The sequence below is a fragment of the uncultured Sphingobacterium sp. genome (assembly GCF_964277905.1).
Lineage (GTDB): Bacteria > Bacteroidota > Bacteroidia > Sphingobacteriales > Sphingobacteriaceae > Sphingobacterium > Sphingobacterium siyangense.
Window position 1 is genome coordinate 173014 of the sequence record NZ_CAXYKD010000007.1, and the last position, 57671, is coordinate 230684.

The 57671-nt window shown below is 38.7% G+C and carries 46 protein-coding genes (1 of these 46 running past the window's edge); 35 read left to right on the forward strand and 11 right to left on the reverse strand.

From position 1 onward, the window contains the following. The 3 genes from ACHWSC_RS05385 to ACHWSC_RS05395 form a co-directional block, all read right to left on the reverse strand. On the reverse strand, window positions 1-2005 hold the 5' portion of the coding sequence (locus tag ACHWSC_RS05385) for a TonB-dependent siderophore receptor (protein ID WP_394676054.1). 137 nt of this gene lie to the left of the window's left edge; only the first 2005 of its 2142 coding nucleotides appear in the window; it begins with the start codon at window positions 2003-2005; the stop codon falls past the left edge of the window. A 72-nt stretch (window positions 2006-2077) separates the two neighbouring features. Then, a complete protein-coding gene (locus tag ACHWSC_RS05390; protein WP_394676055.1) occupies window positions 2078-2452 on the reverse strand; it encodes a hypothetical protein in 375 nt (124 codons plus the stop codon). A 134-nt stretch (window positions 2453-2586) separates the two neighbouring features. Beyond that, window positions 2587-3237: a metal-dependent transcriptional regulator gene (locus ACHWSC_RS05395; RefSeq protein WP_394676056.1), complete on the reverse strand. Its 651-nt coding sequence runs from the start codon at window positions 3235-3237 to the stop codon at window positions 2587-2589. Between the two features lie 104 nt (window positions 3238-3341). Here ACHWSC_RS05395 and ACHWSC_RS05400 point away from each other — a divergent pair, with 104 nt between their 5' ends. The 17 genes from ACHWSC_RS05400 (at window position 3342) to ACHWSC_RS05480 (ending at window position 28022) form a co-directional block, all read left to right on the forward strand. After that, on the forward strand, window positions 3342-5645 hold the full coding sequence (locus tag ACHWSC_RS05400) for a TonB-dependent receptor domain-containing protein (RefSeq protein WP_394676057.1): 2304 nt from the start codon (window positions 3342-3344) through the stop codon (window positions 5643-5645). Window positions 5646-5656: 11 nt separating this feature from the next. Further along, window positions 5657-6118 carry a hypothetical protein gene (locus ACHWSC_RS05405; protein WP_394676058.1) on the forward strand — a complete coding sequence of 154 codons (462 nt, stop codon included), beginning with the start codon at window positions 5657-5659 and terminating at the stop codon, window positions 6116-6118. Between the two features lie 9 nt (window positions 6119-6127). Then, complete coding sequence (locus tag ACHWSC_RS05410) at window positions 6128-6292, forward strand: hypothetical protein (RefSeq protein WP_158655809.1); 165 nt, start codon at window positions 6128-6130, stop codon at window positions 6290-6292. A gap of 28 nt (window positions 6293-6320) precedes the next feature. Further along, window positions 6321-7139 carry a ZIP family metal transporter gene (locus tag ACHWSC_RS05415; RefSeq protein ID WP_394676059.1) on the forward strand — a complete coding sequence of 273 codons (819 nt, stop codon included), beginning with the start codon at window positions 6321-6323 and terminating at the stop codon, window positions 7137-7139. Window positions 7140-7479: 340 nt separating this feature from the next. Then, a complete protein-coding gene (locus ACHWSC_RS05420; RefSeq protein WP_394676060.1) occupies window positions 7480-8103 on the forward strand; it encodes a TetR/AcrR family transcriptional regulator in 624 nt (207 codons plus the stop codon). A 284-nt stretch (window positions 8104-8387) separates the two neighbouring features. After that, the gene (locus tag ACHWSC_RS05425) at window positions 8388-9491 is read left to right on the forward strand and encodes an efflux RND transporter periplasmic adaptor subunit (protein WP_394676061.1); all 1104 of its coding nucleotides are present in this window, start codon (window positions 8388-8390) and stop codon (window positions 9489-9491) included. 50 nt (window positions 9492-9541) lie between these two features. Beyond that, complete coding sequence (locus tag ACHWSC_RS05430; protein WP_394676062.1) at window positions 9542-12709, forward strand: efflux RND transporter permease subunit; 3168 nt, start codon at window positions 9542-9544, stop codon at window positions 12707-12709. A 32-nt stretch (window positions 12710-12741) separates the two neighbouring features. After that, window positions 12742-14175 (forward strand): efflux transporter outer membrane subunit, encoded by a 1434-nt coding sequence (locus ACHWSC_RS05435; protein ID WP_394676063.1) that lies wholly within the window; start codon window positions 12742-12744, stop codon window positions 14173-14175. A gap of 31 nt (window positions 14176-14206) precedes the next feature. After that, window positions 14207-14668: a hypothetical protein gene (locus ACHWSC_RS05440; protein ID WP_394676064.1), complete on the forward strand. Its 462-nt coding sequence runs from the start codon at window positions 14207-14209 to the stop codon at window positions 14666-14668. Window position 14669: 1 nt separating this feature from the next. Then, on the forward strand, window positions 14670-15569 hold the full coding sequence (locus ACHWSC_RS05445) for a helix-turn-helix domain-containing protein (RefSeq protein WP_394676065.1): 900 nt from the start codon (window positions 14670-14672) through the stop codon (window positions 15567-15569). Between the two features lie 882 nt (window positions 15570-16451). Continuing rightward, the gene (locus tag ACHWSC_RS05450; RefSeq protein WP_394676066.1) at window positions 16452-17021 is read left to right on the forward strand and encodes an RNA polymerase sigma factor; all 570 of its coding nucleotides are present in this window, start codon (window positions 16452-16454) and stop codon (window positions 17019-17021) included. A 169-nt stretch (window positions 17022-17190) separates the two neighbouring features. Then, complete coding sequence (locus ACHWSC_RS05455) at window positions 17191-18219, forward strand: FecR family protein (RefSeq protein ID WP_394676067.1); 1029 nt, start codon at window positions 17191-17193, stop codon at window positions 18217-18219. 26 nt (window positions 18220-18245) lie between these two features. Further along, window positions 18246-21806: a SusC/RagA family TonB-linked outer membrane protein gene (locus ACHWSC_RS05460; RefSeq protein ID WP_394676068.1), complete on the forward strand. Its 3561-nt coding sequence runs from the start codon at window positions 18246-18248 to the stop codon at window positions 21804-21806. Between the two features lie 10 nt (window positions 21807-21816). Further along, window positions 21817-23181: a RagB/SusD family nutrient uptake outer membrane protein gene (locus ACHWSC_RS05465; RefSeq protein WP_394676069.1), complete on the forward strand. Its 1365-nt coding sequence runs from the start codon at window positions 21817-21819 to the stop codon at window positions 23179-23181. Between the two features lie 22 nt (window positions 23182-23203). Then, the gene (locus ACHWSC_RS05470) at window positions 23204-25195 is read left to right on the forward strand and encodes a TlpA family protein disulfide reductase (RefSeq protein WP_394676070.1); all 1992 of its coding nucleotides are present in this window, start codon (window positions 23204-23206) and stop codon (window positions 25193-25195) included. A 21-nt stretch (window positions 25196-25216) separates the two neighbouring features. Next, complete coding sequence (locus tag ACHWSC_RS05475) at window positions 25217-26851, forward strand: S41 family peptidase (protein ID WP_394676071.1); 1635 nt, start codon at window positions 25217-25219, stop codon at window positions 26849-26851. Window positions 26852-26879: 28 nt separating this feature from the next. Continuing rightward, complete coding sequence (locus ACHWSC_RS05480; protein ID WP_394676072.1) at window positions 26880-28022, forward strand: redoxin domain-containing protein; 1143 nt, start codon at window positions 26880-26882, stop codon at window positions 28020-28022. A 161-nt stretch (window positions 28023-28183) separates the two neighbouring features. Here ACHWSC_RS05480 and ACHWSC_RS05485 read toward each other — a convergent pair whose 3' ends face one another. Then, a complete protein-coding gene (locus ACHWSC_RS05485; protein ID WP_394676073.1) occupies window positions 28184-29206 on the reverse strand; it encodes a hypothetical protein in 1023 nt (340 codons plus the stop codon). A gap of 674 nt (window positions 29207-29880) precedes the next feature. Between ACHWSC_RS05485 and ACHWSC_RS05490 the strand changes: the two genes are divergently transcribed. The 10 genes from ACHWSC_RS05490 (at window position 29881) to ACHWSC_RS05535 (ending at window position 46850) form a co-directional block, all read left to right on the forward strand. Then, entirely contained in the window at window positions 29881-30417 is a 537-nt protein-coding gene (locus tag ACHWSC_RS05490; protein WP_394676074.1) for an RNA polymerase sigma-70 factor, read from the forward strand. Between the two features lie 73 nt (window positions 30418-30490). Beyond that, on the forward strand, window positions 30491-31471 hold the full coding sequence (locus tag ACHWSC_RS05495; RefSeq protein ID WP_394676075.1) for a FecR family protein: 981 nt from the start codon (window positions 30491-30493) through the stop codon (window positions 31469-31471). A gap of 84 nt (window positions 31472-31555) precedes the next feature. Continuing rightward, a complete protein-coding gene (locus ACHWSC_RS05500) occupies window positions 31556-35062 on the forward strand; it encodes a TonB-dependent receptor (protein WP_394676076.1) in 3507 nt (1168 codons plus the stop codon). 10 nt (window positions 35063-35072) lie between these two features. Continuing rightward, window positions 35073-37064 (forward strand): RagB/SusD family nutrient uptake outer membrane protein, encoded by a 1992-nt coding sequence (locus ACHWSC_RS05505; RefSeq protein WP_075993653.1) that lies wholly within the window; start codon window positions 35073-35075, stop codon window positions 37062-37064. A gap of 85 nt (window positions 37065-37149) precedes the next feature. Continuing rightward, window positions 37150-38652, forward strand: coding sequence for an alpha-L-fucosidase (locus tag ACHWSC_RS05510; RefSeq protein WP_205400717.1), 1503 nt, complete (start codon window positions 37150-37152; stop codon window positions 38650-38652). 127 nt (window positions 38653-38779) lie between these two features. Continuing rightward, window positions 38780-41311 (forward strand): glycoside hydrolase family 2 TIM barrel-domain containing protein, encoded by a 2532-nt coding sequence (locus ACHWSC_RS05515; RefSeq protein WP_394676077.1) that lies wholly within the window; start codon window positions 38780-38782, stop codon window positions 41309-41311. A 207-nt stretch (window positions 41312-41518) separates the two neighbouring features. Next, entirely contained in the window at window positions 41519-42970 is a 1452-nt protein-coding gene (locus ACHWSC_RS05520; protein WP_394676078.1) for a hypothetical protein, read from the forward strand. Continuing rightward, the gene (locus ACHWSC_RS05525) at window positions 42957-44516 is read left to right on the forward strand and encodes a hypothetical protein (protein WP_139145010.1); all 1560 of its coding nucleotides are present in this window, start codon (window positions 42957-42959) and stop codon (window positions 44514-44516) included. The genes ACHWSC_RS05520 and ACHWSC_RS05525 overlap by 14 nt, the downstream gene beginning before the upstream one ends. A 40-nt stretch (window positions 44517-44556) precedes the next feature. Further along, window positions 44557-44895 carry a hypothetical protein gene (locus ACHWSC_RS05530; RefSeq protein WP_070566777.1) on the forward strand — a complete coding sequence of 113 codons (339 nt, stop codon included), beginning with the start codon at window positions 44557-44559 and terminating at the stop codon, window positions 44893-44895. 5 nt (window positions 44896-44900) lie between these two features. Continuing rightward, window positions 44901-46850, forward strand: a complete 1950-nt coding sequence (locus tag ACHWSC_RS05535) for a hypothetical protein (protein ID WP_394676079.1) — start codon at window positions 44901-44903, stop codon at window positions 46848-46850. Window positions 46851-47256: 406 nt separating this feature from the next. On the opposite strand, the gene ACHWSC_RS05540 is transcribed toward ACHWSC_RS05535, so the two are convergent. Beyond that, the gene (locus ACHWSC_RS05540; RefSeq protein ID WP_394676080.1) at window positions 47257-48009 is read right to left on the reverse strand and encodes a DUF6794 domain-containing protein; all 753 of its coding nucleotides are present in this window, start codon (window positions 48007-48009) and stop codon (window positions 47257-47259) included. Window positions 48010-48448: 439 nt separating this feature from the next. Here ACHWSC_RS05540 and ACHWSC_RS05545 point away from each other — a divergent pair, with 439 nt between their 5' ends. From ACHWSC_RS05545 to ACHWSC_RS05555, 3 genes are all read left to right on the forward strand, one after another. Further along, window positions 48449-48952, forward strand: a complete 504-nt coding sequence (locus ACHWSC_RS05545; protein ID WP_394676081.1) for a hypothetical protein — start codon at window positions 48449-48451, stop codon at window positions 48950-48952. Between the two features lie 160 nt (window positions 48953-49112). Next, a complete protein-coding gene (locus tag ACHWSC_RS05550) occupies window positions 49113-49301 on the forward strand; it encodes a hypothetical protein (protein WP_394676082.1) in 189 nt (62 codons plus the stop codon). Window positions 49302-49328: 27 nt separating this feature from the next. Then, window positions 49329-49757: a hypothetical protein gene (locus ACHWSC_RS05555; protein ID WP_394676083.1), complete on the forward strand. Its 429-nt coding sequence runs from the start codon at window positions 49329-49331 to the stop codon at window positions 49755-49757. Between the two features lie 496 nt (window positions 49758-50253). On the opposite strand, the gene ACHWSC_RS05560 is transcribed toward ACHWSC_RS05555, so the two are convergent. Both ACHWSC_RS05560 and ACHWSC_RS05565 read right to left on the reverse strand, forming a co-directional pair. Next, window positions 50254-50820, reverse strand: a complete 567-nt coding sequence (locus ACHWSC_RS05560) for a fasciclin domain-containing protein (protein ID WP_394676084.1) — start codon at window positions 50818-50820, stop codon at window positions 50254-50256. A gap of 416 nt (window positions 50821-51236) precedes the next feature. Next, a complete protein-coding gene (locus ACHWSC_RS05565; protein ID WP_394676085.1) occupies window positions 51237-51839 on the reverse strand; it encodes a hypothetical protein in 603 nt (200 codons plus the stop codon). Window positions 51840-51928: 89 nt separating this feature from the next. Between ACHWSC_RS05565 and ACHWSC_RS05570 the strand changes: the two genes are divergently transcribed. From ACHWSC_RS05570 to ACHWSC_RS05585, 4 genes are all read left to right on the forward strand, one after another. After that, window positions 51929-52294 (forward strand): hypothetical protein, encoded by a 366-nt coding sequence (locus ACHWSC_RS05570; RefSeq protein WP_394676086.1) that lies wholly within the window; start codon window positions 51929-51931, stop codon window positions 52292-52294. A 69-nt stretch (window positions 52295-52363) separates the two neighbouring features. Next, window positions 52364-52747 (forward strand): hypothetical protein, encoded by a 384-nt coding sequence (locus ACHWSC_RS05575; protein WP_394676087.1) that lies wholly within the window; start codon window positions 52364-52366, stop codon window positions 52745-52747. 135 nt (window positions 52748-52882) lie between these two features. After that, entirely contained in the window at window positions 52883-53152 is a 270-nt protein-coding gene (locus ACHWSC_RS05580) for a hypothetical protein (protein ID WP_394676088.1), read from the forward strand. A 67-nt stretch (window positions 53153-53219) separates the two neighbouring features. Beyond that, window positions 53220-53396: a colicin immunity domain-containing protein gene (locus ACHWSC_RS05585; RefSeq protein ID WP_394676190.1), complete on the forward strand. Its 177-nt coding sequence runs from the start codon at window positions 53220-53222 to the stop codon at window positions 53394-53396. Between the two features lie 66 nt (window positions 53397-53462). Here ACHWSC_RS05585 and ACHWSC_RS05590 read toward each other — a convergent pair whose 3' ends face one another. The 3 genes from ACHWSC_RS05590 to ACHWSC_RS05600 all read right to left on the reverse strand — a co-directional run bounded on the left by ACHWSC_RS05590 (window position 53463) and on the right by ACHWSC_RS05600 (window position 54979). Next, window positions 53463-53819: a hypothetical protein gene (locus ACHWSC_RS05590; protein ID WP_394676089.1), complete on the reverse strand. Its 357-nt coding sequence runs from the start codon at window positions 53817-53819 to the stop codon at window positions 53463-53465. A 157-nt stretch (window positions 53820-53976) separates the two neighbouring features. Beyond that, the gene (locus tag ACHWSC_RS05595; protein ID WP_394676090.1) at window positions 53977-54495 is read right to left on the reverse strand and encodes a hypothetical protein; all 519 of its coding nucleotides are present in this window, start codon (window positions 54493-54495) and stop codon (window positions 53977-53979) included. A 328-nt stretch (window positions 54496-54823) separates the two neighbouring features. After that, window positions 54824-54979 carry a hypothetical protein gene (locus ACHWSC_RS05600; protein WP_394676091.1) on the reverse strand — a complete coding sequence of 52 codons (156 nt, stop codon included), beginning with the start codon at window positions 54977-54979 and terminating at the stop codon, window positions 54824-54826. A gap of 87 nt (window positions 54980-55066) precedes the next feature. On the opposite strand from ACHWSC_RS05600, the gene ACHWSC_RS05605 reads away from it, so the two are divergent. Beyond that, window positions 55067-56458 (forward strand): family 43 glycosylhydrolase, encoded by a 1392-nt coding sequence (locus tag ACHWSC_RS05605; RefSeq protein ID WP_394676092.1) that lies wholly within the window; start codon window positions 55067-55069, stop codon window positions 56456-56458. 380 nt (window positions 56459-56838) lie between these two features. Here the strand turns inward: ACHWSC_RS05605 and ACHWSC_RS05610 are convergent, their stop codons facing one another. Then, a complete protein-coding gene (locus ACHWSC_RS05610; RefSeq protein ID WP_336834524.1) occupies window positions 56839-57369 on the reverse strand; it encodes a hypothetical protein in 531 nt (176 codons plus the stop codon). Window positions 57370-57671: the final 302 nt, after the last annotated feature.

Genomic DNA, 57671 nt, shown 5'->3' on the forward strand with positions numbered 1-57671 from the left:
TTTTGCCATTTGTCCAACCTAGACCAGCATCCAGGCGAAAGAGCGCTGCAATGGAAGGAATTTCATCTTGCGGATATCGGCCTGCCCTACCAGCTTGGTATTGGTAGCCTGTCGAAATACTCAGTCCAGTCAGTTTTTTAAAAGGAAGCCGATAATTTAGCCAAGTGTTTTGTATATGCCTTACGCGATAGGGGGTAGCCTTGCCTACCAGTGCTGGATTGGCATCGGCGGAAATATAACTATCGGTATACGCATAATTAATGACGGCATTCAATCCCTTGACAATTTCACCTTTGAGGTCAAACTCAATTCCTTTGGACTTGGTCTGCCCAATTTGTGATTGCAGGTTTGTCGAAGGGTCGGTCACCAAAATATTGTCGCGGGTAATATGATAAAGGGATAGGGTACTGTTCCATTTGCCATCCCACCAGTCTTTTTTTAAACCAATTTCATAATTTTTCCCCCATAGTGGATCAAATGTTTTCCCATCGGCGCTCAAACCACTCTGTGGCGTAAAGGTATGATCATATAATGCATAAATTGAGGTGTTTGTGCTGAGTGCATAATTTACACCGAGACGAGGTGTAAGGACGAGATCCGAAACACTGGATTCTGCAGGGATATCGATATAGCTTGTCGATTGTGTTAGACGCGCTGCTAAGGTTAAATGTAGTCGATCCTGTAAGAAACCAAGCTCATCTTGTAGGTAAAAAGCCAAATATTTTATCTGCTGTTTGTTGGTCGCAATGCTTTCGAGTGAACCTGACTTTTTGTTGTCATCGAATGGAGTGCCATACACGGGGTTATTAATATCTAGCGGATATAGGGTTTGGTTGGCATTTTTGTCATTATATCCTGAATAGCCGAGTAACGACTTTCGATTTCCGTCCAAGCTGGCCAAAATGTGATGATCGAGCTCACCTGTTTTCAATAGACCATTCACAAAAACCTGGATGGATGCAACATCGGTCGTAAATCTTTCGTAAGTAACACGTCTTTTAATTTCGGACGGACGGTTCTTATCATAGGCAGATACAAAAAAATAGTTGCCATCCATATGGCTATTGGCGTAAGCAGTTTTCGCTGTCAGGTTCCAGTTGCTGCTTAGCTTTTTTGTATACGTTAAAAATGCGCTGTGTTCGGTGGCCTCTACGGGATCCTTCTTTGGGTCAGCAATACTGAAATCGCGTGGGAGAGATGCGAATCCATAGGGAGAGAATACCGTGAGTAGATATTGGAGGAAGGATTGTTTTTGAAAACTATATTCCGCCGTTAGGGAGGATGTGGAGTCCATACTATATGTCAGGCTCGGATTGACCACGACCTTGTCATTAAAAGCAAAGCGTTGAAAAGAACGCGATTTTTGTCCTACTGCATTTAATCTATAGCGCCATTTTTTATTCTTATCGAAACTGCCGTCCAGGTCAGTGCCCAGACGGTAGAGATCCCAGCTTCCTGTCTGAAGGAAAACGTGGTTGGATGTGATACCTGTTGGTTTCTTGGTGACGAGGTTAAAAGATCCAGCGGGATCACCGATTGCATTCATAAAGCCCGATGGGCCCTTGATAAATTCCAGTCGATCGATCATATTGGCTTCTTCCGGCATAGGCCCATAATAGATCATGGACATGTCAACACCATTGCGTAAAGTATTGATCCCAGCCCCGCGCATAAATAGAAAGGGGCCATAAAAATCGGCGGTGTTGTTACGCATAACACCACTGACATTCCTACTGATAGCTTCGTTGATATTAATTGCCTGCTGATCGGTAATGATACTATGGTCTATTTCCTGAATATTTTGTGGAAGCTGGAGTAGGGGAACCTGTAGCTTTAAAGTGTTGGATGCAGCGTCCAATTTGTATTTTCTGTAATATTTGGAAGTGACAAGAGCCTCGTCAAGTCTGATGCTGTCGCGTAACTTGGATGAGCTGTTCGGTAAAGAGTTTTGTGCATATACGATATTGCCTGCCAATGCAAGCAATACGGAAAATGAGTATTTCATAAATTATGTTGCCTAAGATGATTTTTTCTAAGAATATTTCAACGGTCAATAGTACCATTGTAAGAAAAGTAATTAGGCAGCAATAGGAGGGCGAAATAGACGATTTGGGTCTATACTATTATATTTGGTATCAACCGTTCCCAATGAAAGCAATTTTATTTCAACGGAAGATGGTGCGAAGGAAAATAGTGCATACGAATTAATTAAATCATACACCTCAGACTTAAGCTTTGCTGTTGGATTCTGCTTTTCTTTCTCCTGTGCTTTTTTTATTTTTTTCATTAACACACAATTGCCATTACAGTGTAATTGTGGTTTATCGCGGTTTTCACAAAGATATTTCGCAAAGTAATCTTTGTTGACATAAAATGCACCTATGACAATATAACCCCAGCTAGCTTGGAGCAGTAAGGAAATTGTCAAGAAGTATAGGAGCATTTTTTTCATCTGACCAAACTTAGATAAATTGTTTCTGAAATACAATTTAATTTTTTGATAGTCAATTTCTGCCTTATAGGAGAAGTTTACATTTCTTAACAAATAGTAAAGGTAGCTTAAACCTACTCATAGGCAAGATCTCACTAGGAAACCAGTAGCTGGTCACAGATAAACTTGCTCAATGTCAATTTGTTTACTCCATTGACAAGTACGGTTAAGCTTCCATCATATCGCTCTACCTCTAGGATAGCAATTTCACAGCCAAGTGTAAGTTGTTTCTCTGTCAGAAATTTAAGAAAATCAACGGAAGAGTTATGGACAGCTTTAAAAATGACAACCTCACCAGCCTTACATTGGCTCAGTTTTTTATAGTCTGTTACCGGAAGTGTTCCCCGCGGATCAGGAATAGGTGAGCCATGGGGGTCGGAATGGGGATAGCCCAGTAGTTCGTCCATTTTATCAAAAAATGCAGGCGATTGAATATGCTCAATCTGTTCGGCGATAGCATGTACCTCTTCCCATCCAAATCCCATTTTTTCAACAAGATACATTTCAGTCAATCGATGTTTTCGAATGACTAAGGCAGCTTCTTTTTGCCCACTCTCAGTTAACCTTATCGGTTTATAGCTTTCATAGACAACAAGCCCTTTATCTGCAAGGCGTTTCATCATACTGTTTACTGTGGGCATCTTGATATCCAGTTCTTTACTGAGCGCATTTGCAGTAGCAACACCATTTTCCTGGGTGAGAGCAAAAAGCACTTTTAAATAATTCTCTTCGGTATATGAGATCATGAATCAAAGATAAGTATTGTTAGGTTTTTCTAACAAATTTGTTTAAATAATTTTGTTAGTCAATTCTAACTTTGTAGTTTTGCTTCTGTAAATTTAAAGTTATAATGGTAAATATTAGATCAAAACAATTTTTTCTTACGGCTATTCTAGGGATCGCATCGATGGCTGTATATGCGCAAACGGGAACGCTAAAAGGAAAGGTTACCGACGGTGATGGCAATGTTATGCCTGCTGCCACGATATCCTTCCCCCAATTAAATATGCATACCGTGTCCGATAGTCTTGGCAATTATATTTTGCGTTCAGTGCCTTTTGGTAACTATCGGCTCGAAGCTACTTTTGTCAGTTATGGGATTTTTAGCCAAACAGTCAAGATTGACCAGGCAAATGAAAGACAGGATATCAAACTGGTCAATAATCCGTACAATAGCCTGGACGAAGTGGTTGTATCAGGTACCATGAAGGAAATTTCCAAATTGGACAGCCCGGTCCCCGTAGAAGTATACAGCGCCAAATTTTTTAAAGCAAATCCGACCCCTTCATTATTTGATGCATTACAGAATATAAATGGGGTACGTCCACAATTAAACTGTAATGTCTGTAATACAGGAGATATCCATATCAATGGTCTTGAAGGACCTTATACCATGATATTGATAGACGGCATGCCTATCGTTAGTGGTCTCTCCACGGTATACGGTCTCAGTGGTATTCCACAGTCACTTATTGATCGGATCGAAGTTGTTAAAGGGCCTGCTTCGACGCTCTATGGTAGTGAGGCTGTGGGAGGATTGATCAATGTGATCACCAAGCGACCAGAAAATTCACCGGTCCTTTCCCTGGATGCTTTTGGCACTTCATGGGGGGAGGTAAATACCGATCTTGCCGCAAAATTTAAAGTTGGAAAAAAGGTACAATCGCTATTGGGGGTCAATTATTTTAATTATCAGAATCCCATAGATAATAATAAGGACAACTTTACCGATGTTACCCTTCAAAATCGGATATCCATTTTTAATAAATGGAATTTTGACCGAAAAGACAATCGGATCTTCTCATTGGCTGGCAGATATGTTTACGAGGACCGTTGGGGTGGAGAAATGAACTGGGCAAAAAAGTACAGGGGTGGGGATGAGGTATATGGCGAGAGTATTTACACCAGTCGATGGGAGTTTTTCGGAACATATCAGTTGCCGGTGAAAGAAAAGATACTTTTTCAGTTTAGTACCAATGGGCACAACCAAAACAGTGTATATGGTGATACACCTTATTTGGCCGACCAGTATATCGGTTTCGGCCAATTTACCTGGTTCAAGACCTTGGGGAAACATGAACTGCTTACCGGATTGACCTACCGTTATACCTATTACGATGACAATACACCAGCTGCGGCAGACCCGAAGGATCTAAATCGTAACAAACCGACCAATACCAGTCTACCAGGTGTATTTGTACAGGACCAGATTACCTTTGATAAGAACAATACCTTGTTATTGGGATTACGGTATGATTACAATTCCCTGCATGGCAATATTGTTACCCCAAGAGTGAACTACAAATGGAGTTCGGATGATAAAAGTAATGTTTTTCGGGTCAGCTTTGGTAATGGTTATCGTGTCGCCAATGTATTTACCGAAGATCATGCCGCCCTTACGGGAGCCAGGGAAGTGATCTTTATCAACGACCTTAAGCCCGAGACCTCATGGAACGGAAATCTGAATTTTGTAAAGAAAATGTCTGTCGGTGATTCTTTTATTGGATTTGATGCCACCGCATTTTATACCTATTTCAACAACAAGATTGTCGCTGATTACGATACTGATCCCAATAAGATCATTTATGACAATCTCGATGGTCATGCTGTGTCGCAAGGTGTCTCCCTCAATTTAGATATCACACTTCCGATTGGTTTAAAAATATTGGCAGGAGCGACAGCAATGGATGTTTACAGTAAAAAAGATGGTATCAGAACAAGACAGCTGTTTACAGAGAAATTTACTGGCACTTGGAATATTGGCTACACACTGAAGAATCTTGGTCTTACAGTGGACTATACCGGAAATCTCTACGGTCCCATGCGCTTGCCCCTGTTGAGCGAAACGGATCCCCGCCGAGCATACTCACCGTGGTGGAGTATCCAGAATATTCAGCTGACTAAACGTGTGGGCGGAAAAACCGAAATATATGGCGGTGTTAAGAATCTCCTAAACTGGACTCCTAACAAAGGCAATCCATTTATTATTGCCAGAGCCAATGACCCTTTTGATAAAAACGTACAGTTTGATGGCAACGGACAGGCGTCGGTTACACCGGATAATCCATACGGTCTTACTTTTGACCCATCGTACGTATATGGACCAAATCAGGGTATTCGTGGCTTTTTGGGGATCAGGTATAATTTATTTTAGCAATAGAAGGTATGAAAGTGATGCGATCGTTTATGACCATACTGTGCTTACCACTTGGGTTATTCTGCAAGGCTCAGATCAGGCCAACGCTGATAGCGTATATCGATAGCCTACTATTGGAAAAACCAAAACCGACCGTGATTCTGCTGTCGACCGACTGGTGTAACTATTGCTATATACAAAAACGGCAAATCCGTCGGAGCAGAGATTTCATCAGTCGCAGGAATCATTTTTACTATGTTGAGTTTGATGCCGAGAGCAAAGAAGACATCTGTTTACACGGGACTCGTTTTAAAAATGTGTCGGGACTTCATGAACTTGCTAAAGCCCTGAATGGACCATCTCAACTAGTCTTCCCGACCTGGATTGTGCTTGGCCCTGACTATAAGATACTATTTCGCTATCAGGGATTAATGTTAGCGGGGCAACTTACGCAATTACTGGATGTTATAGCGCGTGTAGATACAAATTAAAACGAAACTATGGAATATGTAATCACATTGTTGGAGTATACACGTAAATCATTGGAACAAGAAATCAGGGATGGGGATCTATTACGGAACAATATGCCCAAGGCCACACGTTTGCTTAGACAGATAAAGGAACTGAAGCGTGGTATCAAGATATTACGTGCGAAATTGAATTAAAAGATAATGATGTTGAAACCGAATTTTTATGCTTAATGATATAATAGAGTATCTCGGAACTATAGATCCCGTTTTAGCGGCACTGTACGCCACACTTTTTACCTGGCTCATCACTGCGCTGGGAGCCGCATTTGTTTTTTTGTTTAAAGAATTGAACCGAAATGTAATGGATGTGATGTTGGGATTTACAGGTGGAGTAATGGTTGCTGCCAGTATATGGAGTCTACTTATCCCTGCAATTGACATGAGCAAAGGGGAGGGCTTTGTATGGGTCGTTCCAGCGGCAGTAGGTTTTCTGGTAGGAGCTGGTTTTCTCTATGCCGTGGACAAGCTGTTGCCGCATATGCATCCCAATTTTAAACAGGTAGAAGGTGTAAAAACACCTTGGCAAAAGACGACCCTTATGGTTCTTGCCATTACCATGCACAATATCCCCGAAGGCTTGGCCGTCGGGGTACTTTTTGGCGGAGTTGCGGCGGGTATTCCTGAAGCAACAGTTGGGGGTGCGGTTGCGCTTGCATTTGGTATCGGACTTCAAAATTTTCCGGAAGGCATTGCTGTTGCAATGCCGCTCAGGCGGATGGGAATGAGCCGGAGTAAAAGTTTTATGTATGGGCAATCGTCCGCTATTGTCGAGCCTATAGCAGGCATGCTCGGTGCAGTCGCCGTGACTACTTTTACCCCGATATTGCCTTTTGCACTAGCTTTCGCAGCAGGAGCAATGATCTTTGTTGTCGTGGAGGAAGTAATTCCCGAAGCCCAGCAAAATAAAGGGTCAGATCTGGCCACAGCTGGATTTATATTGGGGTTTATATTGATGATGGTATTGGATGTTGCACTGGCTTAAGAGAAGGGACAAAATGAATCAAAAATCTCTTATAAATCTTGAATCAACCTGGAAGCAGTTTACGCTTTTTGCGAATACATGCTTTGAAAAAAAAAGTATGATCATGCGCTCTCGCAATATCAACAGGCTCTATCAAAAGCAGAAGCTTTAAATGAGCAATCTGAATAATGTAGATAACTCGCAATTCCGAACATATATATATGGTACGACTCTTTTTTTAATTACTAAAAAGAGTCTTTTTTATAAGTTTTGGAGTCATTCGTGATTTTAAATCTGCTTTTGAAAAAAGAGATTTAAAATCGAATGGTGTGCAAATACATTTATAAAATTGAGAAAAGGTATGAAGAGCAAATTAAATTGCAAGATGGACAACAGGAGGGAGTTTGTCTTACAGGTCGCTAAAGAAATGTTTTCGATCAACGGATTTCATAACACGAGTATAAGAGATATTGCAGGTGTTGTACCAATGAACACATCAATGGTATCTTATTATTTCCAAAATAAGGAAAACCTACTTGTTCAGATTTTGGACAATATACAAAGAGATATCCTGGAGATATTTGCAGCAATAAAACTACATACTGATTACAAGGAAAAGTTAAAAGCTTTTATTGAACGATGTATAGATTATTCATGCTCTTCAGCTAATGGTGTGAGGCTGCTTTTTCAGACATTAGTGATCGACGTCAGTGAACCAATCGTGAATAAAGCACGTGAGATAGTCGCCATGTTTCAGAATTTTTTTATTGATCTGATCGATAAAGGCAAAATAGAAGGTAGTTTTTCTACAAGTGAAAGTAGCAATATGCTTTACAATTTTGTGTTAGGAACAATAAATAATGCACTTCAATGCCTGGAAATACAAGAACTTAAAAATGAAAACGATTGTCGGCTAATGATGCAAGAGGTCAATTTATTTATTACCAACGGATTATCGTGTTATTTGGACTGTGACTTTACATAATGTACTTAAAATGAGCTATCATTAATCCGTCTTTTTACTAAATAATAGCTTCTTTTTGACTATTTTCTCTATAAATAATGCATTAATTTTAGCTATTATTATAAGGACAACGAAAGGGACTTCATCAAAAAGGTGATTGTCCCTTTTTTTTACTGCGATACTCGTTATCTAATTTAAGTCATAATGAATATTTACGTCTTTTTACCAAGTTGATGGATCTTCCTGTCTTTTTACCCGCAAATATGGCCTATATATTTGTACGCATCAAAAATAAAGGAAAATATATGAATTTAAAGAGCGGTCTGAACACTGTTGTAGGATTAGGAGTACTCGTCAGTTTTTTTTCATGCCAGAGTAAAGGAACTCCGGCGACCAATTCCGTTGCTCCCGAAGTTTCGGTGCAGCAAGTGCAGACTGGAAGCGGTGAAGCAAAAAATACCTATGCAGCTTCAGTTGAGGGAATTACGAACGTTGAGGTAAGACCTCAAATTTCAGGTTATTTAAATAAAATATTTGTCGATGAAGGGGCTTATGTCCAAACTGGTCAACTACTCTTTAAAATTGATGATCGGCCTTTTGTTGAACAATATAACACAGCGAAAGCTGCAGTTCGAGTCGCCGAAGCTAATCTCAAAAATCTTAAAATTGATCTTGATAGAAAAGTCGAATTGGTAGACAACAAAATTGTTTCTGATCTACAAGTGACGCAGGCCAAAGCATCATATGAAGCATCTTTAGCAAGCCTGGAACAGGCCAAAGCTACTATGAATGCGGCGAAGATCAACCTCGACTTTTGTCTCGTTAAAGCGTCGGTGTCCGGATATATTGGTCGTATCCCTTACCGTTTAGGGAGTTTGGTCAGTGCTTCATCCATAGAACCGTTGACATTATTAACAGATATAAATCAGGTCTACACATACTTCAGTATGAGTGAAAGCGATTTTGCCAATTATCAGGCAAAACAGGAGGGAAATCAGCGAAAAGACTCTGTGGAACTCATGCTGTCGAATGGTAACAAATATTCCCAAAAAGGTATTATTGATGCTGTGACCGGACAATTTGATAAAAATACAGGATCTATAGCTATTCGTGCCCGATTTAATAATCCTAAAAGGGAATTAAGAGCGGGAAATACAGGCCGCATCGAAATGATTACGGCACTTGATAATGTACTACTTGTTCCTATAAAGGCTACTGTTGCAGTGCAAGACAAAATTTATGTGTATAAGCTGGATAAAGACAATAGAGCTCGTCAGGTCGATATACAAGTTGGAGGGAAGACCACTGAAGACTACTATGTGCTATCTGGGGTGCAAGCTGGAGATCGCATTATTACAGGTGGTTTAGGTTTTGTTAGGCCTGGAGCCATCGTTACACCTAAAAAGTAAGTTGTCTGTCGTAGTTATACGATATTCTGAGTCTTATTTATCAATTTATTATGTTAAAAAAAATAATTAAACGGCCGGTACTAGCGACCGTAATATCAATATTATTGGTTATTCTGGGCGTAGTGGCAATGACATCATTACCCATTACCAAATTTCCTGAAATTGCGCCGCCCACCGTAACGGTGACAGCAAATTACCCTGGGGCTAGCGCTGAAGTTATCGCTAAATCAGTAGCCCCTCCCTTAGAGAATGCAATTAACGGAGTAGAGAATATGGATTACCTTTCATCGACCGCTAGTAATGACGGTAGTTTGATGATCAACGTGGTATTCAAGTTAGGAACCGATCCGGATCAGGCTTCTGTCAATGTGCAGAATAGAGTCTCTCAGGCAACTAGCATGCTGCCTTCCGAAGTGAACCAGATCGGTGTCACCACTATGAAGCGCCAGAATAGCATCGTCGCTATGTTGACCTTATATGCGGATGGGGGTAACGCAAATGAGCTGTTTTTGGAGAACTATGCCAAAATCAATATTGTTCCTGAGTTAAAACGCATCACTGGAGTTGGAGATGCACAGGTATTTGGAAATAAGGATTATTCGATGCGTGTATGGTTGGATCCGCAACGTATGTCTACCTATAATATTACTCCGGAGGAGATTGCGGCAGCCATACAATCTCAAAATAAAGATGCTGCTCCAGGCAAATTCGGTGAGAGTTCTAAGGAATCTATCGAATACACGATCCGCTATCAGGGAAAATACACCGAGCCTGAACAATATGAAAATATCATTTTAAGAGCAAACAACAACGGATCTTCTTTACTATTAAAGGATGTCGCTCGCGTTGAGTTTGGCTCTTACACGAATACTGTTACAACCAGCTTTGACAATAAGCCAGCGATTATGGTAGCAGTTTTTCAGACAGCGGGATCCAATGCAAATGCGGTTGAAATCGCGATGAATAACCGTTTGAAAGAATTATCCGCATCCTTTCCTCCAGGAGTGAAATACAAGATCCCATATAGCTCTAAAGAATCTTTGGATCAATCCATTAAACAAGTTTTGAGCACCTTGTTGGAAGCCTTCATTTTGGTGTTTATTGTCGTATTTATCTTTTTACAAGATTTTCGCTCTACGCTTATTCCTGCCATTGCGGTTCCGGTTTCTATTGTGGGGACGTTTTTCTTTATGCAGGTATTTGGCTTCTCGATCAACCTGCTGACATTGTTTGCACTGGTGCTTGCCATTGGTATTGTGGTAGACGATGCAATAGTCGTGGTCGAAGCCGTCCATGCTAAAATGGAGAAAAAGAAGCTAAATCCGCGCTCTGCAACAATGTCTGCTATGAGTGAGATTACCGGAGCTATTATATCGATTACTTTGGTAATGTCAGCCGTATTTATCCCCGTGGCGTTTATGGACGGTCCTACCGGAGTCTTCTATCAACAATTTGCATTGACTTTAGCAATGGCGATCTTGATCTCTGCAGTAAATGCTCTCACGTTGAGCCCGGCTCTTTGTGCAATTTTACTTAAACAACATGACCATCACGAGCAGGAAAAAGTATCCTTTAAGCAACGCTTTTTTACAGCGTTTAATGCAGGCTTTGACAAATTGACCAATCGTTATGCGAAGTCCATTATCTTTTTGGTCAAGAAAAAGTCCGTGGCTTTTGCAGGACTAGCATTATTCATCGGATTGTTTGTATATGCATTCCGATCTACGCCGACAGGCTTTATACCAGATGAAGATCAAAGCTTTTTAATGGTATTGGCTAATGACCCTCCCGGAGCTTCGTTGGACCGGACGGGAAAGCATCTTAAACAGGCTGAAAATATGTTAAAAGATCATCCTGCCATTGAAAGTATTATCAATATTTCAGGGCTCAATATGATGAGTTTCAGTACATCATCCTCAGCGGGAGCGATCATGCTTCGTTTGAAACCATTGAAAGAGCGCGGAGATGTGAAAGATATCAATCAGCTCATTGGCCAGTTTCAGGGAATATTGTCCCAACAGGATGAGACCACATTTTTAGTGGCAGGGATGCCGACCGTACCAGGGTTCGGGAATACTTCTGGACTTGAAGTCGTGTTACAGGATCGGAATTCGGGTACTCTGCAAGCCTTCAATGATGTTTCCAATGCATTTGTTGGAAATCTGATGCAAAGACCAGAGATAGCTTTCGCCTTTACAACATTTAATGCTTCTTTCCCTCAATATGAGATGAAAGTAAATGAGGGATTGGTCAAACAGCTTAGTCTCAATGTGAGCGATGTACTAACCGCTATGCAGGCCTATTACGGAAGTATGCAAGCGTCTGATTTCAATCGTTTTGGTAAATATTATCGAGTGGTGCTGCAGGCGGAACCGGGTTTCCGTGCTGATCCCAAGTCGATTGAAACGATCAGCATTAAGAATAAATTAGGGCAGATGGTACCACTCAAAAGTGTTGTAGAGCTAAAACCTGTTTCCGGGCCGGAGAATGTCGAACACTTTAATCTCTTTAACGCGATTAATCTGACCATTATGGCAGCACCCGGATTTAGTACAGGACAAGCGATGGCGGCCATCGAAGAAGTAGGTAAATCTTCACTTCCGCAGGGGTTTACAGTAGATTGGAAAGGAATGGCCCGTGAAGAGCGTGGGGCTTCTGGCCAAACAGCTGCGATCTTTGGATTGTGTATTATTTTCGTTTATTTTCTCTTATCAGCACAATATGAGAGTTATATTTTGCCTTTTGCAGTGTTGCTGGCGATTCCCGTGGGATTGTTGGGTGTATTTTGGGGAATCTCCCTGGGTGGGCTTTCCAATAATATCTATGTACAAGTGGCTTTGGTCATGTTAATCGGCTTGCTGGCTAAAAATGCGATTTTGATTGTTGAGTTTGCATTGCAGCGGCGGAAAGTAGGAAAACCATTGGCAGCTGCAGCTATTGAAGGTGCGAAAGCACGTTTGCGTCCTATTTTGATGACTTCATTGGCCTTTATTGCAGGTTTATTGCCCCTGCTGGTTGCGGTTGGTCCTTCGGCTATAGGTAACCATTCTATTGGTTATGCTGCTGTATTTGGAATGTTGGCCGGAACCGTCCTCGGAGTTTTCTTTACGCCAATTCTGTTTGTGGTATTCCAATACCTGCAGGAACGCCTCAGTGGAAAACCGATAGATCCAGAAGATTGGGAATATGAACAACATGAATTGCAGGGGCAGCATTAGAAGAAATACTACAGAAGCATAAGAATTAAAACATGAGATCAAAAAATAATATATGTTTGGGGATTATATGTAGTTTGTTGCTGCTTTTAGGCTGTAAAACAAATAAACAGATTCCAACCTTGCAGAAAGAGCAACTGCCCCAACAATTTTTAACAAAAAATGAATCGGTTGAAGTCGATACAGCTGCGGACCTTGCCGCGCTTTCCTACCGTGATTTTTTTAAAGATGAAAAGTTGATTGCACTAATAGACAGTGGACTGCTGCATAATAATAATTTACTTGTAGCCATAAAGCAAATCGAATCGGCACAAGAGACGATGAAAAAGATGAAATGGGGCTATCTTCCTGTCGTAGATCTGTCCGTTGGAGCGGCCTCTATCAATAGACCATCCAACAATAGCATGAATGGTATGATGGCAAGTCAGTTTATGGGCAAATCCTATATGGAAGACTATTCGTCTACACTCACCTTATCTTGGGAAGCGGATATATGGGGTAAGATTAAAAACCAGAATGCTGGCGCTCTTGCGAGCTACCTGGCCCAAAAGGAAGCGACCATTGCGGTACGTACTGGATTGATAGCTGGAATAGCACAGGGCTATTATAATTTGCTTTTATTTGATCAACAAAAGCTGATTTCTCAACAGAATCTGGCTATTGTAGACAGTACGCTTCAGATTACACAAGTTCAACAACGTCTTGGTCTGAGTACCTCCCTCGCTGTTCAGCAAATGGAAAATAGCCGTGATAATCTCTTGAAGTCCATACGCGTCATTGAAGAGAACATTGCGATACAAGAAAATGCATTGCAAGCTCTTGTTGGACAATTTCCTAAAGAAGGTATTTCAAGAGGAGATCTTTTGGGTTTAGTGGAGCGTGACGTTTTTGCGACAGGTGTTCCTGCCGATATGTTGAGCCGTAGACCAGATATAAAACAGGCGGAATACACATTTTTACAGACAGTTTCGGATATCAAAGTGACCCGCGCGAATATGTACCCTGCCTTACGTATTACAGCGCAGGGCGGTCTCAACTCATTTACCGCAAGCAATTGGTTTACTGTTCCCGGGTCCTTATTTGGTATGCTGTCTGGTTCATTGACGCAACCGCTATTGCAGGGGCGTCAATTAAAAACAGCCCATAACCAAGCCATCATAAGGTCTGAACAGGCAGAGCTGCAATTTAAAGAAATCGTCTTGCAGGCTGTAGGTGAAGTGTCAAATACGTTAGAGCAAATCGCATCGCTTCAAGATCAACAACGATATAGTGATCAGCTTGTAGCGCGCAATCAGCAACTCGTTAAACAGGCCAAAGTATTGTTTAAGAATGATATGGCTACCTACCTTGAGGTATTAACAGCACAACAGAGTAAATTACAAGCGGAACTTGATCAGATGCAAGTGAAAAGTAAAAGGCTGTATGCTGAAGTGGCTCTTTACAAAGCTTTAGGTGGCGGTGCTAATTAGGAACGTAAATTGAAAGTAACAGGTAGTAAAGATGGATGATAATGGTTTTATTAGGCAAGCAATTGAAGATTTGAAGCCACTGTTGATTGATAGTGGATTTCAAAATCTTAAATTGGATGCTATTTTAGTATCGTTAAATATTTCGAAAACAAAATTCTTTCGGTATTTTGGAAGTATTGGAGGTATCATGGAGCTGACTGTTTATCATGAACTCAGCGCATGTTACCGTTCATTGGTATTGAAAATCCGACAGCAAAACAATAAAGAGCATGTGTTACATACGATTATAGCACACAGAAAGAAATTTATTGACAATAATCCTATTCTGCATATTTATTATGCCACAAAAAAGGGTTTTACGAAACGCTTTGAACCCTTGAAAAAAGCGGTCCTTCAAAATGAAAATGATCTTTTGCATGGGATGCTGGCGCAGTGTTTTTATTCCGAGGCTGACATTGCATTTTTCAAACAGAAAATCACAAATGAGATCTGATATGGTAAATAAGATAGCAAAACTCACTTTTAAAGACTATTTAAATGAGAAGATCCTAGGTAATTGCTATTATTCGGGACTTCTCGTCTCTAAGTCGACGAAAGCTGAAGTCGTAAATTATTTACGTCAGACGCCGGTGCGTTTTGACCATTTGGGGATGTGTTTAGTGAAAAAAGGTCGTGTAAAAGTATCCCTCAACTTTATCGAATATACCCTTGAAGCAAATACACTTTTCTTTTTGTCACCTATGGTGGTTATGCAAGTAATCGATTGTTCGGATGACGTTGAGATGCACACACTTTTTACAGAATTTGATCTCTTTCAAAAGGTAGGTTTACCCGTTTACAAAGCATATTCCATGGAAAAGCTTGGTCGGGAAAATGATACAATATTACGGCTTGATACGAGGGACTCAAGCCGTATTTTTGAATATTTTATGAATTTGGAACGGCAGAATACGATGGATTCGGAAGCTATGTTCCGTTCGGAAATTATTAAAATGACGTTGATGCTTCTGTTTTATGAAATCAGTTCAAAAATCAACGGTAATCTGGCTCGCTCTAGTGCCGGATTTGAGCGTAAAAATCGAATGGTAATGGATTTTTTGAATTTAGCTTCATTGCATTTTAAAATAAATCGCTCTGTACAGTATTACGCAGATAGGTTATTTATCTCCAGAAAGCATCTGACGCGTATCGTCAAAGATGTTACAGGCCTCGGCCCCAAAGCCATATTAGAAGAAATTGCTATTTCTGAAGCCGTTATTTTGATGAATGTATCAAGTATGTCCGTGAAAGATGTGATGCAGGAACTAAATTTTTCAGATTATGGTACTTTCAGTAAATTCTTTAAGTTACATTTAGGGCAGTCGCCTATGACCTATCGCAATCAAAGTCTTTAACAATTGAGAGCAAAAAATTCGCGTGTGTATTTGCGTTTAGGAGGTCTTGACTTAAAATTCAAGCCGATGCCAACATTTCACAACTACTTCCAATCCCTAAGTAAACAGGATATTCGAAAAGGCAAAATAGCAGTAGATCAAACTTATCCTGCCTAAAAAATAACACCTTCGGGACTATTGACTACTTAAGTGAAAATAAATCTAAGTAGATTCCGGTTATTCCAAAATTTTCTTAACATTTGTATATATTTAAGAAATACCAGCTATAATATGAATTCTAAATCAAAATTGATATTTTTTGTTTTATTTTTATTAACTCTAATCTTAATAGTAGTGGCGTTTTACGTTACTTTTTCCAATGTAGTCGTTCCACGCTGGAATACATTAATTATCCCTGGGCATATAGTCAAGATCTCCGTCATTACAATACTATCGATTTGGTCAATATGGTTGGGAATAGTTTTCTTGTCAAACATAGCCAAATCTCGAATCCGATAGTATATAAATTTATTGTTGATCAGTTGACCAATGGATAAAACTGGAGATTTCGGGCATTGAGAGCATGAGATTCCGAGGCGAATTGACCACTTTAAATAAACCATAAAAGTAAGTGAAAATGGTTTTGAGACTTTTCAGCGTAACATTCAAATGTTCAAAATTGTCCGGATTAACTAGTCATCGGTTTTCGAATCTGGATAGTCAACGGCCCTGAAATCTCCAGCTTGGCTAGAGGAAGGCGAATGCTCGCTTTTCAGAACTAGAAATATTGAATCTATGTTGATTGAAAAAAAATGCTAGATTTGAATGTTAATTTTATCTACTTAAACTGAAAAGCAAGAAGTCGCGCATTAGTTAATGAACTCCGATCAACAGATTTGGCAAATGTTTCAAGTTGGACATGAACCATCGTTCAAAATACTTTTTGAACGATACAACCAACTGTTGTTTAATTATGGGTTCAAGTTCACACAAGATGAGGCGATTATCGAGGACAGTATTCAAGAGCTATTTGTTAAGTTATGGTGTAACAGGGAGAACTTAAGTACAGATGTTGCGGTCAAAAACTACCTATATAAGGCTTTCCGTCGTACGTTGGTGAAGAAAATTGAGCAATCACTTCGGCGGACAGAAGTGACGAATTCTTCCGTTGATTATTTGCCATTTACCATTGAGCTTCCACATGATCTTACTATAATCCGTCAGGAACGTGCTACTAAGGTCCGGGATAGACTCGATCAAGCACTGCAACAGATGACCGCTCGTCAGCGCGAAATTATTCATCTCCGCTTTTTTGAAGAATTGCCCTATACTGACATAGCCGAAATAATGGGGCTTTCGACCAAAGACACCTATAAACTGTATTACCGTGCGCTAGACAGTTTGAAAAAACACTTTGGCAGGTTTGGTCTTTTGGTACTGCTCTATTTGCTCAACCAGCTACGATATCAATAAATCTTGCATCCATAGCAAGTTTTTCCATAATATATAAAATAACCAGTATTAAATTATCCTGAATGGCGTTTGTGCCTTTTGGGTTGATTTGACTGGCATTGCTATTTTAAAAAAAATAAAATTTATTGGGGTAAAATTTTAGTGAGGGGTGTAACCTATATAAAACAGTATGAATTCTAGGTTAGCAAAATATAAAGATTATACAGCGGCGGACTTTTTTTCGGATGAGGACTTTGCGCAGTCTATGTTTCAGAATGAAGCTGCACAACAGGATTTTTGGCAGGAACTGGGCAGTCATTATCCACATTTGGCCGCCGAAATGGATATTGCAAGATCGTGGATGCTGTTAATTAAAGCACAGAAACCTGTTCAAAGCAGCTTAAATAGTCATCAGCGTTGGACGAACATCCAAAGTCAGATTCCAGTTTATGAGAGGAAACAAGTGCAAAAATCGATTATTAGAACAATTCTTCGATGGACAGCTTCAGCGGCGGCACTATTGCTTCTTGGAATATTGAGTTATGAAATTAGCCAATTTGGTACAAAAGCAGCGAATACCGCATTTGGTGAACAACGTGAATTGGCACTTCCAGATTCTTCTATTATCAAATTAAATAGTAATTCCCGCATTTCCTATGTACGCAGTTGGAAAACCGATAAACCGCGTGAAGTCTGGTTTGAAGGGGAAGGTATGTTTGAGGTAAAACATACAGCAATTAAAAATCGCCTCCGCGAAAACGATCTTTTTGTCGTGCATGTGGGCAAACTTTCATTGACGGTGTTGGGGACAAAGTTCAATGTGAAGGATCGCCGTGGACGCATCGAAGTGACCTTGTTTGAAGGGAGCGTACGCGTTCAGGGGCAAAATGGAGAGGATCGTGTACTGGCACCAGGGGAGATGTTCATCTACGACGAAAATTTAAAAACTAATGAGATTGTTTATAACGATGCCAACAAAGTGCTATCCTGGACTCGGGGAGAATTAAGCATTGAGCACAGCAACTTAGCCAATATAGTAAGTGTGTTGGAAGATAACTATGGCTACCAAGTCGTGGTTGAAGACCCAGCATTGCTCAATAAGCGATTTACCGGTGTCATTCCAGTAAAAAAGATTGATGACATTCTCTTTGTTATCAAACATACGATGAATGTAAACATTGAAGTGAAAAACAAACAGATTGTAATAAAACCTAACTAAAAACAACTATTAATCAATCAAAATTTATGAAAACTAAACTTCTTGTGCCTATAGTCTGCCTGATGAGTACCACAGGTAGCTTTGCACAAAAAAGAGCTAGTCTCGGGCAGGCTCTTAGCGAGGTAACTCGCATTTACGGAACGAAATTTTCTTATGAAGAGGGACTAATCCGCGATTCTTTTGTTAACAGTGATCTGATCCCGAAAAATAAGAGAATTCCTGTGGAGACTGTATTGAAAGAACTTCTCTATCCAAACAATTATCTCTTTCTCTACGTTCAAAATAATTATTTTACCATTATTCGGGACAATAGAGATAAGAGAAGTAAAGATGATGATGGGCTGTATTGGAAGACTATCACAGGTTTTGTAAAAGATAATAAAGGTACACCCTTGGTGGGTGTTACTGTCATGTCCGATGGACATGCTGTACGTACGGGGGTGACCTCAAGTAGTGATGGTGGCTACACACTTCGCCTCACCGAACCAGCTGATGCGCTGATTTTTTCCTACATGGGGATGGAGCCGCAGCGTAGGGTAATCGGCAGTAGTAATCAGATTAATGTAACGATGGAACAGGTCGTCAGTGTGTTGGATGATGTTGAAGTGGTGTCTATGGGGTACACTAAAATCCCCAAAGAGACAGCTACCGGTTCATTTGGAAACGTGACGGCCAAACAATTACAGGAAACACCGGCAATCAATATCCTTGAACGAATACAGGGGCTCGTACCGGGGATGTATGTAGATCCACGAACAAATAATATACAGATACGCGGTATAAATAGTTTTGGTACCGGAGGAACGCCAAAAGAACCATTGATCGTAGTTGATGGATTTCCGATGGCGGAAACCGTTGATGCCCAGTTTTCGCTTACAAATAAAGGCAATACACAGAGCTCTGGTGGTGCGGTATTAAGCCGAATAAATCCGAACGATATCGAAAGCATAACTGTATTGAAGGATGCTGCGGCATCATCAATTTGGGGGGCCAAAGCCGCAAATGGGGTAATCGTTATTGAAACTAAAAAAGGAAGAGTTACCCCAACATCAATCAATTTCGGTACTTCCTTAAGTATCGCCTCTCCAGCTGATCTGAATAAAATGGACAGGATGTCTTCGTCGCAATATATTGACCTTGAAAAACAATTGGTCGAGGAAGGCTTTATAGCAGACAATATCGAAAAAAATAGCTGGGACGCATTTAATAGTAGCAAACCTCACTCTGAATCACTCGAATGGATTTTTCGTGCAATAAGGGGGACAGCAACCGAGCAGGAACGCGACGCAGCACTCTCAAGACTTGCATCTACTGATAATCGTAATCAAATCAAAGACTATCTATTGCAGAAAGCGACTTCCCAACAGTATAATCTTTCGATCTCGGGAGGAGCCAATAAGAGCACCTACTTTGTCTCCACCAATTATACAAAAGATGTCCCCGTGTTTCGCGCAAATAAAGCAGAAAGCTTCAATACAACGGCTAATCTTACCAATATGCTTTTCAACGATCGGGTTAAGCTAGCGACGGGTATTACGTATAATTATGGGAATTCCATTGGTAATTCGGCCGTAATCAACGCTCTATCATCAAATATTAGTTCAGGCGGCCTTCTCCCTTATGATCTGTTGAAAGATGAGAACGGAAATATCATACGACGCTATATTCAATTTAGACCTGAGGTCTCGCAGGATTTTGAGAACAAAGGTTATATGGATTGGGCTTATAATCCAATAGAAGAGCTTACTGCTGCAAATTATAATAATCAAAATCATGGGTTGCGGATGCACATGGATATCAATACTAAATTGACCAGTTGGGCAGATCTCTCGGTAATGGGGCAATGGCAGCGGCAGCTGAACAACACGGAAAATGTTGACGGGGTAAATAGCTATAGCCAGAGAAATCAGATCAATATCGGTACTACGTTCAATGCTAATGGAAATTATGTATATGGCTATCCGATGGGAGGTCGATTGGGCATTCAAAATTACAATGGCTCCCAGTACGTTTTTCGTTCGCAGCTGAATATCAACAAAGCTTTTGGCAGGTCTATGGAGCATAATTTGAATTTTCTCGCCGGTGCCGAATGGAAACAGAATAATTACCGGTCATCCGGAGATAACTATTTAGGATTCAACGCTGATACCTATTCATTTGCCGTTATAAACCCAAAAGGAAGTTACCCGACAATTTATGGTTGGGATAATTATTTCAGTTCCAATGCTGCCATTGCAAAGAATAGAAACCGAGCGTTATCTTACTATTCCAATGGCGCTTTTTCGGCCTTTAACGGTAAGTATGTACTTTCTGGAAGCATTCGATTTGATGATTTTACGCTAGTTGGTGCTTCTAAGAGTGAGCGCGGTAAGCCACTTTGGTCTGTAGGTGGAAAATGGGATGTTAAAAAAGAAAACTTCTTAAAAGAATCGACATGGGTAGATGCTTTGGGAATTCGTATGACCTACGGAGTCAACGGTATTTTGCCAACAGGTGCAAATAGGGTAGTTGTTATCAATACAAGTAATGATAACATTACAAATGAAGTAACGGCAGAAATTGTATCGCCTGCTAATAGTCAGATTAGCTGGGAAAAAGTCCATACACTAAATATTGGTCTAGATTACGGCATCTGGCACAACAGACTACAGCTTAACGTAGATTATTATACGAAGAAATCTTCTGATATTATTTATGATTTCCCGTTCAACCCAACCTATGGCTGGACGCGTCTGAAATTTAATAGCTCGACAATGTCGGGACAAGGTGTTGATTTAGGCTTAAGGGCTGTTTGGTTGCAATCTAAGGTGAAATGGAATACATTATTCAATTTTGGTTATAATACCAATAAAGTCACAGATTCGCGTTTCAGCAATCCGACTCGGGTCCTTGACTACATCAATGGAACTATTCCGATTGTCGGAAATTCAACAGATTATGTCTATGCCTACCGTTGGGCAGGACTAGATAATCAAGGACGTTCGCAGGTATACAAACAAAATGGAGAAATTGTCAATGCTGACGCACCCGCTACAGCACTTTCACCCGAAGACCTTGTGAATGTGGGGCGTACCACACCGCCCTATTTTGGTGGACTATTCAATACATTCTCCTATCGTAATTTTACCTTGGGAGTGCGTATAACCTACGAATTGGGACATGTATTTAGACGACTTTCCGTACAAAACTATCCAGATTATGCTCCCTATTCTGGAGTGATCGGTCTTCAGTCTGATTTAGCAAAGAGATGGCGTCAACCTGGAGATGAGGCTTTAACAAACGTACCAGGGTTGAGTAAGCAAGGTTACCAATACAATAGTTTGTCCCGTTATGCCAATTCGGATGCGTTGGTAATCAGTGGTAGTAATGTTCGCTTGCAACAGATTGATCTAGGTTATAGTTTTCCATTCAAAACCTTGGAACATACACCGTTTAAATCTGTAAACGTAAATGCGAGTGTTCGCAATCTAGGATTACTTTGGCGTAAAAATAAAGATGGAATTGATCCAAGTTATCGGACATTGAATAGTTATTCAAATCTTCCGCCCTCACCAACGTATTTTATGAGTCTAAACCTATCTTTTTAAACCTGAAATCATGAAAATCAAAAATATTATCCTCTATAGCCTACTGTCCTCGAGCGTATTATTGGCAGCTTCATGTCGGAAATTTGTAGAAGTAGATCAGTATGATAAACGTACCCTGAAGACAACCGACGATTTTCGTTATCTTCTCAACAATAAGGGTAACTTTGAAAGTTCGTATATACTGCCACTTATCACAAGTGATAATATCGCTGCGGAAGTCCCAACTACAGCTTCATTGTCCTGGGGCGAGAATTACCAAAGAGCTTATATCTGGAATGACTATTTCTATGTAGACAATCAGCAAGATGTAGCCTGGAATAATCTGTATAAACAAATTTACATTGCCAATGAAATTCTTGACGGGGTGATGGAAAGCCAAAATGGCACAACGGCACAAAAGCTTGCTGTAGCTGCTGAAGCTCGTGTTCATCGTGCGTTTGCCTATTTTTCTCTAGCCAATCAGTATGCCCAAGTATATGATCCCACAAAGGCCGAAAGCCAACCCGGATTACCATTATTGCTGAAAGCAGATCTTTTTGAAAACCTAAGTCGTGTGTCGCTAGCTCGGATTTATGAACAGATGATTACCGATTTAAGTTTGGCTACGGAAAATCTGCCTAATTATCCGACTTTTAATTACCATCCTTCCAAAATTGCCGCTTATGCCTTGTTATCAAGAGTATACTTGACAATGCGTAATTTTGAAGAAGCAGGTAGATATGCCGACTTGGCGTTGGCTTTAGATCCTACAGTATATAATCTGGAGGACTACATTTCAGGCTCCTATCCTCGGTTGATTGATGATAAGGAAGTACTCTTGTCGAAGTTAAGCTCAGGATTTATACGCGGCCCGATAAATCCTGAACTTATCGCACTGTACAAAGCTGATGATCTTCGGCTGAAATTATTCATTGGTACCGATGTCAATACCTACAAAGGATCGGTATATATCAAACCTTTATTTAATAACCCCTATTATTACAACTCTTATGTAGGTTTGAATAGCCCCGAAATCATTCTCAATCGGGCAGAGGTATACGCTCGTCAAAATAATGTAGCCAAAGTAGTCGAATTGCTAAATCTATTGCGTAAGAAGCGTTTTGCAGCAAGTAAATACATCGCACTTTCACCAACAGATATCAGTGGTGACTTACTACAGTCGGTCGTCGACGAGCGCCGTCGCGAATTTGTTGGAACGGATCTACGTTGGTACGACATGCGCCGCCTTACATTGGATGGTAATTATTTTAAACCTGTTAGCCGTACGTTAAACGGACAGACTTATACCTTGACGGCTTCAAGCCCACGTTTGATATACCCCATTAACCAGGAAGTGTTGACTCTCAATCCTGAAATTGGCCAAAACCCCAGATAATTTATATAAGATGAAAAAACAGATGATCTTTTTAGTACTGTTGTTTGTCCAGGCTGTGTTATATGCGCAGCCTCGATTTGACAGCAGCGTTTTCAAACCAGCAAAGCCCCAAACGACAGCGCCTGTTCAGGTGGTCTACAGCGCCAAAGACAAGGATCTTGAATTTAGTGATGCAATACATGCGACATTCTTTTTGTTTGAAGATTTTGACTGGAAGCAGATAAGCCTTCCCATGCAGAAAAATGCGACAGGGCTATGGACAGTAGCGGTACCGGTTAAACCGACGACGGCTTTTATAGCCGTAAAATTCTATCAAGGAGAAGCTGATCACCCGGATGCAATTGACAACAATCAGGATCGTGGCTATGCTATTGCTCTAGCTGATGGAAAAGGAAATTCCGTAGAGGGGGCATATTTGGGAGAAGCTGCTTTTCAGGTACCTGCAATAGCAGGTGGTGGAATTTTCTCTTATTATAATAATCAGCCTCCTGCGATGCCAGCTGTCTATCTGAAAGGATTGGCTGAAAAAGAATTTGCTTTGTCTGGAAAACTTTACCTGCGCTATTTTCAGCCTTTTATGAACTTACAAAAATTGGCTTTGGAAGGCGCATTTCCGGCATACGCCAGGAAGCTGATTAATGATCAACTTAAACAAAAGGATATCTCTGATCAAAACTTTAACCAACTTTATAGTTTTGCGAGCGCGCGGCTTCAGGATAAAGCTTTGACTCAATTGATCGAGCAACGTGTAAACACCGATTTTCCAACTGGTGCGACGGCCCGGTTTATTGCCTACAGTAATACCATGGGAAGCAGTCCAAACAAAGCGGAGGTAATTGCTTCGTATGAGAATTTTTTACAACGTTTTCCTGTTCAGCAATGGCGTCAGCATCCCAACGGTCAGGGGTTTATCTATTATGCAGTATACCGTGGACTCGGATCGGCTTACTTTGACTCCAAACAACTTGACAAGTTCGCGAAACTGTATGACGATATTGATTTCCGTACAGGAAACGAATTGATGCGCTGGAACATCATGCGTGCATATATGTTTAAAATGGTTGGTAGAGATAGCCTTTATCAAGTATCCGAAGCAATTCTACCCAAATTGATCGCGCGTAAAGGAGACAACTCTTATCAGGAAGATTTTGATCGGCAGACACAGGCAGATTCCAATGTCGTTAAAAATTTGGATGACCGCCTTTTTACCCATATTTCTTTATTAAATGACCTCAAAAAGTATGAAGAAGCCCGAAAATACTTCTTACTGCTTTCCGAAGATGGTAAATACAATAATGCCGAACTCAATGAAATTAATCTTCAGGTGCTGGAAGGCTTAGTCGATGACAAACAAATTTTACCCTTACTTGAGATGAGTGCAAGATACAATGCAATGACACCGCGTATGTTTGATAAGCTCAAAGCAATTTACTTAAAAGGACATGCTGGCGATGAGGGTGGTTATCAGGCTTACTTGACGGGATTAAAATCCAACGAGGAAAAAGCTGCAATGCAGGCCTATGTGGATCACAATTGGGTCAATCATCCTATGCCTGATTTTCGATTGGAAACTGCCGAAGGTCTATTTATTACGCCAGAAGATTGGAAAGATAAAATTGTTGTCGTGGATTTTTGGGCTACCTGGTGTCGTCCGTGTATTATGGCCTTTCCAGGAATGCAGCTTTTGGTCGATAAATATGCGCAGGATAAACATGTTGCCATTTATATGCTAGGTACCATGCAGACCGGAAATTATAAAGATAAATCAGTGAACTATGTTCGTGGAGAAGGTTTTCGTTTCAATTTGTTACATGATTCGGTCAATCCACAGACGAATGAGCAGGATTTGGTGTTCAAACAATTGGTTCCTCTGTTCGGCGATTCATCTATTCCGCGAAAAATCATTGTGAAAAATGGTCGGGTGCGTTATTGCTCGGGAGGTTACTCAGGAAGCCCCAGCAAATTGATGGATGAACTTTCCCTTGCTATCGAGATACTTAAAAACGAAAAATAAAATATTAAAACATTACGCAATATGAATAGGAAAGCAACGAGTTTACTCGTCGGCATGCTTGGTCTAGGGCTGTCTTTGCAGGCTCAGATGAATCCAAAATATAAATTTGAGGAGGCACTGAAGCTTATTCAGCAGAATTATGTCGACCAGGTCAATGAAGAACATCTGGTGGATGCGGCGATCAAAGCGATGATAGCAGATTTAGATCCCCATTCACACTATACCAGTCGTGAGGAGGCTGAACAGATGCGTGTCGCCATGAGTGGAAGCTTTGCTGGGATAGGCATTCAGTTTCTAAAAACAAAAGAGCAGACTTTTGTCACCAAAGTCAATCCTGATGGACCTGCCATGCGTGCAGGAATACGTGTCGGTGATCAGATCCAAGGGATAGATGGAGAAAGCATCCTTGAGCAAAAATGGGGCAATAAGGAGATTATGGAAAAATTACGCGGTGAAAAAGACGTGCCAGTACTCCTTACAATTGCGTCTCCGGGAAGTAAGGAAAGCAAGAATATCAGTATTGTTCGCGAAAATATATTGGAGAAATCGGTTCGAGAAAGTTATATGGTAGATCAGGAGATCGGCTACATCGCGCTTTCAATTTTCAATAGAACGACACGTCAGGAGATTGATGCTGCTCTAAAAAATCTGAAAGAACAAGGAATGAAAAAGCTGATCCTTGATTTGCAGAGCAATGGTGGAGGCTATGTCGAATCTGCGATTGGCGTTGTCGATGAGTTTTTGCCTAAGGAAAAAATTGTCTTTTACTCAGTGCCCAATGAAGGCGGAAAAGACTATTACTTTACGGGCGGATTTGGTCAGTTTTACGAAGGACAGCTCGTAGTCCTTATTGACGAATCAACTGCTTCGTCCAGTGAAATTGTCACTGGAGCACTTCAGGACTGGGATCGTGCTGTAATTATCGGGCGCCGCAGCTTTGGAAAAGGCTTGATGCAGAAACCAGTACCGCTATCGGATGGCTCAGAAATGCAGCTTACCGGTGCGAGATACTATACTCCATCAGGGCGTTCGATCCAAAAGCCCTACAATAAAGGCAAGGATGATTATTTCCAGGATTTTAACCGTCGAATGGAATCAAAAGAATTATTGGAAGAAGGACATATTTCCTTTCCGGACTCTTTAAAATACACGACACTTGGAAATAAAAGGATTGTTTTTGGGGGTGGTGGAATTATGCCAGATCGTTTTGTTCCCATAGATACCAATGAATATAGTACCTGGATGGCACAACTGATGAACAGTGGGCTCGTTGCCAAAGGTGGATTTGAGTTTGTGCAACAAAATCGTGAGGCTCTGCTCAAAGCGTATCCAGACTTCAAAGCATTCAACATAAGGTTTAAAGTTCCAAAAGAAGTACACCAGCAACTGATCACTGCCGCAAACAAAATTGCTGTAGCAATTCCACCTGCACAACAACTTGACGCGCATGCTACTATTGATGTTGAATTTAAAGCACAAGTAGGTTCATTGTTATATACTGGCGGTGATTACATGGCCCGGATCCGGAACGAATCCAACCAAAGTTTTAAAGAAGCATTGTCTGTACTACGGGATGAAAAACTTTACAAACAATTATTACAGACAGGAACTGTGGGACAGTCTGCTAAAAACAGTCTGACGAAATTAGTGAAATAGATTTTTGAACGAGAAAAACTAAATAATTATGAAAAATATGAAATGGGCGCTAGCTTTGGCTTGCGTATTGCCAGCATTAGGATATGCACAACAAAATTATACACTGCAAGGAGCAGTGGGCAAGTTAGACAAACCTGCGAAGGCATATCTGCGTCTTAATTATGACGGAAAAGAACGCATTGATTCCGTTGAAATAAAAAATGGAAAATTTGAATTTAAGGGAAGCATCCCTTCCCCGATGGAAGCGCATTTACGTATTATCCACGATAATGCTCCTTTTGACCCTGCTAAACCACCGAAACAAGATATTCTTCCTTTTTTTATTGAATCAGCGACGATCAAATTTGTAGCGGCAGATTCAATTAAACATGCAAAAATCTCCGGATCTCCTTTAAATACAGAAAATGAACGGGTAAATACGATGTTGAAACCGATATACGATCAATATGAAGTTTTAAATAACGAATATAAAGCTAAGTCGCTCGCAGATCAGCAAGACCCTAAATATATCAAGTCTTTGGAGGATCGTGCAAATGCTATACAGCAACAGACCATCGATGCGAAATTGGACTATGTGGCCAAAAACCCTAAAAGCTATATGGCTTTAATGGCTTTTAATTCAACTTTACCCCCTGAATTTGATGCGCTCAAAGCCGAGAAGATATTTGCTACACTAGATCCTAGCTTGCAGAATTCTATTCTGGGTAAGGACTTGGCAAAACGTATAGCGTTAGTCAAAAAAACAAGCGAGGGGGTAGAAGCCCAGGATTTCACACAGCCTGATGTTGATGGCAAGCCTGTGAAATTATCCGATTACCGTGGCAAGTATGTCCTGATTGACTTTTGGGCATCCTGGTGTGCACCATGTCGACGGGAAAATCCGAATTTGGTAAAATCCTATACTAAATACCAAAAACAAGGATTTGAAATTCTAGGCGTATCCATGGATAAAGCGACTGATAAGGCGAAATGGTTAAAAGCGATCCAAGATGATGGACTTATGTGGAAACAAGTGGGAGATCTCAAAGGATGGGAAAATGAAGCGGGGTTAATGTATGATGTGAAGGCTATTCCCATGAACTTCTTAGTAGACCCTAATGGTAAAATCATTGCGAAATATTTGCGTGGTGAAGAATTGGATAAAAAATTAGAGGAAATTTTTTCCAAATAGTTTTCCAATATGCTGAGTCCTAACCTAGGTTGGCATATGTTTCGTTAGAAAAAGAAGGCTGTCGTTGAGTACAGCCTTTCTTTTTGATTTTAATGCAGAGATTACACTATGTGGTAGAGTGTCTATAGCTAGCGTTAAAGCTTAAATGTGTCACTATTTGTCTAATTTGTCAGAAAACTTCTGAGGGTTTCTTTATTTATATTTTTAGATAAAGTTTTGATTAATTTTCCTTTGCTATCCAATAATATAAATGCAGGTATACCTTTAGAGCTCAGATAATGCTGCTGAATTTTTTGGCTACGTTGACCTATGGTTATATTGCCAGTGCTGTATTCGTCCTTTTTAAGATTTGGTATTTCATCCATTCTGGTTTTATCATCATTGTGCAAAATGACAAATAAGAACTCACGAAGAAGTTTTGTATTAAGCTGCTTATCGTCAAACAAAGAAACTTCGAGTTTTCTACTATCTATATGGCTCCATCCCGTAAAATAGATGACAACATTCCTATTGAGGCTGTCAGCTTCCACAAAAATTTCGGCCAACGTCATCGTATTATACTTTCCCCTGAATAGTGCATCCTCAATATTGCGTGGCGAATCGTTTTTATTTTCTTCCATCCCCATCTCTTTATTCGTTTGTTGATGTTTCGTTTCATTACTTTTAAAAATTCCCCAGGCATCAAAATAAGTGTAATCTTTCGAGGGATTAGCCTTTAGGTAGTTGTAAAAGTCTTCAATCTCGTTAGAATCTAGTGGAACTTGCAAGAGCAACTTGCTATCTTCTGCCCAATTTTTAAGGTCTACGTTTTTATTTTTAAGCGCTTTGGATGCATCATGAGACTGTTTTAAGAAAGGAAACTCGTCTGAATTTTGAAATTCTATAATTTTGTCAAAGATATGCTGGTAAGTTACATTTGTTTTCTTGCCATAATCCATGGACGGTATAATTAAGGTCGCAAAAAGTGGAGGATCGCTGATTATTTCGAGAGCATTGCTGTCGAGACCGCATGCTTTTAACTGTGCAAAATCTTTAAAAATACGGTCAACTTTGCCACTATCTAAATCGTGCAAGCTTATTTTCTTTTTCAGAAGCTGTTGGCAATTTACCTGCGCATTTACAAAGTTGATGCTGGAGGTTGCTATCAGAATTACTAAGGTAATAATGTGGTACATTTTTTTCATTTCTTAAAATAGAGGGCTCTATCAAATATAAGAATTCGGAACTTAAATTACATCCACAGCAAATGAATTTACTTATTCTACAGATGACCTCTCCCCAAAAACTGTATGTACAGAAAAACATGGAATATAATAGAAGTAATAATGGCTTCAATGAAAACTATATTAATCACTGCTTCTCTGACAAAATGGATTTTGTTTATACATGGTACCGAGTTGAGGGATGTTAAAATATGCTGAAATAGGTTTATCCTCTAATTTAAGAATTAATGTGAATTTTTTTTGTTTAAACAATTGATATTCTTACAGTCAACCAAGTTTGTGTTCCTACGATATCATGGGCTTATTTTATAATGCACAGACAAAATATATCGCTGCTGGGGAGTACAAATACTCTAGCGTGTCGATTGATCACCAACTTTACTGCTTCTCATCCAGTTTTAGATCTTTCAATGAAATAAACATATAACTATACCAAGGTGATACTATGATTTCGAGTCCAAAGCAAAATTTGGACTAATTTTTTATTTAAAAATTTTATATATCGTTTTATACATTTATAAAAAAATATTAATATTGTATTTATGTAATACATAATATTGTTGGCATTTTTTCTTAATCTAACCAATTAATCTTAAACATCTGCTAACCTTTGAAAGAACATTTTTAATTACGATATGGAATCGAATCAAGTGGAAAGTCGAATAGAGCATAAAATTTTGCGCTGTTTAAAAGACGGAGATATGCAAGCATTTTCCTTAGTTTATAATTTTTACTGGGATGGCCTCTATGACTTTGCTTTACGATTAATGAAGGAAGAATCGCTAGCACAAGATGTTTTACATGATGTCTTTACCGAGTTGTGGGCCCGTCATAAACGATTAAACATCCAGTCATCGTTAAAAGATTATTTATTCATTTGTACAAAAAACAGATGTTTTAAGCTGCTGAGGAAATTACGTAGGTTAAATGAAGTAGAGGATCACCTGTTGTTAGACATAGCGATTGAGCATGATGAGCTTTCGTATAAAGAGCTTTCTGATCAGCTTGATGGCTTACTAGCAAGACTTCCAATCAAAACAAGGGCAATATTTATTATGAGTCGAGAAGATGATTTATCCTACAAACAAATCGCAAAAAAAATGAATCTTAGTATTAAATCTGTCGAATATCATATATCAAAAGTCTTGAATAAATTACGAAAAGCCTTATAATTATATTCGCCTTTTCGTTAACTTGTCGTATTAACAAATTAAAATCTTTCAAATTCATCTGTATTATAAACACATGCCCCTAAACGATAGCGAAGATATAAAAAAACAAACTTTTGATCGTATTCTAACAACGATTAGAAGAGAGAAACGTAAAAAGCGTTTGTTGAATGGTGCTATCCTATTTTTTGTTTTATCTATTTGTTCTGTTAGCTTCTATATTTTCTATTCTCGTTCCATTGACCTGTCCCCCCAAAAAGCTGAACATCTTTATGCCGATATTACAGCAGGTGATATCACAATCTCAGGATCAAGGCCCATGTCGCTTGCTGAATGGGAGAATAATAAAAACAAACCTTTCAAGGTCAGTAAAAAGAAAGATATGTTGATTATTGAACAGACAGAATCATCAACCTCCGAATTTAATGATGTTGTTTTGCGTGTTGGGGTTGGTGGATTGTATAAGGTTTTGTTAAAAGATGGAACAACAGTATTTCTCAATTCCAATTCTGAGTTGAGCTACAAAGGCGATTTTTTAAAAAATCGGATTTTAAGTTTAAAAGGGGAAGCTTTTTTTGAGGTTGCTAAGAGACAACAGGCTGGTATTAAACAGGATTTCATTGTTCTGACCGAGAAACAGCGGATAGCTGTTCTAGGTACAAAGTTTAATGTTTTGTCTCGTGAAAAAGTCGAGCAGACTGTATTAACAGAAGGAAGTATAGCTTTGAAAAGTATTAAATCAGGAAAAAATGAGTTGCTTATTCCTGGAGAGATGGCCATGCTGGATGATCAAGGGGCTATTGGTAAAACAATTGCTATAACCGAAGATTATACATCGTGGAAAGATGGTAATTTGTATTACGAAAATAAAAGCTTGCGCGATATTCTTTCAGATCTTGCTAATATTTATCCAATTCATTTTGATCCCAATAAAGTTCCAAATCGGAATTTCACACTTTTTCTTAAAAGAGATCGCTCTTTTTCTGAGATTTTAGATCTCATAAAAAAATCAGGCAATTTGAACATCACATTAAAAGATCATGAAATAATTTTTTAAAAAAGTTTTTAGGGTAGTAGCGTCTGGGAGACTCTTTATTGTAAGAATGGGGATAATGCCCCTTTTACAATAAAACCTAAAAACATGAATAAAGAATTTCACCTGAAAAAAAACAAATTTGGGTTTGTTCGGGACAAATCCGCTTTAACTCTTCTTAAGCGATCGTCAAGAATAGGGACTATCTTTGGTTTAATAGCTCTCCAAAGTCTTCCTTTAGCCAAGGCACAAGAATTAAACCTGAATCTAAAAAATGCAACCTTAACTGAGACCCTAAAAGAAATCCGTAGACAAACAGGATATCAGATTATTTATGATTCGGATATTCTGCAAAACAAAAAATTAATCACTTATTCAGGTTCCAAACTGGATCTGAGATTGGTGTTGAAAAAAGCGCTCACGGAGCAGAATCTAGATTTTGTGATTGAAGGCAACACTATTATTGTTAAACCACAGGAAAGAACTAGTTTAAAAGATAGCCCAAATCAAAAATCAGAACGGATAGAAATTAAAGGTACAGTGTTAAATGTAACGGGAAAACCAATTGCAGGTGTGACTGTAACGGAGAGAGGTACTTCAAATACTGTATTGACAGCAGAAGACGGAACATTTACTTTAAAAGTAGCAAATGAAAAATCCATTTTGGATTTTTCCTATGTGGGGTATGCTTCTTTAAGTGAAAATGCGAGTCGCAATCCAATGCTGTTGACAATGGCCAATCAAGATAGGGCCTTGGAAGAAGTTGTCGTAGTGGGGTACGGAACACAAAAGAAGGCAAATTTGACCGGTGCGGTTTCTTCTCTTGACGGTAAAGAGTTAGAATCAAGACCTGTGCAGAATGTTGGACAGGCCCTTCAGGGCATGATCCCTGGACTGAATTTACAGACAACCGGACTGGGTGGTGAGCTAAATCAAAATTTAAGTGTCAATATTCGTGGTGCAGGAACGATAGGCGTGGGGTCAAGTTCATCAGTTTTGGTTTTAATAGATGGGATGGAAGGCAATATGAATGCACTTAATCCTCAGGATATTGAAAATATCACCGTACTTAAAGATGCAGCAGCTTCGGCTATTTACGGGTCCAGAGCACCTTTCGGAGTAATCCTCATTACGACAAAATCGGGGAAATCGGGGAAGATAACTGCAAATTATAACAATAATATCAGACTGGGCAAGCCAAGAGGACTACCCACGATGTTAGATTCCAAAACATTTGCTTATTATTTCAATGAAGTCGCAGCAAACGATGGTGAGGGAGCAAAATTTTCGCAGGAGGTATTGGAACGAATTGATGCTTATCAGAAAGGCGAAATTGAAACGACGACTACCCCAAATGCTAGTGACAGATTTCAATACTATACAGGATCTAATGGGAATACAAACTGGTTTAAGGAGTTTTATCGGAACTTTACAACTTCCCATGAACACACACTCAGTTTGAATGGGGGGACTGAAAAACTAAATTTTTATAGTTCTGCAAATTACATGGATCAAAACGGTTTGAACAGATTTGCCAATGATAATTTTCAACGATACTCGATAGCTACGAAAATCAATGCAAAGATTAGCGATAAGTTAGACTTGATGTACAATACGCGTTTTGTACGTGAAGACTACGAAAAAGCAAGCCATATGAATGATTTATATTATCATAATATAGCTAGAAGATGGCCTACGATACCTTTGTACGATCCAAATGGAAATTATTCCGAACCAAGTGAAATCTTGCAGCTGCAGCAGGGGGGGCGTTCAAAATTTCAGAAAGATTTTCTCTATCAACAGCTGCAATTGCATTATCAGCCAATCAAAAACTTGAATGTAACAGGAAATGTCAATTATCGCATTACGAGTCAAAATGATCATGCTGAAATTTTGAGGGCTTATTCAAATGATGCAAAAGGAAATCCATTTCCCGTTGCGGTAGGATACAATGCGGCAGGATATACCAATGTGTCCGAATACAATCGAAAAGATGAATATTTCAGTACAAATTTCTTTTCAGATTATTCCTTTGACATCAACGATGATCACCATTTCAAAATTTTGGCTGGTTTCAATTCAGAGCTCAATAAGTATAGAGATCTTAATGGAAGCATGAGCGATCTAATCACAGATAATATACCGACATTGAATACTGCCACCACTAATCCAAGAGCTTCTGGGGGCTACCAACATTGGGCTACCGCTGGTTTTTTTGGACGTTTAAACTATAACTACAAAGATAAATATCTTTTTGAAGCGAATGGGCGATACGATGGCTCTTCACGTTTTCCAAGAGACTTGCGCTGGAATCTCTTTCCCTCCGTTTACGTTGGATGGAACATAGCGAATGAATCATTTTGGCCTATCAAGGAGCATATTTCCATGTTTAAGTTGCGTGGTTCCTATGGCGAGCTGGGAAACCAATATACGGACAATTGGTATCCTTTTTATGCAACAATGCCAGTGAGTATAGCGAATGGTACCTGGCTTTTGAATGGACAAAAAACAAATACAGCCAGTGCACCTGGGCTTATTGCCTCTACATTGACCTGGGAGCGTGTATCAAGCTGGAATGTGGGGCTTGATTTGCGGGCACTTTCCAATCGTTTAGGTTTATCTCTTGAAGTCTATCGTCGGAATACATTCGATATGATAGGACCAGCACCAGAACTTCCTGTTATTTTGGGCACGGCTGTACCGCGTTTAAACAATGCCGAGATGAATTCCAAAGGCTTCGAAATTGAGGTAAACTGGAAAGATCATATCGGTAAACTGAATTATAGCGCGCGAGCTGTCCTTTCCGACGACCGTCAGACAGTAACCAAATATCCTAATCCTACTGGTACGTTGAGTACTTGGTATGATGGCCGGAAGAATGGGGAGATCTGGGGATATCAAACTTTAGGAATAGCACAGAGCGCGGAAGAAATGGCTGCACACCTCGCTAATGCCAAACAGTCTTTCGGGACAAACTGGCAAGCTGGCGACATCATGTATGCTGATCTCAACGGAGACGGTCAGGTTAATAATGGAGCCAATACGTTGGCTAACCCAGGGGATCTGGCAATTATAGGAAATTCGGCCCCACGCTATCGTTACAGTTTTGATTTAAATTTCAATTATAGCGGGTTCGATTTAGGGATTTTCTTGCAAGGTGTTGGAAAACGCGATTATATGCCCAATGGCCCATATTTTTGGGGAGCGAATGGCGGGATGTGGCAATCTGCTGGATTTGTTGAGAATATGGACTTCTACCGTGATGAGAATTCCACTATGGTACAAAATGGTATATTAGGTGTTAATAAAGATTCCTATTTACCAAGACCTTATTTTAATACCTCAAAAAATCAGCAAACGCAAACGAGATATTTGCAAAGCGCCGCTTATTTACGTTTAAAGAATGCTCAGTTTGGATATACGTTTTCTCCACAGCTATTGACCAAAATAGGATTTTCCAAAATTCGAATTTATGCATCAGGTGAAAATTTGTTGACTTTTACCAAAATGGCCAAGGTTTTTGATCCGGAAACCGTTGGACTTGGAGGGTGGAACGATGGAAAAACATATCCATTTTCGACGACTTATTCTTTTGGACTTAACTTGAATTTTTAAACAGATAGATATGAAAAGAACATATTATTTCTCCACAATTTCTTGGTTGCTATCAATGACCGTGTTGTTCACTTTGCACTCCTGCAATAAGTATTTGGATAGAGAACCCTTATCCAATGTAACACCACAAGAATATTTAAATACAGAAGCGGACTTAGCTGCATATACTGTTGGACGTTATGCCTTTCCATCCCATTCTGGCTGGGGGCTTGGAACATTTGCCAACGATAACGGTACTGATAACCAGGTGACTTCAAGTTATTCGACACGCTGGGTCCCGGGGGAATGGCGTGTGCCAAGTTCCGGAGGTGAATGGGATTTTACCCAGATTAGACAGTTGAACTATTTTCTTGAACAAGTACTTCCAAAATGGAAAAATGGTAAGGTAACAGGAAATTCCGCAAATATAACCCATTATGTGGGAGAAGCTTATTTTTTGAGAGCGTATGAATATTTTACTAAGGTACAGGCGCTAGGTGATTTTCCGATCATCAGAAATACACTGAAAGATAATATGGAAGAGCTGACCGCTGCTTCTGTTCGACAACCTAGGAATGTGGTGGTTAGATTTATTCTTTCTGATTTGGATTCGGCGATTACACTGCTGAACGATGTTGCTCCGGACGGGAAAAACCGTATTTCAAAAAAGGCTGCTTTACTTTTTAAATCTCGTGTAGGATTATTTGAAGGCTCTTGGCTAAAATACCATAAAGGAACTGCTTTCGTCCCTGGTGGTACTGGCTGGCCGGGTGCAAAATCGCATCCAAATTTTTCGATCAATATCGATAATGAGATCAATTATTTCTTAGAACAGTCGATGACAGCCGCCGCTCAGGTAGCCGATGCAGTCGAACTTGTTGGAAATACAAAGGATGATGGTTATAATTCATCTTCAAATCCCTATTTTAAAATGTTTGGTGATGAAAATCTAAACGGTTACAGTGAAGTCCTCTTATGGCGGAGTTATTCAATGCCTTTAGGAATTACGCATGCTGTAAATCACTACATGAACCGTAATGGCGGAAATTCTGGATATTCAAGAGGTCTTGTGGAAAATTTCACCATGAAAAACGGACTGCCTATTTATGCTTCTAACGCTGGGTATGCAGGTGACGATTCCATCAGCCTCGTCAAAAAAAATCGGGATAATCGCTTACAGCTCTTTATGAAAGCACCTGGTGAATTGAGTTATACCAACCAGACTTCTTCGACAGGTGCTGTGCAGACAGAGCCGAGACCAGATATTATCGGACTAGCCGAAACAAGGTACGTGACAGGTTATGCCTTGAAAAAAGGAATGAGCTATCTTTTTGCCCAAGCTGAGGGACAGACTGGTACCACAGGCTCGATTATATTTCGCGCAGTCGAAGCGTATCTAAACTATATTGAAGCAAGTTATCTTGCAAAGGGAGTGATCGATGCAAAAGCCAATAGTTACTGGACAAAAATCAGAGAAAGAGCAGGTGTAAATACAGATTTTATGGCAACCGTAAATGCGACCGACATGCAAAAGGAAGCTCAGGGTGACTTTGCTGCATATTCAGCAGGACAATTACTATCTGACAAACTTCTTTATAATATTAGAAGGGAGCGCCGTTTGGAACTAGTTGCCGAGGGATTTAGATTTAATGATCTTAGGCGTTGGCGGGCTCTTGATCAGCTAGCAAGCAATCCATACATTATTGAAGGGATGAGGCTGTGGGGGCCTATGCAAGACTGGTATAAAGATAAAGGCGTCTCGACTTTAATCGTACCCGGCACAGCAGGAAAAACCGCAAATGTGTCTTCACCACAGGAAAGTCAATATTTAAGACCCTATCGGATTAATCTTTCGGCTAACAATCTAGTTCTAAATGGCTATAGCTGGACCAGTGCCCATTATTTGTCTCCCATAGCAATAAGTCATTTGAGCATAACTTCGACAGATGGTAGCCCAGCTGGTTCAATTATCTATCAAAACCCGAATTGGCCTTTAGTTGCCAATCAGGGGGCCAATCAATAATTGGTCGGAACCTTTACTAAAATTTTGAAGATAAGATAGTTCGGAGATTATTCCGGCTATCTTATTTTTGTCAGATAAATATCAAATGAAGAAAATTAATACAATTACATTACTGTTATTGGCAGCGGTTTTTCACGCTTCGGCTCAAAATATGATTGCATTACAACCCGGAGAATCAGAATCTGCTATTGTAACCAAAGCTGCCAACGTGATACCGACCCAAAGACAGCTTGATTGGCAAAAGCTGGAAGTGACCGGATTTCTCCATTTTGGGATCAATACCTTCACAAATAAGGAATGGGGTGAAGGGAAAGACGATCCAAAATTATTTAATCCGACGCAATTAGATGCAGAACAATGGGTTAGGACAGCAAAGGAAGGTGGAATCAAACTTTTGATTCTTACCGCGAAGCATCACGATGGCTTCTGCCTCTGGCAAACGAATACAACAGACTATTCGGTTAAAAATTCTCCTTACAAAAAGGGAAAAGGAGATATTTTTGGCGAACTTGCTGCGGCCTGTAAAAAATACGATATGAAGTTGGGGGTATATCTTTCCCCTTGGGATCGACATGAAGCTTCTTATGGGTCAGAAGCTTATAATGATTTTTTTGTTGCCCAATTGAGCGAATTACTGACCCGATATGGTCAGATTGATGAAGTTTGGTTTGATGGTGCTAACGGAGAGGGACCTAACGGTAAAAAGCAGGAATACGATTGGAATCGTTATTATCAGGTTATACGTGAAAAACAACCTGAGGCCGTTATCGCAGTTATGGGACCCGATGTAAGATGGGTCGGTACAGAAACGGGGTATGGACGGGACACAGAATGGTCAGTCGTACCGGCTAGTAATCTAGCACAAAATCAGATAGCTGCAGGATCGCAACAGCAGATGAATATTAAACCGGCCGGAGATATGCGTAATAAAGATCTTGGGAGCAGAGAAAGGATCAAAGAGGCAAAAGGGCTGGTATGGTACCCAGCGGAAACTGATGTTTCTATACGCCCGGGATGGTTCTATCACGAGGAAGAGGATAACAAAGTCAAAAGCCCGGGTAAGTTGATGGATATTTATTTTAATTCGGTAGGGAAAAATGGTGTCTTGTTGCTTAATATTCCACCAACAACTGCAGGCTTGATTCATTCGGTAGATGCTGCAAATTTAAAAAAGTGGAATGACTGGCGCACAGCATTGTTTTCGAAAAATCTTTTAAGCAAAGCTAAACTCCATACTGCAGGCCTCGTTTTAAAAAAATGGAAAAAAATGCCATTCTGGACAACGAAAGATGAAAAAAACAGCATAGCAACTTTTGAATATACCCTACCTAAAGCAACCGCGTTCAACGTTCTTTCCTTACAGGAAACCATCGCTTTAGGGCAACGTGTCGAGCGATTTAATTTGGAGATCTGGCAAGATGGAGTCTGGAGAGAAGTGTCGAAAGGAACTACTATCGGTAACAAACGTTTATTGACTTTTCCGACAGTTAGTGCCCAGAGATTAAGAATCAACATTTTACAATCTCGTCTAAACCCGCAAATAGAACAGCTGGGACTCTATTTCAATGAAAGAGGAGCATTTGAATAGCACATCATGATTTCAGCTTTAATTCCAATCACAAAAGATCTGAATAATTTTATTATGTTATACATAAGTTGTATTTTCGGATCTTCAATTTGTTTTTATGAACAAACTCAACCTTAAAATGCTATAGATGCAAAAAGAATCTAAATCCTATTTATCCATTTTTTCAACCCGAGGACTGAAATTTATACTATGTGCAATAATATCTATTGGACCAAATACTTTATTTGCTCAGGAACGAATAGTAACCATGCTCGAGGATGGATGGAAATTTACAAAACATGATCAGCCAAACTTCGCTGATATCGGATTGATTACAAGCGAATGGCAGACTGTTCGTGTTCCGCATGATTGGGCAATTTATGGCCCATTTAGTGCCAACAATGATAAGCAGCATATGGCTATTGCTCAAGATGGACAAAAGGAAGCATTGGAACATGCAGGTCGGACTGGTGGACTTCCGTTTGTAGGCGTTGGCTGGTATCGTAAAGAATTTGAATTGCCACAAAACGTTCAAAATAAGCGCACGGTTTTACAGTTTGATGGTGCTATGAGCAATGCTGTCGTTTTTGTTAATGGGAAAAAGGTAGGCAATTGGCCTTATGGCTATAATAGTTTTTATTTTGACGTTTCCGAGTATGTGAATCCGGGTCAAAATTTGGTCGCGGTAAGATTAGAAAATAAGTCTGAGTCATCCCGCTGGTACCCTGGCGCAGGATTATATCGAAATGTTCGATTGGAGATCACTGACAAAACAAGTATTGCACATTGGGGCACCTATATTACGACGCCTGAGATCACAAAGGATTTCGCGCGAATTCAGGTTCGGACTGATTTAGCCGGTATAGATCTGTCGAAAGATTCTCTATCCTTAGAAACTATTCTTATCGATAGCCATGGACGCATCGTGGCGAAGAAGAATGATCAGATAGGCAACTACCAGATCCAGCAGATGCAACAGGAATTGTTCGTTGAGAAACCACAATTGTGGGAATTGCAATCCCCCAATTTATATAAGGCTGTCAGCAAGCTCTATCAGAACGGCAAATTAATCGATAAATATCAAACCGTATTTGGAATCAGAAGCATTGCTATGGTACCCAATAAAGGGTTTTATTTGAATGGAAAGCTGACCGTATTTAAAGGAGTGTGTTTGCATCATGATTTGGGGCCTTTGGGAGCAGCTGTAAATGATGCCGCTATTAGGCGGCAGTTACGAATAATGAAAGATATGGGCGTTAATGCCATTCGCACTTCCCACAATATGCCGGCTCCGGAGTTGGTGCAAGCCTGTGACGAAATGGGTATTATGCTAATGGCGGAAAGTTTTGATGAATGGAAAATTCCCAAAATGAAGAATGGGTACAATCAATATTTTAACGATTGGGCCGAAAAAGATCTTGTCAATCTGATACGGCATTACCGCAATAATCCAAGCGTTGTGATGTGGTGTATTGGAAATGAAGTACCCGAACAAGGAAGTCCTGATGGATCTAAGGTCGCGCGGTATCTGCAAGATATTTGCCATCGTGAGGATCCATCTCGCCCAGTTACCCAGGGGATGGACAACCCTGATGCGGTTATAAATAGTAGCTTTGCCTCAACGATGGATGTTGCAGGCTTTAATTATCGTCCATTTAAATACCCCGAAGCCTATAAAAAGTTACAACAGCAGTTAATTCTTGGTACTGAAACTGCGTCTACTTTGAGTTCTAGAGGTGTTTATAAATTTCCCGTTGAACGAAAATCGATGGCAAAATATGACGACCATCAGGCTTCGAGTTATGATGTAGAGCATTGTTCCTGGTCGGATTTGCCTGAAGATAACTTTATCCAGCATGACGATCTTCCTTACGCAATAGGTGAATTTGTCTGGACAGGGTTCGATTATTTGGGCGAACCGACACCCTACTATACAGATTGGCCAAGTCATAGTTCTTTGTTCGGTATTGTAGATCTTGCCGGTATCCCTAAAGATCGATATTATCTTTATCGTAGCCATTGGAACCAGGAATTGCATACACTTCATATTCTTCCTCATTGGAACTGGAAGGGACGCGAAGGACAGAAAACGCCAATTTTTGTTTATACAGATTATCCTGCAGCCGAAATTTTTATCAATGGAAAAAGTCAAGGAGTAAAAAAGAAAGATTTTGATGTTACCTTGGAAAATTCTAACGATAAAAAGGCACAAAATGATTTTATTCGTCAAAAGCGCTATCGTTTGATGTGGATGGATACTAAATACGAACCGGGTACGGTTACGGTAGTTGCCTATGATTCTTTAGGAAATATAGCTGCAAGAGATAGTGTAAAGACGGCAGGTAAGTTATATACTGTACGTTTAGACGTTGATCGGAAACAATTGAAAGCAAATGGAAAAGATATTGCTTTTATCACAGCTACGCTGGTTGATAAACAGGGGAATATAGTGACAGGCGAAGACCGAGAATTAAAATTCAAGGTAAAAGGGCAGGGGGCATTTAAGGCTGTGGCGAATGGAGATCCAACAAGTTTGGAATCATTTCAGAAGCCTTTCATGAAGTGCTTTAATGGTCAATTGGTTTTTCTTGTTGAAAGCAGATACTCTGTTGGGGAAATTATTGCAGAAGTAGAAGGAAAAGGATTGAAGAAATCAAGCGTCAAATTAACGGTGAAGTAAATGATATGTTTCATCCTATAATGCTGTACAATCAGATAATATAGGTGTGTGTATAGATGGAATTTGCTTGTGGGACACGATAATCTCATAAAGGTCTATTAAATATTGTAGAGAATTATTTGACCTAATTAATGCATCAATTAATTATGTTTAAAAAAATGCTTTTGATACAACCTTTTTAATATCTTTGGTGAGTAACTTCATTTTATGAAAAGAGCTATTTTTTACCATTGTGCTCAGCTATTTTTCTTAATTCTAATTTTATTAATTGGAGGATGTTCCAAGAAGGAGAATATTGCGAGCAAAACCGATGAATATATTGATCAGGCAGAAATATTAAATCCTTTGAATCTTGTTGTAAGTGCTGCAAACAAAGATTTAATAGAGTTATCTTGGGATAAGGTGAACAGTTCGCATTTTAAGCCAGTATCCTATGCTATATATGTCGATAATAAACTTGTAGCGAAGGATCTTAGTATAACAAAATACAGCTTAATTAATTTGCTTGGCGATACAAATTATAAGATCCGTGTAATTGCGAGTTCCCAAACGGGAAGAACACAAGAACAAAGCATAGATGCAAGAACTGTTGGAGGCAGCACAACTAACGGAAGTACCTATGTAGAATACAAAATTCATACGCAATCACGTATAACGGGCAATAATAGCATCCGTCTTCTGGAAGATGGTGGACATTTAATCTGTACATTTTTGCAGCATGAGGGTGGAGAAACAAATTTTAAACTGATTGTATATCGTACAAATAATAAAGGCCAGATTATATGGTATCGCTTGATCCAGGATCTAAATTATTATGATTTACCACCACATGTAGTGTTGCCTTCTAAGCAAGATGAAGCTTTCATTATTGTTAAACACGATATTTATGTCATTGATCAGACAAATGGTAAACTGAAACTGGAGAAGCCCGTTTCGATAGATTTGTCTCCGAATGATTACGTTTCATCAGTTCAGTTTGACGCGTCACATAACATGATCATGGGTACAGGTGGGGGAGAGCTGTTAAAGGTTACTACCAGCGACTTTAAAGTTGTTTGGAAACGTAAAAATAGCTCCGTTGGCATTTCTTCAATTCAGTTAGACAATGCGCAACAGATCTATTATAGTTTGCTTGATTCTGAAGCAACAAAAATTAAGGTGCAAAAAACAGATCGGGACGGTAATGTGCTGGCTACTTTTGAGTTTGATGGAAAGCTTCCTGGCGATTACGAACGTCAATACCATATGCCTATTTTACTGAAAGATAAAAATGATATTTTTTATCTCTGGGGTTTTGACTTCTATTCCTATTCGTTAAGGTATGTCAAATTTGATAAGAATGGCAATGTCAAGGCAAAATTGGGTGAGTACGTCAATTTAAAGCCAGCAGGAGCTTTTTTTGATAATGATAACAATATTGTGGTCTATGGACAGCAAGAAGGTGGTGGAATATCCACTTATGGTACTATAAATAAGTATGACAGTGATCTGAAGCTCTTATCGACTTTACAATATCCTAATTTGGAGATGCATATGTTTAAAAATATGACCCAGAATGTTGATAATTCATACAACCTGTTTTTCTATTATATACAAACCTGGTCCTATGAAAATTTGAATTTCATTTATATTAAAACAAAATCAAATGGGCAACTTTAACAAATACCTTTGTCTACTGGGGCTTGTTTTTCTTATGTCGGCCTGTAAAACTGAAAAAAATGAGGTTTTTCCAAGGATTATAAATGAGGCCATCACTAGTGTCCGGGATAAAGAAATTTCAATGACCTATCAGATTTCCAGTCTAGGATATACAAAATCTGGCGTCAGGTACTATAAAAAAGATAATCCCAGTCAAGGAAAAAGTGTTGAAGCTGTTCGTGAAGGCGATATGTTTCGACTCACATTGAATGAACTGGATTCCGAATCTACTTATATTTTGGTGCCTTACATCGAGTATAATGGCAACACAATAGAATCTGAGCGTAAAACTGAAATAACCACAACTGCTCCATTCCCAGAAGATTTTACGCTCTTTTGGCCAAATACAGAGGCAGAGTATGATGAAAGGGGCCAGTTTAGGACTGTGGTTGAAGGGAAGAATCTTAATAATATTAATCTGAGGGATATTAAATTTCTATTTGGAATGGACACGCTTCACATGAACTATCCCATTGCAACGAAAAATGGAACCTATCAGATCAGTCTAACGGGTTATTATCCGTATAGAGACGGCAATTATATGTTGCGCGTGATTTATAAAGAGAAAGAGATCATTGGTCAGGCTATTGATTTTATTTATAAGGGAAATACATTGGCCATAGGACTGAAAAAGACGAACTGGAGAACTAATTATCCTTCTATCTGCAATGATCAAATCTATTATTTTTGGAACAATTCTGTTTCACATTTTGATCCTGAAACGAGCCGGTTGCAGAATATTGCTCATATTCCCGATACGATGGGGGTTATTCCGCCAAAGTCCGTATCCATTGGAAATCGAATATTTTTTCTTGCACTGCCAGTTAGCCATATTTTGCCTTCGCTAGAGCCGGACCTTTTCAATGGTTATGAGTTGTTTTGTCAAGCTTTTGACATTGAAAAACGCGAATTTTCAAAGTACTATTTTAGCCGGCCCCAACTTAAAGAATCGCACGGTTATAGTAATCATAGTATCTTTGTGCACAATAATGCGGTCTACCAAACGTATACACTTACAGTGAATTCTCGTGGAATAAAGAATATTGTCGCCAAATATAACCCGACAAAAGATAAATTTGAGGAGATCGCCACTTTCGATACTAATTTTTCCAGTGAATGCTTTGTCTCAGTTAAAGGCAGATTATATGCACTTGGAGTTTCAAATGTATTTGACCAAGGTTTCAATATCGGGTATACCTTAACGATATATGCTGTTGACGCGAACACATTTAAACTTACAGAATTATATCGTGTCGGAACAACAAATCAAACCTATCCTTATGCGCCTGTCGGTGCCATAAATTTTAATGGTGATATATTACTGGCATTGGACGTCAATAATTTTATGATGTACAACATAGTAAAAAACACGCTAAGTCCTATCTATTTAAGTATTAATGGAAATCATATGTATTTTGGCGGAATGTTCACTTATAAAGACAAGTATTACCTCAATGCTGATATTAACTTTTTAGAAGGCTCAATTTATGAAATGTCTATCCAATAACAACTGTATATGCTGGTTTATAGGAGTTTTATTAGTCTTTATGAGCTCCTGCAAAAAGGAAACCGTATATAACGAAATAGATGCTTTTGCAGATATTCAAAATAAAGTTACTTTAGATAAAGGCCAGTACATACTGTCTTTTACACTTGCTTCGTATCCATATAGTAAAGTTGAAGTATATGTACACGATGATCTTGCTGTTATGTACAAACAGACCGGAGGAAAAATCTACAATGCCGTGAGTCAAAATAACAATAAGTATAGTGTGTTCTTTTCCCCTTTAGAAAAATCGAAAAAATACTATTATCAACTGATTGTTAACGACAGCAACGGGAATTCAGTGCGTTCAGCAATATTTAATTTTACAACTCAACCTTAATATCCATGTATAATAAGTCTACATTATTTTGGTGTTCATTTCTTTGTGTTTTTTTTGAAAGCTTTTTATTTGTAGCCTGTTCAAAGAAGGAATACCAGGATGTCCTGAAAACAGTATATGAACCTAAGGCCGAGCCCACTGAACTATATGACGAATTCACCGTCCAGCTAAAGGGTAGCGCCTTACAAAAAGGGGAAACAGGTACATGGAGTATAACAAAAGGAACTGTAGTGGAAGATTATGTGAAAATCGACGATCCTAATAACCCTAATTCGTTTTTTAGGGGAGTGCCTGGAGAGGAATATATCCTTACCTGGACGGTAAAAGGTAGTGGTAATAGTAATACGGCCACAGTCGATGTTAAAATACCCGAGTTACATATCGATATTAAGGAAAATACACCTTCATCTTTTAAGACTATACTTCATTTCGCCGTGGATCCGAAATATAAAGGTAGATGGTCTATCGATAAAGCTTATGGTCATCTACATAGCACATACCACGATGGTTGGGCCAGACCGGTAGAAGAAAATCCAACCATTGAATTGCATGGTTATTCCAATACCAGCTATCAAGTTACCTATACGATGACTTATGCTGGGAAAAATTATCAGTTTACCAAAAAGGTACAGACTGGCGAATATCAAGAAGACGAGGCATTAAATGAATTGCAAATGGGGCGCGGTGGGCGTGTTGTTGAAGATAAGGATGGACATATTATTGAAATGAATATGCAGGCTTCAGCTATCGCACATCGTTTTAATGAACCAGATTTCTTTCCAGCGCTTAAAGCCTTTAAATATCTAAGGAAGCTTATTTTAGGTGGATCTTCATTGAAAGATGTCCCTACTATTTTTGGCGATCATTATCTTGCCCTTGAAGAACTTAGTCTAGACAGAGTTGGCTATTATCTTACTATTCCTGATAATTTTGGCAATCTGACCAAACTGAAATCATTTCACCTGACACCGATGCGAAGCCCTGAGTTGGGATATACCGTGGTTTTGCCAAAAACTTTTGGAAATTTAAAGTCGCTCGAAACCCTTATTATGCGGTATGTCGGCGATGTAGACTTCAACGGCACGTTGAGTAAACTGGTCAATTTAAAACACCTCGATTGTTTTGTTACCCAGCTTCCTTCAGATTTTGGAAACTTGACCAAATTGGTGTCTACGGAAATTCTCGCGCAACAGGCTTATATCCCATCAAGTTTGAGTCAATGCCGTAATTTGAGGTTTGCACGTTTTAGTTTTGTTTATCCGGGATCATCACCAGTTACCTTGCCTTCGGATATCGATAATTTGACTAAGTTGGACACGCTTGAAATTTACGGAGAAAGTAGGCTTCAGCAGCTGCCACAATCTTTTGGTAACCTCAAGAGCTTAAAACAACTTTGGATTCAAGGAGAAAGCTTGCAATCTATTCCTGATAATATTGGGAACTTGTCTAATCTTAGATTCTGGTTAGTGGGCGGTAATTTTAAAACTTTACCGGCTTCGATAGGTAACCTTAAAAAATTAGAAGATCTTTGGCTATCCCCTTCTGTAGAGAAGCTTCCAGATGAGTTCGGCGGATTAAGTAGTTTATCCTATCTGAATATGGAGAATAGTAGACTGACAACTCTACCGGAAACATTCGGAAAACTCAAGAGCCTGAAGGAAATCAATGCAAGGGCATCTTCGATTACTGATTTTCCAAGCAGTTTTGGACAATTGGACGGTCTGCTAAAACTGGATTTCAATTATAGTAAGCTCAAGAAATTTCCTGTAGAGATTTGTGCTTTGAAGGCCGTGAATAACGTTATTTTGAACGGTACAAATTTGGGTCGACTTCCCGATGAAATTTATTCCATGCGCTCAGGTGTGATTTTTACGCTATATCAATGTTTGAATATGGACTATGATCAATTAAAGGAAATCACTGCGAAAAGAGATGGTCTTGTATTTTATTACTGATAAGCGGATCATGATTGCCTGTAAATATGTTAATTTTTAAGGCATGGCCCACAGGAAGTAAACATAAAGTCCGATAGCACAGGGTGCTCCAGATGAATATTTACAGAATATTTTTGGACGGAAACAAAGGGGTATAACGTAATACTATTCAAGCTTAATGAAGTTTCAAAAATTTCTTTTCGGACGATCAATTTTGGGTAAATTCCAAAAGAATAGAATAAAATGATAAAGGAGCTGACCACATGATCATCCTTTTTTTGGGAAGTATTATAAGGATAGCGAATGCGAGAAATAAAAGAATTTTAATAACCGGAAAAACAAACGGTACTAGGCCATCAAAATTCACACAAAGCCCAAAAACTGTTAAAAATAAAATTGGTAATACGATTAGTATTATTGAAAAGATTTATGGAGTCCAGTACTTTTTATAATACTCTAGCTGCGATTTTACATCGAGATCTTTCCCCTTTAATTTCCTATAATAACTTGTTAATATGATGCCAGACATGTCGTCAGGATGCCTTATTCCCCTTTTATTGAAATATGCGGAGAGCCTTGAACCTCCCCAGAGGCCCCAATTATTTCTCATCCACATTCCAAATCCGAAATGTGAGCCGGCCATAAACTCTGACTCTGTCATTTCTCTTACTTTATTTTTGGTGCTATCATCCCAGAACGAGTCTATTTGGACAAAACAATCGTCAAGGTTTTTCGGGATATAAATACCGGCAATTGTGTCCGCATTCATCCGCTGTCTGATTTCCTTTTTCAATTTGTTTTCCTTCAGTTTGAATACCTTCAGGAGAGAATCTTCTTTTACATAACCCGCTGAGAGTAGCTGTTTATAGTATTCCAAAATCACATCTTTTTTAAAGTTGTGGATTCCTTTATTATTTAAATATGTAAATAATGGAGATTTTCCAGTCGAAAGGAGCGAGTCAATCAATTCAAATTCACTTTCAAGTTCATTTTCGGTTAATTCACTTAACTCTACTTCATCACTATACTTGATTACGTTTTTTAGGCTATCCGAAACGTTAAGATTTAAGAATGAGGCTGTTTCTTTCAGATTTCTAGGAAGGGAGTTTTGAGCAGAAGCAGAGGGCAGTGACCAAACAACTGATATAAGTGCAAGCAATATAAATCTTAGGGTGGCCATATTATTGGTGTAAAACAGTTTTAAATTCAACTAATTAGATCTAAACAATTCTTGAACTAATTTAAGAATTTATTCTTTTCTAACAGCTGTCAACTTAGGTAACGTTAGACAAAAAATGTAATATGCTCTCAACTCGTTATAGGACTTAAGTGATCAATTTAATATTAACGAATCAGAACTTAGAAAACGGCTGGTCGCTTTCTTATCCTACTTGAACAAATACTATTGTAAATAGCTAGAAATAAAACCGCTCGGCCAATGGTTCAGTATTTTAATCCGCTGTACTCAAATTTGACACCAAGAGGAAGTAGGATTAAGGTCAAAAACACCACTTGGGATCATCGCCAATTATACTTTTCACCATTCACAAAATATTTATTATTTTTAAATTATCGTTAAGCCTATTATGAAATATATCCTTGTATTTTTGATAAACCTGATGATACTATTAACAGCCTCAGGTAATAATAATCGGTCATTGGATGTTAATTTCCAAAATCAAGAAAAGAATGAGGTTTCCAGCGGTGATCAGGATACAATTCTTCCCACTGGTTGGTACTTTGTTCTAGAAGAAGGTGACCCGAATGCTATCGCAAAGCAGCTGGATAAATCCACCGCAATCTTATTTCTACACCCCGTTCCTATTCTGACAGTTTCAAATTTTGAATCAGTCACGATAAGTGAAAATGCTACAAAAGATAAAACCATTGCTATGCAATTTGATGAAATTGGAACTCTGAAATGGGCGGCGGCAACTGAAAAAGCGAGTCGGAACAGGGACCGTATAGCTTTTATTGTGAATAATGTGCTTTTAGATGCACCAGTTGTAAATGTGCGGATACCCAATGGTGTATCGGCAGTCAGTTGTGGCGGATACTATTCTGAAAATGAACTCGAACAATTTAAAAAAAGAATCGAGAATGAGATGTCAGCAAAAAAGTAATCGCAACGCTCATTTACCAGAAATAGATAATGAAGATACCAATTAGGTTAGGAACATATTTTGTAATTAATTTAGGCGATTATTATGTATTTGGACGAATCGTCGAAGATTATATTTTTGTTTTCTTTGATTTTAGATCAAAATTACAACTCCTTTTTTCGTGCAGGAAACAGGCAATGATGATTTATGTTGGATCGACTATAATGGTAAAAGAAATCAGGTGACTAAGGCTGACTGTTTTGGGCTTGAAAGATTGGCGACTTGGAATGCGATCCATGTAGAGCAACGTATCAGGGATCACTATGATGGAAAACCCAATATGTATCTTTTGGGATTAAAGTTGAGATAGATTTCATTATCCTTTGTAATTAAGTAAATGGCTAGCAAAATAATAAAGAGGAAGATTATTTTAACACAATCTGAATTATTTAAAGATAATATAATGATAGATTTGGATGATGCTCATCTTGATCTACATAACGACTATGACTGCATTAGATTGGTATACAACCGAACATATAACGAATTTCGCCTTACTTTTAAACGTGTCACTCTAGAAACTGATGTTAACTATAATCAAGTTGATGTAGTGTTTATTGACGCCGTTATGGATACTTGCCTATTTGTTTTTGACGAAGATGTTTTCGATGAATTTAGGACTATAGACCAGTTGTATCGAGGTCGGTTTGAAAATGGTGATAAGCTGGCTGAGTTTGATGGTTCAGGGAGATCGTTGTACTATATAAGTTTTTATAGCGGGTTAGAATTAAAAGTATTTGCAATGGCATTAGAAGTTGAGTTATAGTATAGCTTTCGTTTCTCCATTTCTAAATCATGTATGTCTTCATTTACGATAAATACAATACAATGCCTGACCATTTGCGTTACTGTCATTTTTCCCAAAAGAGCATCGCTGTCCTCGTGTAATAAGTTAATTCTTTCGATGACCGCTTCTCTTATGTTTTTCTCAAATATTGATTTCATATTAAGAACATTTATCTATTCTATCTGGATTTTGATCATTGGCTGTCTTACAAATCTAGGAGATTTGTTCTTCGATCGACTTTGCATAGGATAAGAAATAGAACTGCATATATAACGCATTGCATCTCGTTGATAGTCTGATAGACAGGATAATTTTTCGAATAAGATATTTTGAAAGCGGATTTTTTGCCCGGGATGCAAAGAATAAAACGAGCAATGTTAACATTACTCGTTCTATCATGATTGACACTTCTTTGCTGTGAATAAAATCATTGAATTTGTCCTAAAATAAATAGGTGATTCTATGGCAACAATATTTAGGGCATTAATACAGCGTCTATTACATGGATTACCCCATTTGATTGATTAACGTCCGCAACTGTTACTTTTGCGCTGTTACCTTTTGCGTCTTTTACATATACATCGTTCCCTTTCATCCAAAAAGTAAGGTTGCCACCTTGGACTGATTTGGTTATATAGGTTCCTTTACCATCCTTAATCGCTTTGATGATCTGCGCGGCACTCCATTTTCCAGGAATCACGTGGTAGGTCAATATTGATGTTAATTGAGCCTTGTTTTCTGGAAGCATTAAGTTATTTAGGGCCTCTTTGGGGACTTTAGCAAAAGCGTTATTGGTAGGAGCCAAAACAGTAAAAGGACCAGGTCCCTGTAAGATTTCTACAAGGCCAGCAGCTTTTACTGCAGCGACCAGAGTCGTGTGATCTTTAGAATTGACTGCATTCTCAATAATGTTTTTGGAAGGATACATCGGTGCACCACCTACCATAACAGTTTTTTCCTTTGTTTGAGCCTGGCCCATGTAAGTGCTTCCCAATAATAATGCTGCAGAGGCAGCCGCCCATAAGATTGATTTAATTTTCATGATCTTTATTTTTTATCTGTTATTTAAAAGCTTTATATGATCATTTACGATGAAATTGATTACTTGGATTGCAGTGAAGAATAAAATTTGTAGATCGTAGCTTAGTGTACTCTGTAAGTTCCAATTGAACTTCAAAAGTAAGTATAGGTAATCTTCTAGAAGTTGAAATTCATTCACCAAATAAATTTGGAGTTCAGTATCAGAGAAAATCTACAATACTTTTTTAGAATATAGCTACCCTTTAAATTATTGTATTCTTCTGCGAAAAATAATCCGATAAAATCTTTATTAGCGTTTCTTATATTTAGCTTCACTCCTCTATGAAGCGTATCGATGATAGGACAACCCTTATAGTTTGCTTTCTTTATTGCTTGTTTGTATTCAGTGACTTAGGTGTGAGGTTTTTACTTAATCGCTTAAGCTATCCAGGTATAGTCGCGTTTTATTACCTTCCATTTCCCATTTATTTTTTCTAGGACAAAATCATAACCCTGACCGCAAAATCCCCCACATACGTAGTCTAATGATACAAATGCTTTTTTGTGATCATGGGACAAGATGGGCAAGTGAAATGTATATCTTGACAGAAATTGCTCCGTCGTTTCTGTTTTTTTATGGTATGCAACGTTATATTTCTTTTTGATTTGTAATGGAATAAATATAGTATCCCTTCCTTTGACCTGATTGAGATAGCCTATAGAGTCTTGCTGGCTATGGCCTACTAAGCCCAGCAATTTTTGGATCCTCAGACCGTCAGGCATAAAGTTTTTGTCGTAGGCATTATATAGCGAGTCCTTGATGAACCATTGGTGAATATAGGCCATTGGTTTATTAGTTTTAGCTACTTCATTTGAAATGGAGTTATAGGCAATTATAGCATCCAAAATTTCAGCATAATCATCTTCAACAATTGCATAATCAAATGCTTGTTTTTGGATTTTGACTGGTACCTGTTTTTGATCATTGCTTTGGCATGCTATGATGAAAAATAAAAATGGTATTAAAAAGCGTACTTTCATAAATCAATCCAATGGTTTAAAAGATAATGCCAAAATGATTTCTTTTCCATAGTACAATTTACTAAATTCATACATCAGGTTTTTTATTTATGCTACAGTATTTAACAGACGATCAAATCAGAACAAGGCTTAGACTGGGAAAATCTGTAGAGCAGTGGCTGGATGATGTCCAGGAAGATGATTATACCATTCTTAAATGGTTAAGTATTGATAAGGAAAACGATGAAAGTTTTTCTGTCGCCTATTTTGAATGCTTTGATGAGGGGAATGAAGATTTCATGGATATCTATGCGTTTTCATTGATTGATCCTGATGAACCTTTTGGCGTAATTCATACTTTTCCTTCAATCGTTGATGCGTTAGAATTCGCCACATTCACCTATAAAGCATCTTCTTATAGATATATTTCCACGGGAATGATTCAGGAAGAATATAGGGATTATATTAAACGCTAATTTTATCATCGTATTCAAGTTCTATTGATTAAAGTGGGAGGAAAGCAAGGAAGTTGTTCCAATGTAATAATGATGAAAGACCAAGATTTATTTATTAAGGAATTGATCGATTTGTTTCCGAGTTTGGAAGAGGAGCTTTCAGATGAAGATTACAGGGCGTCTATTACCTTTCAAATGGGTTGTTTCAAGCGATTTATGCAGGAAGTGATAGCTAAAAATGATGGAGATAAGTTTGATGCTATGGTAAATTTTTTAACGAAAAATTTGCCTTTAGTTGATCAGCGAGTTCAAAATGCCATTTATCTAAGTTTTTTAGGCAAATTAGATTTTGCTGAAAACCCCGATTTAATAAAACGCTTAGGGCAGCTTTTAGGTAAGGCCTATACTGATATAGAAGATTATAATAATTCTCCAGCTCGTGATAAGGTAAAGAACTTCTTGAATAAATTTTGATGTTCTTGCTACAGGTAAATACTTGAAGTTGGCACTTGAAAGATGTAAATGATACTCAAAAAAGAAACAGTCACAACACTAAGTAAGAAGTTATCGTTGCCTTATACAGGTACGGAGCAGGACTGAGATATTGATATGGCAGACTCCAATCGCATTAATGAATTTATTGATTTTTATCATCAATATGATTTAGCTTTTGAGGAAAGGGTGGCTTTAATGTCGCTGATTATTGCGTCTTATGATGATTTTCTAAATGAGAACAACGTAGCGATAGATTATAGATGGGATGCCATTAAGGCGATGTTAACAAAGGATAGGATACATTTTGTGGAGTTGATAAATTATTGGTCTTTGTATAATGAAACCGATATTTTTAGGATAACACCTCTTATGAGAACTGTCTAATTTTATTAATCGATATGACGATGAGTTCAAAAAATCCGGAAGATACCAATTTTCAGAAATAGATCTTATATGTGGTTTTTTAAGCATCGAGATCACAGCTTCAGTTTTTGAAAACCGTTTCCTTCAGCTTAGGCGGGAAGATAGCCAATGGATGAAATTTGGTTCTGATCATAAGGCCTACCGAATTTTAGATACGCTGAAGTATCTGTTGCTGAATATCGCAATAACAAACATGAGCAAATAAAAAATGTGAAGTCCTTTTGAACTTCACATTTCTATAATTTATATTCTTGGCGGTAAATACTAGAAATTACCTCTTTTGTTTTTTCATTTCTTTTATCTCCCGCTTTAGCTGATCTCGATCTTCTTTCTTGGAAAATTCTTGCTCCGTTGCAGAATAATCGTACTTGAATAGTCTTGCTTTTACCTTGGTGTTATTGACAAAAATACCAAAGTCTATATTTGCTATAGTGAGAAAACCAGCACTATTTCCATCAATTTCGATACTTCCAAATTTTGAGAGTTTTACCAGTTTTGTATGAAAAGACCCGTTGTTATCAGACGATATTTTTTTAAGTGTATTTCCTTTAGAATCTAAAAATCTTATCTCGGCATTGATTACCTTTCCTTTTGTCTTAGCTTCAGTAATAATGCCTGAAATCGTCACAGAATCTTGCGAATCGTTCTCGTCTAAATAGCTTGAAGCTTCGTACCCGCCCAATACTTTATTGTTTTCTGTTTTGGGTATGATGATAGCGCAGGATGAGAAACAAAAGATCCAAAAAAAGACAAAAATTTTAATAGCCCAGATCAAATTACAATATCTATTTATGTTTTCTATTTGCTTTTTCAACTTCTTTCCTCAACTTTTTCTGGTCCTTTTTTGAACCTATTTCATTAATATACATGGGCTGCCTTGGTAATTTTATGTCTAAGAAGTAGGCTTTAAAATTTGGTGCAATGTAAACATGTTCGATAGTCATTCCCGTTCCAAATGTATCTACAATAATTTTTCCATGGAGCAATCCCTCGGATGGGACCGTTAGCGAAAATTCTCCATTTTTATCGGTGATGGCCGTACCAATTGTATCACTCTCTGAACTAAGAAAAAAAACTTTAGCAGAAGGAACATTTTCATTATTATGGCACATTCTTACTTTACCTTTTATTAAAGGAAATACCTCCTCATCTGTATAACCTTTACCTCGTTGACTATAGCTGCTACAATTATTTTGGTCTATATCAACCCAGTCATTATAATTCTTCTTTGTAGAACAGCTAAAGAGGGTAAGCAAAAGAAGAAGTTTAAAACCACAAAGGTTTAACTTTATGCGTAATGCCATTATAAATTTGGACCTTTTTTATATTTCAAATAATAAACAAAAATTCTTTATATGAATAGATTCCGTTGTAAACAAGATGAAATTTTTAGCACCATCAAAAGCTGTTTTTTTACTTGCTTGTACCTACCTCTAAAATCTAACTCATTTCAATATTAACAATTTTTCTGAGTTGATTCTCATTTATATCTATTTATTATTTTGATTGGAGATTTTGGAGGCTTTGATCATATTATTTCGGAAATTACTGATCGGTGAAATCGAATAATTTTGACCATTAAAATAATGTACCTATAGATTTTAAATATATTATTTTATGTTATTTTGAACTTCAATTTAAATGGTCAATTTGCGACGGAATCACATGGTCGGTATATCCGAAATCTCCATCCATGGTACTAAAATTAAAATTGCGGCTTCCACCTTCAGGATTGAAACCTGCGTTTATGGCTATGGCTTCGATTAATGTTGATTTTTCCGATACCATTTTCTCCTGAAGATATAAATGAAATCGTGTTTCTGGCAGGATGGGACATGATAGTTTTTTTTGAGGATTTATAGATATTGTATCTATATGAAATCAATATTAAGTTGGCTGCTGCTGTTGCCTTTTTTTGTACAAGGCCAGGTTCAGGGGCAATATAATGCCATTTATTCAGGGGTACCATGGATTGATGCGCAAGGAAAAACGGTGAGTGCACGTGGTGCTTGTATCATCAAAGAAAAGGATACTTATTTTCTATTTGGCGAATATAAAACAGACTCAGCCAATGTATTCAATGGTTTTTCCTGCTATTCTTCCAAAGATCTTGTGAATTGGCGATTTGAAAGTATGGCACTTCCGGTGCAGTCTATCGGAAAGTTAGGGCCAAATCGAGTTGGCGAGCGACCAAAGGTAATGCAGTCACCCACAACTGGAGAATACATTATGTATATGCATGTGGATTCGCTTAACTACAAAGATCAATTTGTCGGATATGCTACAGCAAGCAAAATTACGGGGCCTTATCAATTCCAAGGACCTTTGCTTTATAATGGCCAGCCTATCCGAAGATGGGATATGGGGAGCTTTCAGGATGATGATGGGCGAGGATATATTTTGATCCATGGAGGAGAAATTTACCGATTGGGTGCGGATTATAAACACGTCGAAAAGAAACTGAATGAGACGATGGTGTCTGGTTTTGAATCACCTACTATGCTCAAAAAAGACGGCCTATATTATTTCCTGGGTTCTAACTTGACAAGTTGGGAACGTAATGACAATTATTATTATACCTCGCGGTCTTTAGCAGGGCCTTGGGAAAAACAGGGGTTTTTCGCTCCGGAAGGCTCTCTGACCTGGAATTCACAATGCACATTTGTTTTGCCGATCCAGGGTACAGAAACGACTTTTTGGATGTATATGGGCGATCGTTGGTCTTTTCCTAAGCAAAACTCTGCAGGGAGCTATGTATGGCAACCACTGTCTTTTGAAGGAAATAAGCTGTTATTACCGCATTTTTATGACGCCTGGCAGCTTGATTTGAAGACAGGGGAATATCGCGTGTTGACACTAGCGGGTGTATCTATTGACTTAACGACATCAAAAGAAGTTATCCGTAAAGTTAATTGGAAGCAGGACAGTTTGCACACGATCAGCTCAGACCGACGCGGTGATCAGCTGACCATGAGCTTTCATGGTCGGGCAGTAACTTTGTATGGACTTTCTAGACCGACGGGAGGCTATGCAAAAGTGACAATTGAAAACAAAAAAGGCCAGCATATCCTAACATCTATTGTGGATATGTATGCACTGGTACCTAATGTGGCAATTAAATTTGCCAGTCCGCAATTGAAAGAAGATACCTATACAATAGCTATAACAGTGATGGGCGAACAGGGTACTTGGTCGGATAAACGGAAAAATAATTATGGGAGCAGAGGGTTTGACGTTGTACTACAAAAGTTCTTGGTAACAAAATAATAAATCAATTAGCTATGTAAATTAGAGAAGTCCAATCGTGGCCATTGGATGTCGAACACTGCAAAAAATTATTACTGTCATAACAGAGTCGATTTAATCTACTAAGACTTAATCGAACTTTTCTACATACTTCAGATTTATGATCATCCTATTCAATTGCGCAAAAGGAAGCAAACGCTACGGATACCATCGAAGTTATCTCCTACAGGAATGTTCCTTTTGATGATGAATTCTATTTATTTAGGTTTAAAAATAATAAATTGGAGAAATGGCATCGCGAATTCCAGCCGATATACAAAGAAATAAAGCCGTAGATTTGATAGGTAGGACTGCCGTCGTTACACTTACATCAATAATAAAAACTACATTAATTGGTGTAGTTATAAATCCTTTTTATATATAAAAGTAATTTTACTTGTTTGGATCGTATCCTCCTTGAAATTTAATAGAGAAACACTATATTCCATTTTTTCCCCTTCCTTAAACGTCAAGATCCGATCGATGTCTTTCGGTAAGAGTACCTGTTTGATTTGGATAACCCCTTGATTGGCATAAACTACATCCCGGTTTTCTTTATCATCTGTTTTAATCTTCCACGATAGTGGGTTATTCACTGTCTTATTGCGGTTATCAAACTTTCCTTCACAGGTAAATAATGCAAATGTAGTGCTAAATTCATCCGTGTATGTCAACTTTATTGGCTTTTTCTCGTATATGATGTATAAGCCTGTTGGATTCACAAATAAAGTGTCCGGATAGATTTTATAAATATCGTCTGCCTTTGGACAAGCGTATTCGATAAGGGGTTCCGGTTCTGGTTGAGGTTTTGGATCAAATGGTTCATTACGGCTGCAAGATGCAACTATTAAAAACAAGACGCTAAAAAGTAGAATAGTTAGTTTTCTCCTCATTATTGATATTACTGGTGTAGTTTATAAAATTCATATAAAGAGACGAAAAAAATATTCGCTAAGCTATAGTTTGAAATGTAAAATTTCAGTTATATCTCTACTTTCTATACTTATCCAAGTTCTATTCTCGTTGTTGAACGATGAAATATTGACAGGCGTTGAAGTTTTCCATTTCATATAATGTTATAGTTTGAGATGTAAACACGAGTGACCTCCCCCTCAAAACAGGACATTTTAAAAGTAGAGTTTCGGACGTCTGGTTAAATGTGCTTCCGCCAGTGCCGCTAGTTTGATTTAAAAAT

Bases quoted from the DNA above. Each gene is read 5' to 3' on its own strand.
- ACHWSC_RS05390 (WP_394676055.1), bottom strand. From the start codon at position 2,452: ATGAAAAAAATGCTCCTATACTTCTTGACAATTTCCTTACTGCTCCAA.
- ACHWSC_RS05395 (WP_394676056.1), bottom strand. From the start codon at position 3,237: ATGATCTCATATACCGAAGAGAATTATTTAAAAGTGCTTTTTGCTCTC.
- ACHWSC_RS05400 (WP_394676057.1), top strand. From the start codon at position 3,342: ATGGTAAATATTAGATCAAAACAATTTTTTCTTACGGCTATTCTAGGG.
- ACHWSC_RS05405 (WP_394676058.1), top strand. From the start codon at position 5,657: ATGAAAGTGATGCGATCGTTTATGACCATACTGTGCTTACCACTTGGG.
- ACHWSC_RS05410 (WP_158655809.1), top strand. From the start codon at position 6,128: ATGGAATATGTAATCACATTGTTGGAGTATACACGTAAATCATTGGAA.
- ACHWSC_RS05415 (WP_394676059.1), top strand. From the start codon at position 6,321: ATGCTTAATGATATAATAGAGTATCTCGGAACTATAGATCCCGTTTTA.
- ACHWSC_RS05420 (WP_394676060.1), top strand. From the start codon at position 7,480: ATGAAGAGCAAATTAAATTGCAAGATGGACAACAGGAGGGAGTTTGTC.
- ACHWSC_RS05425 (WP_394676061.1), top strand. From the start codon at position 8,388: ATGAATTTAAAGAGCGGTCTGAACACTGTTGTAGGATTAGGAGTACTC.
- ACHWSC_RS05430 (WP_394676062.1), top strand. From the start codon at position 9,542: ATGTTAAAAAAAATAATTAAACGGCCGGTACTAGCGACCGTAATATCA.
- ACHWSC_RS05435 (WP_394676063.1), top strand. From the start codon at position 12,742: ATGAGATCAAAAAATAATATATGTTTGGGGATTATATGTAGTTTGTTG.
- ACHWSC_RS05440 (WP_394676064.1), top strand. From the start codon at position 14,207: ATGGATGATAATGGTTTTATTAGGCAAGCAATTGAAGATTTGAAGCCA.
- ACHWSC_RS05445 (WP_394676065.1), top strand. From the start codon at position 14,670: ATGGTAAATAAGATAGCAAAACTCACTTTTAAAGACTATTTAAATGAG.
- ACHWSC_RS05450 (WP_394676066.1), top strand. From the start codon at position 16,452: ATGTTTCAAGTTGGACATGAACCATCGTTCAAAATACTTTTTGAACGA.
- ACHWSC_RS05455 (WP_394676067.1), top strand. From the start codon at position 17,191: ATGAATTCTAGGTTAGCAAAATATAAAGATTATACAGCGGCGGACTTT.
- ACHWSC_RS05460 (WP_394676068.1), top strand. From the start codon at position 18,246: ATGAAAACTAAACTTCTTGTGCCTATAGTCTGCCTGATGAGTACCACA.
- ACHWSC_RS05465 (WP_394676069.1), top strand. From the start codon at position 21,817: ATGAAAATCAAAAATATTATCCTCTATAGCCTACTGTCCTCGAGCGTA.
- ACHWSC_RS05470 (WP_394676070.1), top strand. From the start codon at position 23,204: ATGATCTTTTTAGTACTGTTGTTTGTCCAGGCTGTGTTATATGCGCAG.
- ACHWSC_RS05475 (WP_394676071.1), top strand. From the start codon at position 25,217: ATGAATAGGAAAGCAACGAGTTTACTCGTCGGCATGCTTGGTCTAGGG.
- ACHWSC_RS05480 (WP_394676072.1), top strand. From the start codon at position 26,880: ATGAAAAATATGAAATGGGCGCTAGCTTTGGCTTGCGTATTGCCAGCA.
- ACHWSC_RS05485 (WP_394676073.1), bottom strand. From the start codon at position 29,206: ATGAAAAAAATGTACCACATTATTACCTTAGTAATTCTGATAGCAACC.
- ACHWSC_RS05490 (WP_394676074.1), top strand. From the start codon at position 29,881: ATGGAATCGAATCAAGTGGAAAGTCGAATAGAGCATAAAATTTTGCGC.
- ACHWSC_RS05495 (WP_394676075.1), top strand. From the start codon at position 30,491: ATGCCCCTAAACGATAGCGAAGATATAAAAAAACAAACTTTTGATCGT.
- ACHWSC_RS05500 (WP_394676076.1), top strand. From the start codon at position 31,556: ATGAATAAAGAATTTCACCTGAAAAAAAACAAATTTGGGTTTGTTCGG.
- ACHWSC_RS05505 (WP_075993653.1), top strand. From the start codon at position 35,073: ATGAAAAGAACATATTATTTCTCCACAATTTCTTGGTTGCTATCAATG.
- ACHWSC_RS05510 (WP_205400717.1), top strand. From the start codon at position 37,150: ATGAAGAAAATTAATACAATTACATTACTGTTATTGGCAGCGGTTTTT.
- ACHWSC_RS05515 (WP_394676077.1), top strand. From the start codon at position 38,780: ATGCAAAAAGAATCTAAATCCTATTTATCCATTTTTTCAACCCGAGGA.
- ACHWSC_RS05520 (WP_394676078.1), top strand. From the start codon at position 41,519: ATGAAAAGAGCTATTTTTTACCATTGTGCTCAGCTATTTTTCTTAATT.
- ACHWSC_RS05525 (WP_139145010.1), top strand. From the start codon at position 42,957: ATGGGCAACTTTAACAAATACCTTTGTCTACTGGGGCTTGTTTTTCTT.
- ACHWSC_RS05530 (WP_070566777.1), top strand. From the start codon at position 44,557: ATGAGCTCCTGCAAAAAGGAAACCGTATATAACGAAATAGATGCTTTT.
- ACHWSC_RS05535 (WP_394676079.1), top strand. From the start codon at position 44,901: ATGTATAATAAGTCTACATTATTTTGGTGTTCATTTCTTTGTGTTTTT.
- ACHWSC_RS05540 (WP_394676080.1), bottom strand. From the start codon at position 48,009: ATGGCCACCCTAAGATTTATATTGCTTGCACTTATATCAGTTGTTTGG.
- ACHWSC_RS05545 (WP_394676081.1), top strand. From the start codon at position 48,449: ATGATACTATTAACAGCCTCAGGTAATAATAATCGGTCATTGGATGTT.
- ACHWSC_RS05555 (WP_394676083.1), top strand. From the start codon at position 49,329: ATGGCTAGCAAAATAATAAAGAGGAAGATTATTTTAACACAATCTGAA.
- ACHWSC_RS05560 (WP_394676084.1), bottom strand. From the start codon at position 50,820: ATGAAAATTAAATCAATCTTATGGGCGGCTGCCTCTGCAGCATTATTA.
- ACHWSC_RS05565 (WP_394676085.1), bottom strand. From the start codon at position 51,839: ATGAAAGTACGCTTTTTAATACCATTTTTATTTTTCATCATAGCATGC.
- ACHWSC_RS05570 (WP_394676086.1), top strand. From the start codon at position 51,929: ATGCTACAGTATTTAACAGACGATCAAATCAGAACAAGGCTTAGACTG.
- ACHWSC_RS05575 (WP_394676087.1), top strand. From the start codon at position 52,364: ATGATGAAAGACCAAGATTTATTTATTAAGGAATTGATCGATTTGTTT.
- ACHWSC_RS05580 (WP_394676088.1), top strand. From the start codon at position 52,883: ATGGCAGACTCCAATCGCATTAATGAATTTATTGATTTTTATCATCAA.
- ACHWSC_RS05595 (WP_394676090.1), bottom strand. From the start codon at position 54,495: ATGGCATTACGCATAAAGTTAAACCTTTGTGGTTTTAAACTTCTTCTT.
- ACHWSC_RS05600 (WP_394676091.1), bottom strand. From the start codon at position 54,979: ATGGTATCGGAAAAATCAACATTAATCGAAGCCATAGCCATAAACGCA.
- ACHWSC_RS05605 (WP_394676092.1), top strand. From the start codon at position 55,067: ATGAAATCAATATTAAGTTGGCTGCTGCTGTTGCCTTTTTTTGTACAA.
- ACHWSC_RS05610 (WP_336834524.1), bottom strand. From the start codon at position 57,369: ATGAGGAGAAAACTAACTATTCTACTTTTTAGCGTCTTGTTTTTAATA.